Source organism: Polynucleobacter sp. KF022 (genome assembly GCF_027924105.1).
GTDB lineage: Bacteria > Pseudomonadota > Gammaproteobacteria > Burkholderiales > Burkholderiaceae > Polynucleobacter.
This window is the reverse complement of the sequence record NZ_AP026972.1, coordinates 1,140,676-1,196,030: the sequence shown is the minus strand read 5'-3', so window position 1 is coordinate 1,196,030 and position 55,355 is coordinate 1,140,676. Positions and strand designations below refer to the sequence as shown.

Annotated in this window: 63 protein-coding genes and 1 tRNA gene (2 of these 64 only partly in view); 35 read left to right on the top strand and 29 right to left on the bottom strand. The window is 44.3% G+C overall.

Going from position 1 to position 55,355, the window contains the following annotated elements; translation table 11 throughout:
- A protein-coding gene (gene serS, locus PKF022_RS06245; protein WP_281776244.1) for a serine--tRNA ligase crosses the window boundary here: on the top strand, positions 1-1,008 show its 3' portion. Its footprint begins 303 nt before the window's first position; the window shows 1,008 of its 1,311 coding nt (coding positions 304-1,311); its start codon lies beyond the left edge, outside the window; it ends in the stop codon at positions 1,006-1,008.
- An 11-nt stretch (positions 1,009-1,019) separates the two neighbouring features.
- A complete protein-coding gene (locus PKF022_RS06240; protein ID WP_281776243.1) occupies positions 1,020-1,424 on the top strand; it encodes a hypothetical protein in 405 nt (134 codons plus the stop codon).
- A gap of 87 nt (positions 1,425-1,511) precedes the next feature.
- On the opposite strand, the gene PKF022_RS06235 is transcribed toward PKF022_RS06240, so the two are convergent.
- The gene (locus PKF022_RS06235) at positions 1,512-1,757 is read right to left on the bottom strand and encodes an AbrB/MazE/SpoVT family DNA-binding domain-containing protein (RefSeq protein ID WP_281776242.1); all 246 of its coding nucleotides are present in this window, start codon (positions 1,755-1,757) and stop codon (positions 1,512-1,514) included.
- Positions 1,758-1,891: 134 nt separating this feature from the next.
- Between PKF022_RS06235 and PKF022_RS06230 the strand changes: the two genes are divergently transcribed.
- The 3 genes from PKF022_RS06230 to PKF022_RS06220 all read left to right on the top strand — a co-directional run bounded on the left by PKF022_RS06230 (position 1,892) and on the right by PKF022_RS06220 (position 3,811).
- Positions 1,892-1,981 (top strand) — tRNA-Ser (locus PKF022_RS06230).
- A gap of 516 nt (positions 1,982-2,497) precedes the next feature.
- Complete coding sequence (locus PKF022_RS06225) at positions 2,498-2,815, top strand: hypothetical protein (RefSeq protein WP_281776241.1); 318 nt, start codon at positions 2,498-2,500, stop codon at positions 2,813-2,815.
- Positions 2,816-2,965: 150 nt separating this feature from the next.
- Positions 2,966-3,811, top strand: coding sequence for a M48 family metallopeptidase (locus PKF022_RS06220; RefSeq protein ID WP_281776240.1), 846 nt, complete (start codon positions 2,966-2,968; stop codon positions 3,809-3,811).
- Between the two features lie 84 nt (positions 3,812-3,895).
- Here PKF022_RS06220 and PKF022_RS06215 read toward each other — a convergent pair whose 3' ends face one another.
- The 3 genes from PKF022_RS06215 to PKF022_RS06205 all read right to left on the bottom strand — a co-directional run bounded on the left by PKF022_RS06215 (position 3,896) and on the right by PKF022_RS06205 (position 6,203).
- Complete coding sequence (locus PKF022_RS06215) at positions 3,896-4,762, bottom strand: hypothetical protein (RefSeq protein ID WP_281776239.1); 867 nt, start codon at positions 4,760-4,762, stop codon at positions 3,896-3,898.
- Between the two features lie 104 nt (positions 4,763-4,866).
- Entirely contained in the window at positions 4,867-5,286 is a 420-nt protein-coding gene (locus PKF022_RS06210) for a hypothetical protein (protein ID WP_281776238.1), read from the bottom strand.
- 86 nt (positions 5,287-5,372) lie between these two features.
- A complete protein-coding gene (locus PKF022_RS06205) occupies positions 5,373-6,203 on the bottom strand; it encodes a hypothetical protein (RefSeq protein WP_281776237.1) in 831 nt (276 codons plus the stop codon).
- Between the two features lie 92 nt (positions 6,204-6,295).
- Here PKF022_RS06205 and PKF022_RS06200 point away from each other — a divergent pair, with 92 nt between their 5' ends.
- From PKF022_RS06200 to phoR, 8 genes are all read left to right on the top strand, one after another.
- Entirely contained in the window at positions 6,296-7,309 is a 1,014-nt protein-coding gene (locus PKF022_RS06200; RefSeq protein ID WP_281776236.1) for a CorA family divalent cation transporter, read from the top strand.
- Between the two features lie 184 nt (positions 7,310-7,493).
- Complete coding sequence (pstS, locus tag PKF022_RS06195) at positions 7,494-8,516, top strand: phosphate ABC transporter substrate-binding protein PstS (protein WP_068323559.1); 1,023 nt, start codon at positions 7,494-7,496, stop codon at positions 8,514-8,516.
- An 81-nt stretch (positions 8,517-8,597) separates the two neighbouring features.
- Positions 8,598-9,587, top strand: a complete 990-nt coding sequence (gene pstC / locus PKF022_RS06190) for a phosphate ABC transporter permease subunit PstC (RefSeq protein WP_281776235.1) — start codon at positions 8,598-8,600, stop codon at positions 9,585-9,587.
- Positions 9,584-10,450: a phosphate ABC transporter permease PstA gene (pstA, locus tag PKF022_RS06185; protein ID WP_281776234.1), complete on the top strand. Its 867-nt coding sequence runs from the start codon at positions 9,584-9,586 to the stop codon at positions 10,448-10,450. Before pstC ends, pstA begins: the two co-directional genes overlap by 4 nt.
- Positions 10,447-11,295 (top strand): phosphate ABC transporter ATP-binding protein PstB, encoded by an 849-nt coding sequence (pstB, locus tag PKF022_RS06180; RefSeq protein WP_281776233.1) that lies wholly within the window; start codon positions 10,447-10,449, stop codon positions 11,293-11,295. The genes pstA and pstB overlap by 4 nt, the downstream gene beginning before the upstream one ends.
- Positions 11,296-11,308: 13 nt before the next feature.
- A complete protein-coding gene (phoU, locus tag PKF022_RS06175; protein WP_281776232.1) occupies positions 11,309-12,016 on the top strand; it encodes a phosphate signaling complex protein PhoU in 708 nt (235 codons plus the stop codon).
- A 14-nt stretch (positions 12,017-12,030) separates the two neighbouring features.
- Complete coding sequence (phoB, locus tag PKF022_RS06170; protein ID WP_281776231.1) at positions 12,031-12,744, top strand: phosphate regulon transcriptional regulator PhoB; 714 nt, start codon at positions 12,031-12,033, stop codon at positions 12,742-12,744.
- Positions 12,745-12,809: 65 nt separating this feature from the next.
- Positions 12,810-14,108, top strand: a complete 1,299-nt coding sequence (gene phoR, locus PKF022_RS06165) for a phosphate regulon sensor histidine kinase PhoR (RefSeq protein ID WP_281776230.1) — start codon at positions 12,810-12,812, stop codon at positions 14,106-14,108.
- Between the two features lie 3 nt (positions 14,109-14,111).
- On the opposite strand, the gene PKF022_RS06160 is transcribed toward phoR, so the two are convergent.
- Positions 14,112-14,312, bottom strand: a complete 201-nt coding sequence (locus PKF022_RS06160; RefSeq protein WP_068323546.1) for a hypothetical protein — start codon at positions 14,310-14,312, stop codon at positions 14,112-14,114.
- Between the two features lie 83 nt (positions 14,313-14,395).
- Positions 14,396-14,872: an MgtC/SapB family protein gene (locus PKF022_RS06155; protein ID WP_281776229.1), complete on the bottom strand. Its 477-nt coding sequence runs from the start codon at positions 14,870-14,872 to the stop codon at positions 14,396-14,398.
- A 451-nt stretch (positions 14,873-15,323) separates the two neighbouring features.
- Here PKF022_RS06155 and PKF022_RS06150 point away from each other — a divergent pair, with 451 nt between their 5' ends.
- The 6 genes from PKF022_RS06150 (at position 15,324) to ppx (ending at position 22,049) form a co-directional block, all read left to right on the top strand.
- Positions 15,324-15,497, top strand: a complete 174-nt coding sequence (locus PKF022_RS06150; protein WP_281776228.1) for a hypothetical protein — start codon at positions 15,324-15,326, stop codon at positions 15,495-15,497.
- 12 nt (positions 15,498-15,509) lie between these two features.
- Positions 15,510-16,013, top strand: coding sequence for an arsenate reductase ArsC (locus tag PKF022_RS06145; protein WP_281776227.1), 504 nt, complete (start codon positions 15,510-15,512; stop codon positions 16,011-16,013).
- A 90-nt stretch (positions 16,014-16,103) separates the two neighbouring features.
- Complete coding sequence (locus PKF022_RS06140) at positions 16,104-17,546, top strand: DUF2252 domain-containing protein (protein ID WP_281776226.1); 1,443 nt, start codon at positions 16,104-16,106, stop codon at positions 17,544-17,546.
- A gap of 84 nt (positions 17,547-17,630) precedes the next feature.
- Positions 17,631-19,379, top strand: coding sequence for an alkaline phosphatase (locus PKF022_RS06135; RefSeq protein WP_281776225.1), 1,749 nt, complete (start codon positions 17,631-17,633; stop codon positions 19,377-19,379).
- 8 nt (positions 19,380-19,387) lie between these two features.
- Complete coding sequence (locus PKF022_RS06130) at positions 19,388-20,104, top strand: MgtC/SapB family protein (RefSeq protein ID WP_068323533.1); 717 nt, start codon at positions 19,388-19,390, stop codon at positions 20,102-20,104.
- Positions 20,105-20,486: 382 nt separating this feature from the next.
- Positions 20,487-22,049, top strand: a complete 1,563-nt coding sequence (gene ppx, locus PKF022_RS06125; RefSeq protein WP_281776224.1) for an exopolyphosphatase — start codon at positions 20,487-20,489, stop codon at positions 22,047-22,049.
- Between the two features lie 30 nt (positions 22,050-22,079).
- Here the strand turns inward: ppx and PKF022_RS06120 are convergent, their stop codons facing one another.
- The 4 genes from PKF022_RS06120 to PKF022_RS06105 are packed head-to-tail and all read right to left on the bottom strand — an operon-like array spanning position 22,080 to position 25,292.
- A complete protein-coding gene (locus PKF022_RS06120) occupies positions 22,080-23,003 on the bottom strand; it encodes a GNAT family N-acyltransferase (protein ID WP_348773164.1) in 924 nt (307 codons plus the stop codon).
- 40 nt (positions 23,004-23,043) lie between these two features.
- On the bottom strand, positions 23,044-23,448 hold the full coding sequence (locus PKF022_RS06115; protein ID WP_281776223.1) for a diacylglycerol kinase: 405 nt from the start codon (positions 23,446-23,448) through the stop codon (positions 23,044-23,046).
- 12 nt (positions 23,449-23,460) lie between these two features.
- Positions 23,461-24,489, bottom strand: coding sequence for a glycosyltransferase family 1 protein (locus PKF022_RS06110; RefSeq protein ID WP_281776222.1), 1,029 nt, complete (start codon positions 24,487-24,489; stop codon positions 23,461-23,463).
- The gene (locus tag PKF022_RS06105) at positions 24,486-25,292 is read right to left on the bottom strand and encodes a UDP-2,3-diacylglucosamine diphosphatase (RefSeq protein WP_281777478.1); all 807 of its coding nucleotides are present in this window, start codon (positions 25,290-25,292) and stop codon (positions 24,486-24,488) included. The genes PKF022_RS06110 and PKF022_RS06105 overlap by 4 nt, the downstream gene beginning before the upstream one ends.
- 107 nt (positions 25,293-25,399) lie before the next feature.
- Between PKF022_RS06105 and PKF022_RS06100 the strand changes: the two genes are divergently transcribed.
- On the top strand, positions 25,400-26,188 hold the full coding sequence (locus PKF022_RS06100) for a lysophospholipid acyltransferase family protein (RefSeq protein ID WP_281776221.1): 789 nt from the start codon (positions 25,400-25,402) through the stop codon (positions 26,186-26,188).
- Positions 26,189-26,242: 54 nt separating this feature from the next.
- Positions 26,243-27,148: a polyphosphate kinase 2 gene (ppk2, locus tag PKF022_RS06095; protein WP_281776220.1), complete on the top strand. Its 906-nt coding sequence runs from the start codon at positions 26,243-26,245 to the stop codon at positions 27,146-27,148.
- Positions 27,149-27,154: 6 nt separating this feature from the next.
- Here the strand turns inward: ppk2 (PKF022_RS06095) and ppk2 (PKF022_RS06090) are convergent, their stop codons facing one another.
- Both ppk2 (PKF022_RS06090) and PKF022_RS06085 read right to left on the bottom strand, forming a co-directional pair.
- A complete protein-coding gene (gene ppk2 / locus PKF022_RS06090; protein ID WP_281776219.1) occupies positions 27,155-27,928 on the bottom strand; it encodes a polyphosphate kinase 2 in 774 nt (257 codons plus the stop codon).
- The gene (locus tag PKF022_RS06085; RefSeq protein WP_281776218.1) at positions 27,928-28,206 is read right to left on the bottom strand and encodes a serine/threonine protein kinase; all 279 of its coding nucleotides are present in this window, start codon (positions 28,204-28,206) and stop codon (positions 27,928-27,930) included. The genes ppk2 (PKF022_RS06090) and PKF022_RS06085 overlap by 1 nt, the downstream gene beginning before the upstream one ends.
- Positions 28,207-28,389: 183 nt before the next feature.
- Between PKF022_RS06085 and PKF022_RS06080 the strand changes: the two genes are divergently transcribed.
- A complete protein-coding gene (locus PKF022_RS06080) occupies positions 28,390-28,647 on the top strand; it encodes a hypothetical protein (RefSeq protein WP_281776217.1) in 258 nt (85 codons plus the stop codon).
- Between the two features lie 35 nt (positions 28,648-28,682).
- On the opposite strand, the gene PKF022_RS06075 is transcribed toward PKF022_RS06080, so the two are convergent.
- The gene (locus tag PKF022_RS06075; protein ID WP_281776216.1) at positions 28,683-29,471 is read right to left on the bottom strand and encodes a hypothetical protein; all 789 of its coding nucleotides are present in this window, start codon (positions 29,469-29,471) and stop codon (positions 28,683-28,685) included.
- 216 nt (positions 29,472-29,687) lie between these two features.
- Here PKF022_RS06075 and PKF022_RS06070 point away from each other — a divergent pair, with 216 nt between their 5' ends.
- Positions 29,688-29,903 (top strand): DUF465 domain-containing protein, encoded by a 216-nt coding sequence (locus PKF022_RS06070; RefSeq protein ID WP_216230446.1) that lies wholly within the window; start codon positions 29,688-29,690, stop codon positions 29,901-29,903.
- 37 nt (positions 29,904-29,940) lie between these two features.
- Here PKF022_RS06070 and PKF022_RS06065 read toward each other — a convergent pair whose 3' ends face one another.
- Positions 29,941-30,285 carry a zinc ribbon domain-containing protein YjdM gene (locus PKF022_RS06065; protein WP_281776215.1) on the bottom strand — a complete coding sequence of 115 codons (345 nt, stop codon included), beginning with the start codon at positions 30,283-30,285 and terminating at the stop codon, positions 29,941-29,943.
- Positions 30,286-30,350: 65 nt separating this feature from the next.
- Between PKF022_RS06065 and PKF022_RS06060 the strand changes: the two genes are divergently transcribed.
- The gene (locus PKF022_RS06060) at positions 30,351-32,162 is read left to right on the top strand and encodes an AsmA family protein (protein ID WP_281776214.1); all 1,812 of its coding nucleotides are present in this window, start codon (positions 30,351-30,353) and stop codon (positions 32,160-32,162) included.
- Positions 32,163-32,189: 27 nt separating this feature from the next.
- Here the strand turns inward: PKF022_RS06060 and PKF022_RS06055 are convergent, their stop codons facing one another.
- From PKF022_RS06055 to PKF022_RS06025, 7 genes are all read right to left on the bottom strand, one after another.
- Complete coding sequence (locus tag PKF022_RS06055) at positions 32,190-32,540, bottom strand: phage holin family protein (protein WP_281776213.1); 351 nt, start codon at positions 32,538-32,540, stop codon at positions 32,190-32,192.
- A 46-nt stretch (positions 32,541-32,586) separates the two neighbouring features.
- Complete coding sequence (locus tag PKF022_RS06050; RefSeq protein ID WP_281776212.1) at positions 32,587-32,892, bottom strand: helix-turn-helix transcriptional regulator; 306 nt, start codon at positions 32,890-32,892, stop codon at positions 32,587-32,589.
- A complete protein-coding gene (locus PKF022_RS06045) occupies positions 32,889-33,221 on the bottom strand; it encodes a type II toxin-antitoxin system RelE/ParE family toxin (RefSeq protein ID WP_281776211.1) in 333 nt (110 codons plus the stop codon). Before PKF022_RS06045 ends, PKF022_RS06050 begins: the two co-directional genes overlap by 4 nt.
- A gap of 85 nt (positions 33,222-33,306) precedes the next feature.
- Entirely contained in the window at positions 33,307-33,507 is a 201-nt protein-coding gene (locus PKF022_RS06040; RefSeq protein ID WP_281776210.1) for a SlyX family protein, read from the bottom strand.
- Positions 33,508-33,522: 15 nt separating this feature from the next.
- The gene (locus PKF022_RS06035) at positions 33,523-33,744 is read right to left on the bottom strand and encodes a hypothetical protein (RefSeq protein WP_068323477.1); all 222 of its coding nucleotides are present in this window, start codon (positions 33,742-33,744) and stop codon (positions 33,523-33,525) included.
- Positions 33,745-33,754: 10 nt separating this feature from the next.
- A complete protein-coding gene (locus PKF022_RS06030; RefSeq protein ID WP_281776209.1) occupies positions 33,755-34,168 on the bottom strand; it encodes a putative toxin-antitoxin system toxin component, PIN family in 414 nt (137 codons plus the stop codon).
- A 9-nt stretch (positions 34,169-34,177) separates the two neighbouring features.
- Positions 34,178-34,723 carry a YaeQ family protein gene (locus PKF022_RS06025; RefSeq protein ID WP_281776208.1) on the bottom strand — a complete coding sequence of 182 codons (546 nt, stop codon included), beginning with the start codon at positions 34,721-34,723 and terminating at the stop codon, positions 34,178-34,180.
- A 121-nt stretch (positions 34,724-34,844) separates the two neighbouring features.
- Between PKF022_RS06025 and PKF022_RS06020 the strand changes: the two genes are divergently transcribed.
- The 3 genes from PKF022_RS06020 to PKF022_RS06010 all read left to right on the top strand — a co-directional run bounded on the left by PKF022_RS06020 (position 34,845) and on the right by PKF022_RS06010 (position 38,723).
- On the top strand, positions 34,845-36,458 hold the full coding sequence (locus tag PKF022_RS06020) for an NAD(P)/FAD-dependent oxidoreductase (RefSeq protein WP_281776207.1): 1,614 nt from the start codon (positions 34,845-34,847) through the stop codon (positions 36,456-36,458).
- 18 nt (positions 36,459-36,476) lie between these two features.
- Positions 36,477-37,892 (top strand): oxygen-independent coproporphyrinogen III oxidase, encoded by a 1,416-nt coding sequence (gene hemN / locus PKF022_RS06015; RefSeq protein WP_281776206.1) that lies wholly within the window; start codon positions 36,477-36,479, stop codon positions 37,890-37,892.
- A 168-nt stretch (positions 37,893-38,060) separates the two neighbouring features.
- Positions 38,061-38,723 (top strand): OmpW family outer membrane protein, encoded by a 663-nt coding sequence (locus tag PKF022_RS06010; protein WP_281776205.1) that lies wholly within the window; start codon positions 38,061-38,063, stop codon positions 38,721-38,723.
- Positions 38,724-38,787: 64 nt separating this feature from the next.
- Here PKF022_RS06010 and PKF022_RS06005 read toward each other — a convergent pair whose 3' ends face one another.
- Positions 38,788-39,381, bottom strand: coding sequence for an ATP-binding protein (locus PKF022_RS06005; protein ID WP_281776204.1), 594 nt, complete (start codon positions 39,379-39,381; stop codon positions 38,788-38,790).
- Positions 39,382-39,448: 67 nt separating this feature from the next.
- Between PKF022_RS06005 and PKF022_RS06000 the strand changes: the two genes are divergently transcribed.
- On the top strand, positions 39,449-41,377 hold the full coding sequence (locus PKF022_RS06000; protein WP_281776203.1) for an ATP-binding cassette domain-containing protein: 1,929 nt from the start codon (positions 39,449-39,451) through the stop codon (positions 41,375-41,377).
- 20 nt (positions 41,378-41,397) lie between these two features.
- On the opposite strand, the gene PKF022_RS05995 is transcribed toward PKF022_RS06000, so the two are convergent.
- The 4 genes from PKF022_RS05995 to PKF022_RS05980 all read right to left on the bottom strand — a co-directional run bounded on the left by PKF022_RS05995 (position 41,398) and on the right by PKF022_RS05980 (position 45,052).
- Positions 41,398-41,700 carry a chaperone modulator CbpM gene (locus PKF022_RS05995; protein ID WP_215346654.1) on the bottom strand — a complete coding sequence of 101 codons (303 nt, stop codon included), beginning with the start codon at positions 41,698-41,700 and terminating at the stop codon, positions 41,398-41,400.
- Between the two features lie 5 nt (positions 41,701-41,705).
- Positions 41,706-42,686 carry a DnaJ C-terminal domain-containing protein gene (locus PKF022_RS05990; protein ID WP_281776202.1) on the bottom strand — a complete coding sequence of 327 codons (981 nt, stop codon included), beginning with the start codon at positions 42,684-42,686 and terminating at the stop codon, positions 41,706-41,708.
- A 61-nt stretch (positions 42,687-42,747) separates the two neighbouring features.
- Positions 42,748-44,295, bottom strand: coding sequence for an altronate dehydratase family protein (locus PKF022_RS05985; RefSeq protein WP_281776201.1), 1,548 nt, complete (start codon positions 44,293-44,295; stop codon positions 42,748-42,750).
- A gap of 55 nt (positions 44,296-44,350) precedes the next feature.
- On the bottom strand, positions 44,351-45,052 hold the full coding sequence (locus PKF022_RS05980) for a pirin family protein (RefSeq protein ID WP_281776200.1): 702 nt from the start codon (positions 45,050-45,052) through the stop codon (positions 44,351-44,353).
- An 86-nt stretch (positions 45,053-45,138) separates the two neighbouring features.
- Between PKF022_RS05980 and PKF022_RS05975 the strand changes: the two genes are divergently transcribed.
- Positions 45,139-46,554 (top strand): TAXI family TRAP transporter solute-binding subunit, encoded by a 1,416-nt coding sequence (locus PKF022_RS05975; protein ID WP_281776199.1) that lies wholly within the window; start codon positions 45,139-45,141, stop codon positions 46,552-46,554.
- Between the two features lie 65 nt (positions 46,555-46,619).
- A complete protein-coding gene (locus PKF022_RS05970; RefSeq protein WP_281776198.1) occupies positions 46,620-47,957 on the top strand; it encodes a DUF3422 domain-containing protein in 1,338 nt (445 codons plus the stop codon).
- Between the two features lie 60 nt (positions 47,958-48,017).
- Here PKF022_RS05970 and PKF022_RS05965 read toward each other — a convergent pair whose 3' ends face one another.
- Together PKF022_RS05965 and PKF022_RS05960 are read right to left on the bottom strand one after the other, a co-directional pair.
- A complete protein-coding gene (locus tag PKF022_RS05965; RefSeq protein ID WP_281776197.1) occupies positions 48,018-49,292 on the bottom strand; it encodes an NAD(P)/FAD-dependent oxidoreductase in 1,275 nt (424 codons plus the stop codon).
- 14 nt (positions 49,293-49,306) lie between these two features.
- Positions 49,307-49,639, bottom strand: coding sequence for a c-type cytochrome (locus PKF022_RS05960; RefSeq protein ID WP_281776196.1), 333 nt, complete (start codon positions 49,637-49,639; stop codon positions 49,307-49,309).
- A gap of 181 nt (positions 49,640-49,820) precedes the next feature.
- Here PKF022_RS05960 and PKF022_RS05955 point away from each other — a divergent pair, with 181 nt between their 5' ends.
- The 5 genes from PKF022_RS05955 to PKF022_RS05935 all read left to right on the top strand — a co-directional run bounded on the left by PKF022_RS05955 (position 49,821) and on the right by PKF022_RS05935 (position 55,090).
- Positions 49,821-51,542: a phospholipid carrier-dependent glycosyltransferase gene (locus PKF022_RS05955; protein WP_281776195.1), complete on the top strand. Its 1,722-nt coding sequence runs from the start codon at positions 49,821-49,823 to the stop codon at positions 51,540-51,542.
- Positions 51,539-52,780, top strand: coding sequence for a sialidase family protein (locus PKF022_RS05950; RefSeq protein WP_281776194.1), 1,242 nt, complete (start codon positions 51,539-51,541; stop codon positions 52,778-52,780). The genes PKF022_RS05955 and PKF022_RS05950 overlap by 4 nt, the downstream gene beginning before the upstream one ends.
- The gene (locus tag PKF022_RS05945; protein WP_281776193.1) at positions 52,777-53,397 is read left to right on the top strand and encodes a hypothetical protein; all 621 of its coding nucleotides are present in this window, start codon (positions 52,777-52,779) and stop codon (positions 53,395-53,397) included. The genes PKF022_RS05950 and PKF022_RS05945 overlap by 4 nt, the downstream gene beginning before the upstream one ends.
- Before the next feature lie 75 nt (positions 53,398-53,472).
- A complete protein-coding gene (locus PKF022_RS05940; protein WP_281776192.1) occupies positions 53,473-54,699 on the top strand; it encodes a DUF3300 domain-containing protein in 1,227 nt (408 codons plus the stop codon).
- 22 nt (positions 54,700-54,721) lie between these two features.
- Positions 54,722-55,090 (top strand): Rap1a/Tai family immunity protein, encoded by a 369-nt coding sequence (locus PKF022_RS05935; RefSeq protein ID WP_281776191.1) that lies wholly within the window; start codon positions 54,722-54,724, stop codon positions 55,088-55,090.
- A 61-nt stretch (positions 55,091-55,151) separates the two neighbouring features.
- On the opposite strand, the gene PKF022_RS05930 is transcribed toward PKF022_RS05935, so the two are convergent.
- On the bottom strand, positions 55,152-55,355 hold the end of the coding sequence (locus PKF022_RS05930) for a tripartite tricarboxylate transporter substrate-binding protein (protein WP_281776190.1). Its footprint extends 798 nt past the window's final position; the window shows 204 of its 1,002 coding nt (coding positions 799-1,002); its start codon lies off the right edge, out of view; the stop codon is at positions 55,152-55,154.

Genomic DNA, 55,355 nt, shown 5'->3' with positions numbered 1-55,355 from the left:
GGTATTCCGAATCTGCCAGATGAGTCTGTGCCAACAGGTAAAGACGAAACCGAAAACAAAGAAGTAAAGCGTTGGGGTGAGCAACCGATTTTTGATTTTGAGATTAAAGATCACGTGGACCTTGGCGGCCCATTAGGTCTTGACTTTGAAGTGGCGGCAAAAATCAGCGGTTCACGCTTTGCAGTACTCAAAGGACCAATCGCCAGATTGCACCGCGCCTTAGCGCAGTTCATGATCGATACTCATGCCACAAAGCATGAGTATCAAGAAGTCTACGCACCTTATATGGTGAACGCTGCATCTATGCGCGGCACAGGCCAGTTGCCCAAATTTGAAGAAGACTTATTCAAGGTTCCCCGCCAAATGGGCGGTGAAGACGGCAATGGTGAAGCGAAGACTGAGAACTTCTATCTTATTCCAACAGCAGAAGTGCCAGTGACCAATTTAGTTCGCGATGAAATCGTCAACGCCGATAACTTGCCAATGAAGTTTGTAGCTCACACACCATGCTTTCGCTCAGAAGCGGGTAGCTATGGTCGTGATGTCCGCGGCATGATCCGTCAGCATCAGTTTGACAAAGTAGAGTTGGTGCAAATTACTAAGCCAGAAGATTCAATGCAGGCTCTAGAGGATCTGACTGGTCATGCAGAGCGTATTTTGGAGTTGCTTGAATTGCCTTACAGAAAAGTATTGCTCTGCACTGGCGATATGGGCTTTGGTAGCACCAAGACTTACGATTTAGAAGTGTGGGTGCCTTCACAAAATGCATACAGAGAAATTAGCTCATGCTCCAGCATGGGTGATTTCCAAGCGCGACGCATGCAAGCTAGATTCAAAGCTGGCCAAGGCAAACCAGAATTGGTGCATACCTTAAATGGCTCAGGCTTAGCGGTGGGTAGGGCTTTGGTTGCGTTGCTTGAGAACAAGCAACAAGTCGATGGCAGTATTGCCATTCCGAAAGCGCTGCAGCCATACTTAGGCGGCTTAGAAGTACTTAAGCCTATTTAAAGTTTGAGCAAATGAATAAGCTCTCATTATTTCTAACCCTCATCTGTGCGGCATTGGTTTCTCCAGCTATTTTGGCAACTGAAAAAACCTATCGATGCGAGGTTTTGAGTGACGCTTACATTAAAAGCAATGGAGAGCTAGATATCGTTAAAGACAGTCCCAGAATTGGCCAAGAATTTGCAGTGGTCAAAAAAACTGGGGAAGTGGTTGGCGATGTGATGGATTCTTTAGGAAAGCCCAAAGTCATCGCATCAGGAAGCAACGGCAATGCTTACAAAGTTATTTGGACGCAAAAGTCTGCAGGTAAGAATGGTGCCTTTGTGGACTATCTCAGCATCGAAGGGTTTGCAAAAGACGGTAAGAAGCCGTTTGGATTCTTCTCTGGCGCACTGCTAATGACAGGCAGTTGCGAGTAATGGCGCCACCACTCGCCTGAATCACCGCATGGCTTTATCCCAAAGGTATTTGGGTCATTTCGAAATATGCTTTTAATACATAGATTGTTAGTAGCGAGCGCCAGAGCGAATCTGATCTATTACCGATGTGCCCATTTTCATTGAGGCCCTTAACTCTCTAGCCATTTTAGATAAGGTTTTACGATCAAGTTTTTGAGCCCTGATGATTAATGCGCCGTCGCTAGATAGGGTCGCCTCAACTCTATCGCTACATTTCAATCGCATATCCTTGATGAATGCAGTGGGAATACGTAGCGCTATGCTATTACCCCATTTAGAAATTTTAATTTTCATGAGTTAGTCCTTGAATAGATATGCATAAATGTATCTCTACCTTAACGGAACTCATCCAGCTTGCCTAGCTCAAACTTTAGCCACTATCGCCCGCATGGCTTAATGTATCGATGGCTATAATGATTTATCTGTTAGGAGAGGTGGCAGAGTGGTCGAATGTACCTGACTCGAAATCAGGCGTAGGGTCAAACCTACCGAGGGTTCGAATCCCTCCCTCTCCGCCAGCACTTTTGGCACTTATATTGTTTTTGCTACATATTTCGAGGGATAGAGCCCCTAAAAGGGACTTTTCTTTCCCTACAATTCTATCTACCCACCAGCCTACCCACCACTAAAACACTGCTTGATTTCTGATGAGGTGAGCTATCCCTTGGAGAAATATTACATATTGAATCCATTCACTTCTCACGACCTAATCTACCCACCACTGTACCCACCAGTTAAACATAGATTTTAGTGAACTTGAATGGGTTGGATTGAAGTGAGATTGCCCTGTAACCCTTGTATTACATGGGTTTGATGGGTGATGGTAGACTTGCGCGGAGGGTGAATTTTTCGTCTCCCTCTCCGCCATGTCAATAGGTATTACAAGGGTTTGTGGCAATACAATACCCTTGTTCCAAAATCGTTAACAAAGCCATCCTGCTGGGTGGCTTTTTTCATTTGGGTGGACATCTCCAGCCAATTTTGATCATTTTCTCTATTAAAATTACTTTTTCTATTTAAAGATCCCAATAAAGATGTTTACTCGTTTACTCCCGATATTGTTTTTCGCCTCTATTTTGGTTGGCTGCTCTACGCCAAAAGTAATAGAGGTTACAAGGCTCTCAGACAAAGATCTATCTTGTGAATCCCTTAAAGAGGAGTATCGATATGCTGAGCAAGCTAAAAAAGATGCTGAAGATGTAAAAGGTGTAAATGGAACTAATACTGCCGCCGCAATTTTCTTCCCAGTTGGAATAATTGCCACATATAGCAATGCCAATGAAGCTATAGCAGCTGCAGATGGAAGAATGATGAGACTTTCTGATTTGATGGACAAGAAAAACTGTAAGTAGAGTCAGGCATCCTCAACCCTGGTTCGATTCCGCCACGGGTCACCAAGAAACACCAAAACCATCTTCAGGTGGTTTTTTCTTTGGATGTCTGCTTTGGGTCGTGACCGATTAAGGTTGCTGCAAAAAGAGCGGGAGATGTAGCAATGAGCTATGCAGATTGCACTAAGGCTAGAGAGTTTATTGGATGGATGCCATCAAACACGCTTTTGGATATGTGCATTGATCAAATTAGATAACTATTTTAAAAAATTTATATTGGTGCTCTTAAGCACCTGTTTATTTGCATGCTCAAGCACAAAGTCCGATCGTGAAAGTGCTATTCAGGTGCCTAATGAGGTGTGGTGGAGTTTGGCAGCCAAGCAAGATCCCGGACGATCAACCTCAAGTAATGTGTTGAAGGGGGTTGATCCAAGCGCTCAGCGAAATTTAGCGGTCGTACGCGAAAAAATGACCAAGGTAAGTCCGGCGAGCTTTACTGTGGGCTTTTCTGAAAGCGAAGATATTAATGCTTTCGCTAGTCTGCAAAACGGACAATATTTCATTGTTTTTACCAATGGGTTTATGCGTCAGTTTGGCAATGATCCTGATGTGCTTGCCGCAGTATTTGGTCATGAGTTGGGGCACCATTATTTGGGCCATACTCAGCCCGATTACGCCAAGAATAGGGATGTTGCCATTGGGGTGGCTAGCCAAACCTTGGGCGCTATTTCCAGTTATTTCATTCCCTTTAGCGGACTCCTGGTTGGCAACGCCGTGAAGGGGGTTGGTCTTTCCTATAGTAGGGATGACGAGCGTGATGCGGATAAATTTGGTATGAGGTTAGCCCTCAAGGCAGGATATTCTCCCTGTGGAAGCTATCGTTTTGCAGAAAAAATGAATGACTTGGGGCAAGGGCCCGCATTTGCTTTCCTATCAACTCACCCAGGCAATAACGAAAGACTGAAGAATTCACAAGATTTGAGTCAGTCAGAGAGCGGCATTTCATGTGTTCGTTGAAATTCCCTACCGAGGACTTTCTTAAAGCATGAGCGCTTCATAATTGGGTAATTTTTTCTATTTATTGGGTTGACGCTAATAAGGTTAAGGCTGATTCATATTCTGTCTTAGTAGGATGGGGATAAAGCTAAAGGGCTGCTCAGCCTTGGGGTCTACTTTTATCTCTACTGCTTGCACTTGTTCAGCGCCCATAATCTGCAGGCGGAGCACATTCTCTAGGGCGTATTTTTGATCTAATGTTTTTAAAGGTTGATCAAGAATGAGGCGATGACTGTCGCCATGAATTAATAGTACGGGCTTTTTGAACTCTTGCGCGCTTTTGCTAAGAGCGTGTAATGTGTCGCGATAGCCGCTATCTTCATTAATTGCCTGTGCCGGTGTATAAAACATATCTGCCTGGTAACCAAAAATGATTCCTAGATAGCCTTTGCTCGAGGCAAGTGTAAAGGCGCTTTGTATCCAATTTAGGTTGGCCTGGTTGCGCTCGTAGTACTCACTCTTTGCACGCTCATCGCGCTCGAAGTTATTGTTAGAGCCAGGAATATGAAGGCTCACAAATAAAAATTGATTCTTTACCCAATATGAATTCTCAACAAACTTCTGATAACGAGAGTCTATATCTGCTTGTCTAGTAAGTTGGGTCTGACGTCTGCCAAAACTCTTATTAGTAGTAAAGAAGGTGCTTCTGAGATTGTCTAAGCGTTCAATTGGATCGTAAGACCCAGCTAGCATCCGATGGCAATCGGTCCATTCATTGTCGCCAATGCTGTAGATCAGTGGAGAAGTAAATTGATTGAAGTAGCCCTTGACTGTTTGATTGTATTCATCGCTACAAGGAGTGGATCCTGATTTTGTATCACCAATAAAAATGCTAAAACTCGGATTCTTCTTATTGATTTCAGAAATCAGTCTTTCGTAACGAACGTAATCATCTGGGAGTTTGTAGGGCATATCACCAAGGGCTATGAACTTGAAGGGCTCAGATGATTGAGCTAAAACCCCAAAAGAGCAGGCCAGGAGAGTGCTAACGATAAGTGTCTTAATGTTGTAAATATTCATTTATACGAAGTTGGAGCCTCATCTAATTCCTTAATTTCGAGCTCCCCAAATATATAGGACTCAGAGCTAGTTTTTCTCCAACCTAGATCATGGTAAACATCTTCATAGCTTTTAGAAAACTTACGGCTGCTTTGACAAAAGATGTCTGTTAATTCGTCTTGCTCATCTTCTTCGATGGTATCGGAGAAGTAAATGACTTTTTCTTCCCCATAAGTTTTTTCTAATGTTCCTCCAGCGATATCTTTTATACAAATACCAATATTGGGGTCATAATACTTTAGGAAGACTGGTTTGATTGTGGTGATAACTGATCCTAGTTTCCAGACTGTGCCGCATTTAATTTCTTTCTTTTCTTGCTGGAAAATATTGCGCTCTACTAACGAGCCCATCTCCAGAGGAATGATTTGATAGTGCATGGTTGACTCCAATTGAGCTGCATTATGAGTTATCCCAAGTTTGCTACGATATTGTGACAATTTGATTTTTCATGAAAAGTAAGCATCTAGAATCTCCAGGTAATGCCCACTTCAGTGCGCGTTGCGCCAGCCTCTTGAGCGCCCATAGTAGCCCCCATGCTTTGAGCGGTCCTCATATATGAAAGCCCTAAATCAACACTCTCATTGATTGAAAAAATAGCAGCTACCAAGGAGTAGTAGCTTAGGTATTGGTCATTGGCCGGTGGATTTGTTGTGGCGCCCAAATCCAATGCTATGCGTATATTTGGGGCTACTGTCCAAACGGGTGCTAGTGATAAAAGAAAGATGTCTGTTCTGCTGTTGTCGGCTGCGTGCCCAATGCTGTAATTCGTGTTGTATGGTGATCGCATGTACATGGCATTTAAGTGGAGTTCTATGCCATCCCAGTATTTTGAGGCAATAAAGTTAGCTCCATAATTAAATGCAGCCAAACCAAGACCCTCTACTTGCTGTTGTTTGCTCGCAGGCAAAACTACCGTAGGTTTGATAGCAAGAGCATAACCAAGCTGTTCGTCTTCAAAAAAACGCCACTTACTAGCGAATACATAATTTGAAAGCCTTGAGTAATTTCCACTAGGACTACTGTAATAGGTTGTGGATATAGATGCCTCAACTGTGTCGCTTAGACCTCTCGTATACGTAAATGGAAAGGCTTTTGCATCTGCGTTGCCCGTGTACTCTTCGCCAGGCGTAACAATATCCGACTGTTGAGACCCGCCACGCCGATTAATAGAGAAAAAATATTGCTCTATCTGATTGCCGCCCGACCTAACCGTACCTGCATCATCCGTATTTAAGGGCTCAAATGCAAAGGCTAATGCTGGAATCAGCAGGAGAGCAAGGCCTAAACTTTTCATGAGAATCTTGCTGGTCTATCGACAAAAGAAACCATTTATATAGAGTAATTTCATGTCATTTTGATGTCACGTAGGTGCCTTACACTTTCGCGATGACTACAGAAGTAATTTCAAAACCCTTTCCTGTTGCTGGCGTTGTATTTGCTTGGGCAATGCCTTCATCTGGCAACGGCTATGAAATTCCATTGTTTGGGATTACTGATGCGCTCGAAAACCCTGATATTTCTATATGGCTACATCTCAATCTATCTAACTCGCAGATACAGAGATGGCTTGAAAATACACCGCTAATTCCTGAGCGTGTAGTAGAGATGATTCAAGAGGGCGTCAACCTCAGCCGCTTAGAGCGCATTGAAAAGCTGAATGACTGTCTCTTGATGGTGATGAATGACTTTCAGCAAGAGTTTGGTGATGAGGGGCGTGACTCTAGCTTGGGAACCCTTTGGGCAATTGTTACACCAAGATTAATGATCTCATTGCGTAACAACCCCCTGAGAACGACCGACAAATTACGATATGACCTCAGAAGCGGCCAACTAAATCCGGTCTCTGCTATTGAGTTATTCCATGAGTTGCTTGATTTGCGCGCAGAACAATTGCGTACTTTATTAACGCATCTTTCAGCCGACATGGATGAGCTCGAAGAGAATCTGCTAAAGGGTAGGGAGTTTCCTGAGCATGAAAGTTTAGGCAGAATTCGCATTCAATGTAGCCGTTTGCGCAGGCAATTTTCACCAGAATTAATCGCATTACACCGCTTGCTCAAGCGTTTGCCGTATTGGTTTAGTGATGAGGATAAGAATGGCCTAAACGATGATTTAGATTTACTAACTTATTTAGTGCAGGAAATTTCCAGTCTTTATGACCGGGCAAAGGTGCTTCAAGATGAGCAAGCCGCCCATGTCGCTGAATTTAACGCCAAAAATTTACAAGTCCTCTCTGTGATGACGGTCATTTTCCTGCCAATGACCTTGATCTCAGGGATTATGGGAATGAATATGGAGGATTTGCCTGGTTTAAAAGGATCCTTCTATGAGGTGATGATTGTTATGTCTATCGCTGGCGCTGCAGTCTATGCGTCTTTGAAGTTAAAAAGAATCATTTAATTCGCCCTATTCAGAATTTCCCCAGAAGTTGAAGTGGCTTCCTTCGCAATTTGCTCCTACTGCTTAACTTACTGATTTATATAGATAATTATCTATATTTTGCCTATGTCATGAAACCGTCATAGTGAAAACGTATCTTCCTACTATCGCAATGTTGCGTTATTTCAATATTAGGAACAATCACATGAAATCTTTTTTGAAAAAAGCACTAGTTATTAGCGCTATTTCACTTGCTCCAGCAGCTTTTGCTGTGGATATGACAGGTGCAGGCGCAACATTCCCATACCCAATTTACGCAAAGTGGGCTGAAGCCTTCAAAGCTAAGACTGGTTCTAACTTGAACTATCAGTCTATCGGTTCATCTGGTGGTATTAAGCAAATCAAAGCGAAAACTGTGGATTTCGGTGCAACAGACAATCCAGTGAAATTTGATGACTTAGAAAAAGACGGCATGGTTCAGTTCCCTGCCATCATCGGTGGTGTGGTTCCAGTGATTAACGTTGAAGGCGTAAAGCCTTATGAACTCAAGTTATCACCTGATACTTTGTCTGATATTTTCCAGGGCGTTATTACTAATTGGAACGACAAACGTATTGTCTTGAACAACCCAGGTATGAAGATGCCTGACTTGGCAATTACTGTAGTTCATCGCGCTGATGGTTCTGGAACTACTGCAATTTTTACTAACTACTTAGCTAAAGTAAGTCAGAACTGGAAAGATGCTGTTGGTGAAGGTGCTGCAGTTAAGTGGCCTGCGGCTTCTTCTGTTGGCGGTAAAGGTAACGAAGGTGTTGCTGCAAACGTATCACGTGTTAAAGGTGCAATTGGCTACGTTGAATATGCATATGCCAAGAAAAATAAAATGACTAGCGTATCTTTGAAGAATAAAGATGGTCAATTTGTGCAGCCTGATGATGTTACTTTCGCCGCCGCTGCTGCCGGTACTGATTGGTCAAAGATTCCAGGCATGGGAACATTTATTACTAACGCCCCAGGTGCTAAATCATGGCCAATTACTGGTGCATCTTTCATCTTGCTTTACAAGAATCCTGAGAACAAAGCTAATGCAGCTGAAGTAATCAAATTCTTCGACTTCGCATTCAAAGATGGCAAGAAAATGGCTGAAGAGTTGGACTACGTACCAATGCCGGATGTTACTACTGACTTTATTCGTAAGAACGTATTTTCAAAAGTGGTCACCAAGTAATATTTGGAACTGATATTTTTGGTTTCTTACACAGCGGCTCCACCAAGTGTGGGGCTGCTTTTAATTTAAATAAGCTCAAATATGATTGAAACATCTCAGTCGCACTCAGCGCCAACGCCGCAGGCCCTTCGGATTGCTAAGTTACAACGTATTCAAGACTTTTTATTCCACGGCATTACACAATTTTTTGCGCTGTCAGTACTGATTGCTCTGGTAGGCATCATCATTTCATTGATTATTAATGCTTGGCCAGCGCTAGACAAATTTGGAGTTGGATTTTTCTTTACCAAAGAGTGGGACATTGTTAATGGTGAGTTTGGCGGATTAATTGCAATTTACGGTACCATAGTTACATCTCTAATTGCGCTTCTGATCGCAGTCCCATTAAGTTTTGGTATTGCAGTTTTCTTAACGGAGTTGTGTCCAGGCCCATTACGCAGGCCACTAGGTACTGCGGTTGAGTTGCTCGCTGCTGTACCTTCGATTATTTATGGAATGTTTGGTCTTTTTATATTTGCGCCGCTTTTCGGGGAATATATTCAGCCAGCTTTGGCAGCCACCCTTGGGCAGATTCCTGGCTTAGGAATTTTGTTTTCAGGCGCATTTAATGGTATTGGCATCTTGTGTGCAGGCCTTATTTTGGCGATGATGATTCTGCCTTTCATTGCATCTGTCATGCGCGATGTATTTGAAATCGTTCCACCAGTTCTAAAGGAGTCTGCTTACGGAATTGGCTGCACTACCTGGGAAGTGGTTAAGAATGTTGTGCTTCCGTACACCAAGGCTGGTGTTATTGGTGGCGTGATGCTCGGGTTGGGTAGGGCACTTGGGGAAACAATGGCCGTCACCTTTGTAATCGGTAATGCTCATCGCCTTTCAGCATCTTTATTTGCCCCTGGAAATTCAATTGCATCGACATTAGCAAACGAGTTTGGTGAGGCTGAGCTTGGCCCACATTACTCTTCCTTATTTGCTCTTGGCCTTGCTCTATTCATGATTACATTCGTCGTTTTAGCAATCGCTAAGTGGATGTTGATGAATATGGAGAAAAAGCAAGGACTTAAAACATGAACGGTATTTCAAATATTAATCCCTCAATTTTTGCCAAACGTAAGCGTGAAAACAAAATTGGCTTAGTGCTCTCTACTGGGGCTATGGCTCTCGGTATGATTTTCTTGCTATGGATCTTGAGTGTTCTATTTATTAAAGGATTTTCGTCAATTAATTTAGGTGTATTTCTGAACAGTACACCTGCACCTGGATCCGAGGGTGGTGGCTTAGCTAATGCCATCGTTGGAAGTCTCATGATTGTGGCAAGTTGTACCCTTATTAGCACTCCTATTGGTGTACTGGCTGGCTTGTACCTTTCTGAGTATGGCGATAGAAGTAAAGTTGCTTCGATCACACGCTTTGTTACAGACATCATGCTTTCCGCCCCTTCCATTGTGATCGGTCTATTTGTGTATGCAATCGTGGTAGCCCAGGTTCGTCACTTCTCAGGCTGGGCAGGTACTATTGCCTTGGCTTTAATTGCAATTCCAGTGGTAGTTCGTACTACTGAAAACATGCTGCGTTTAGTTCCTGGAAGTCTTCGTGAGGCAGCTTATGCCCTTGGTACGCCTAAATGGAAAGTAGCATTCATGATCACTTTAAGAGCGGCTCAAAGTGGTGTTATCACCGGAATCTTATTAGCGCTTGCACGCGTTAGCGGTGAAACAGCGCCCTTATTATTTACAGCGTTAAACAACCAATTTTTCTCAACTAATATGAATGCACCAATGGCAAACTTGCCTGTGGTGATTTTCCAGTTTGCGATGAGTCCATATGACAATTGGGTTGATTTGGCATGGGCAGCAGCGTTATTAATTACATTTGCCGTTCTTGGCTTAAATATATTAGCGCGAGTCGTATTTCGTGAGAAGGTGCAAGCATGATGAGTAATATGAACACAATGTTTGACTTAAATAAGATCGATAGTCAAGGAGGTAGGGTGGATACAACCAATCAACAACCAGTGCAGGCAACAATTAATGCGCTCGAAGTTAGAAATCTGAATTTCTTTTATGGCGCTTTCCAGGGACTCAAAAAAATTAACCTTGATATTGAGCAGGGCAAGGTCACTGCATTCATTGGCCCTTCAGGTTGCGGCAAGTCTACTTTGTTACGCACCTTGAATCGTATGTACGATCTCTACCCTGGTCAGCGTGCTGAAGGTGAAATTAATTTCTATGGCCAGAACATTCTTGAGCCAGGGCAGGATTTAAACCTGCTACGTTCACGTATTGGTATGGTTTTTCAAAAGCCAACCCCATTCCCAATGTCAATCTATGAGAATATTGCATTTGGTGTGCGCTTATATGAAAAGCTCTCTCGCTCTGAAATGGATGAGCGTGTTGAGTGGGCATTGAACAAGGCCGCATTATGGAATGAGGCTAAGGATAAGCTCAATCAAAGCGGTCTATCTCTATCTGGCGGTCAACAGCAGCGCTTATGTATTGCGCGCGGTGTTGCAGTAAAGCCTTCTGTCATTTTGCTAGACGAACCAACCTCTGCTTTGGATCCTATTTCTACTGGAAAAATTGAAGAGTTGATTAATGAGCTTAAGCATGAGTACACGATTGCAATCGTTACGCACAACATGCAACAGGCTGCCCGTGTATCTGACTATACCGCCTATATGTATCTTGGTAGCTTGGTTGAGTATGGTAAAACTGATGAAATATTTATTAAGCCTAAGCGCAAAGAAACAGAAGACTATATAACCGGCCGCTTTGGTTAATTGGAGACACTAAATGCCAGATAAACACTTATCATCACAATTTGACGCTGATCTCAATTCACTTTCAAGCCGTCTGCTTGAAATGGGTGGATTGGTTGAGTCACAAATTGCTACAGCGATGCGTGCTTTTACGCAAATGGACATTGATACTTGCAACATCGTAATCGATAACGAAAAGCTAGTTAATGATCTTGAGATTCAGATTGATTTAGCCTGCACCGAAGTCATTGCACGTCGTCAACCTACGGCCCGTGATCTTCGTTTGGTGATGGCGGTATCCAAAGCAATTACTAATTTAGAGCGAGCAGGTGATGAGGCAGAACGCGTTGCTAAGCGAACAAAATGCTTGATTGAGTCTGGCGCGCCACACAATATTAATGTTGCCGAAATTCGTCTGTCGGGACAAATGGCGATTAATTTATTGCGCCGTAGCTTAGATGCATTTGCCAGACTTGATACGGTTGCAGCAGCAGAGGTTGTGGCTGAGGATCGTCAGATTGATGAAGAATTCAGAGGCTTCGTTCGTAAACTCATTACTTACATGTCTGAAGATCCGCATACGATTACTACCGGCCTAGATATGCTAACTATTGCTAAGGCAATCGAGCGTATTGGTGATCATGCTAAGAATATTGCCGAATTTGTAATCTACATTGCAAAAGGTTCTGATGTTCGTCACATTCCGCACGCAGATTTAGTGCGCGAAGCTACTAAAGAATAAATCGACCTATCCAAATGACTCACCGCATACTAATAGTTGAAGATGAGCCATCGATTGCGGAGCTAATTGCAATTAATTTGACTCATGCTGGTTATGAGGTCGAACGTGCAATGCAAACTGACATTGCTCAAGGCATTCTGAAGGATCGCCTACCAAGTCTGATTATTTTGGACTGGATGCTACCCGGTAAGTCAGGCGTGCAGTTTGCCAAAGAGCTCAGGGCAAATGAGCGCACAAGAGGCTTGCCTATTTTGATGTTGACGGCTAAAAGCGAAGAGGCTGATAAGGTAATGGGCCTAGACTCGGGGGCGGATGACTATGTCACCAAGCCTTTTTCGCCCAAAGAGTTAATTGCTCGGGTTAAAGCGCTACTGCGTAGACAGACCCCAACTGAAGATACTGGACCCCTTACGGTTGGCCCATTGAAACTGGACCCAAGTTCCCACAGGGTCTTAGCAATCTGGCCTAATTCAGACCCTAAGCCAATCTCCCTAGGTCCTACGGAATATAGACTTCTGCAATATTTCATGGCCAACCCAGAGCGAGTTCATTCACGAACAAGCCTGCTAGATAATGTTTGGGGTAACGAGGTTTATATTGAAGAGCGCACTGTAGATGTTCATATCAAGCGCTTGAGAGCTGCATTAAGTTCTGTAGATTGTGACCGCTTCATTGAGACGGTTCGGGGTAGTGGGTACCGCATCACAAAAATTCCAACCGAAGTCTAAAGCCGATTTTTCAGGTTTTTTATGGCCATTTCAGGGTCGCCCTTGAGATGGTCTAACATTGCAATATGATTTCCGCCTTAACCCGCTTTTTCTTTCTTATTTGCCTAGCATTTATAGTCGCATTAATAGTCCTTTATAACTGGGGCGCACAATGGGCTATCTTCTCGGCGATTGCGCTACTTTCTATCCCTCTGGTGTACTCCTACATCAATCTAGCCCGCCTGGAAAAAAGTATTCAATCGGACTCACTGGAGAGTATGTCTTTACCCAGCGGTTTCTGGGAAGAGGTTTTATTTAGGTTGCAACGATTAGTCAAAGCTTTGAAGCAAAAGATGCGAACTGTTGAGCAGCAGCATAATCGCTTTATTGAGGCTTTCCAGGCGTCTCCTAACGGCATTTTGATGTTGGATGAAAACGATCAAATTGAATGGTGTAATGCGATTTCAGAGCGTTTTTTTGGGCTGAACTTTAAGCGCGATGTAATGCAGCGAATTAACTTCCTCATTCGACGTCCAGAGTTCATTCAATATATTAATAAGCGTAACTTTGATGAACCTTTACTTCTCGAAAGAATGGGCCCTAGTAGTAGCCTGAGTCTCATGTTGCAATTATTTCCATTCGGAAACCAGCGCCACTTATTGCTAGTTCAAAACGTCACCGACCTACAAAAAGCAGATGCAATGCGACGAGATTTCGTTGCTAACGTTTCGCATGAGATGAGAACGCCTATCACTGTACTCATGGGATTTTTGGAGACAGTCCAAACCTTAGATCTTGAGAAGGGTCAACGTGATCAATACTTTGACATGATGATGTCTCAAGCTCAGCGCATGAAAAGTTTGGTTGAGGATTTATTAACACTTGCCAATTTAGAGGCTAATTCATTACCTGCGGCGAGCAAGGCCATTAATCCTGAAATGTTGATGGCTTTAATTAGAAATGATGCTGAGGCATTGTCTCAGGGTAGACACAGTTTTAATTTTGACGTTCTCAATCAATGCTCCATATTAGGAGATGAAAGAGAAATACTCTCTGCATTTAGTAATTTAGTTTCAAATGCAATTCGTTATACCCCAGACATTGGTTCGATCAATGTGAAGTGGGAAATTAATGCTGAAGGGTATGGAGAATTTTCTGTGACAGATACCGGTCCTGGTATCGCCTCTGAGCATCTCTCAAGACTTACTGAGCGTTTTTATCGTGTCGATAGAAGTCGTTCAAGGGATACAGGTGGGACAGGATTGGGTTTGGCAATTGTTAAACATATTGCAAGCCGCCATCAAGCTCAACTCATTATTGAAAGTACGCCAGGCAAGGGTAGCACTTTCATACTGCGCTTTCCAAAAGAGCGAATTGCACCCTAAGATTTAATCTTTCTTCTTCTTTTTCTTCTTTTTAGACTCTTTAGGCAGTTTTTCAGTTTTGCCACCTGCGTATAGGCACCAAACTTTGATTTCTTCAAAAAGCTCTACAAGATCCTCGTGAGGAAGACTTTTCAGGTCCACTAGGCCAATAGCACCACTTTCCTGTAGCTGCTTTACTGCATCTGCGTATCTATATTCACTCATGGCATTTGATTGTCATTATTGGGATGGCTAATGCTAGCAAAGTAATATGACAAAACTGCATTTTTTGACTGTTTAAGTGGGTTTTAGTCAGGATCCCCCGAAATTTCGGAGCCTCTTTTGACTCCATTGAGCTGGGCAACCAGCCTTTCCAGTGGTCCACCAAGGGCTAAAGTAACCAAAATAGCCCCTAAAGAGATCCCCCCAAGGATAAATTGTCCGGCTCCAAAGGCTGCCCCAATCAGGGCGCACGCCCAAAGGCTGGCCGCAGTAGTGAGGCCGTGGACCCTCTGAGACCGCTGCTCATGAATAATGACACCGGCACCCAAAAACCCCAATCCAGTAATCAGGCCTTGAAGAACCCGACTGACTGCCTGGGCATCATCTTGTACAAAATCGCTGATGAGCATTACGGCAGTTGCAGCGCCAATGGCCACCAAAGAGTGTGTACGAATTCCAGCTGATTTATGGTGCAACCAGCGATTGAGCCCAAGAATAGCTCCGACTAATAAAGCTAAAGCCAGGCGAAGTGCAATGGTTCCGTAGAGATTCCAATCGAGCATGTCATTTCCTTATTGGATATGCATTGATGTTTCACTCAGTGTATCTCAGCCACATCATTTGGTCACAAAAGCGTCTTCACTTTGTCATTTGCCGCATGAATAATTGACTTACAGTAGGCATCACATCTCTACAAGACAGAGTTGTGCACAAAAATCTTTCACCATAAGGATGCAACATGAAAAAATTGATATTACGTATGTGGCAAGCATGGAATGAAGCGAAAGCTGCTTATGTCAATCGTTATGCAAGACATCAACTAGGAAGTTAGTCATCGTAGTGTCATGATCTGAGATTACATTGAATTGTCGGGGAGTATCCGGCCAAGATAAAGTGTATGTTTCCTTCATAACCCAGCATGTGCTGGGTTTTTTCTTGCCTAGGTGGTTAATAAAAGTGAAATATATAAAGCCTAGGATGTCGATATTCATTACTTCTTAGAAAGAAAATATCATGAATCACCAACTCACTAAATATTTATCTGATGTATTTAGAAATGAAGTGCAAGAGAAATCCTCCATGGGCTCAAAAGAACATGAATCTAAGGACACTTCAATAAGAGATCCAAAAATAAATCATTTTCTACTGGATAGAAAATATACATTGCGACTTGATGAAATCATTTGAAATCACCAGCTGATGACTCGACCCTATAACATTCTCTTTCTCTGCACGGGTAATTCAGCTCGTTCAATTTTAGGGGAGGCACTTGCCACCACCCTCAGTCATGGGCGCTTTATTGGATATTCTGCAGGCTCGCAGCCAAAATTATTTGTACATCCAATCGCATTAAAACTTGCAAGGGAGATGGGTTATCCGCTTGAATTGCTGAGAAGCAAAACATGGGATGAGTTTGGCCGACAAGACGCTCCTCATATGGATTTCATCATCACCGTTTGCGATTCTGCTGCTGGGGAAGAATGCCCATATTGGCCTGGCCATCCTGCAACTGCTCATTGGGGGTTTATGGACCCAGCTGCGGTCGTTGGTAGCGAGCATGATATGTGGGAAGCTTTTAGAAAAGTTGAAATGGGTTTACGTAATCGCATTGAACTACTGATTGATCTTCCAGTAGAAAAGTTGGATCATTTGCAGATTAAAGATGAATTACATTCTATTCATCATCGATTTAACTCGGAATAGACCGCCTCAGCCTTTAGTATTTCCTTAATTTGAGGCCATTTTTTATATAGGCGTTAATATCGTTGGGTATACTCATTAGCTAGGTAACCCATGTCCTCCCAGAAGAAACCACAATTTGCTGTTTTGAGATCAGTAGAGACCTTTAAGGACCCACGCCCAAGTATCAAGAAGCGCATGGCAGATGGCAAGGATTTACGCAAGGTGGTGAGTATTGCAGACCAAGGGGTATATACGCCCCCTAAAAATCGCATTGATCCTATACAGATATTGGAGGCGCAAGCTAAACAACGTATCGAATCTTTAATTCCGATTCGTTATGAACGCATGTTGCAATCGCCTTTTGCTTTTTATCGTGGCGGTGCTGCCATCATGGCGCAAGATCTTGCTAATCAGCCGTCCACCAATATCACTGTACAGCTTTGTGGTGATATGCACGTATCCAATTTTGGATTATTTGGTACCGCTGAGCACCGCTTAGTATTTGGTATTAATGATTTTGATGAGACTTTGCCAGGAAGCTGGGAGTGGGATATCAAGCGTTTGGTTGCTAGTGCGTTAATTGCCTCAGATAGCATGGGTGGCGATAAAGCATTGGGTAAAAAATTGGTTTATCAGATTACATCTGAATATCAAAAGCGTATTGAGCAATACGCAAAAATGCCTTATTTAGATTTGGCGCAGGAGTTTATCGGCGAAAAAGATATTCGCAAGCACTTTAGTAAAGAGCATCAGAGGAAATTGGATGTTTATTTAAAGGAAACTAAAGGGCAGGGCAATATTCAAGTACTGGAGAGCTTGACGACCTTGGTGGGTAAGAATCGAAAAATTATCAACAGACCTCCTTTGATTGAGCATTTTAAAAAGGATGCCTACGGTACCCCATTATTGCCATTGATTGATAAAGCATTATTGAATTACGCCAGCACTTTGCTGGCTGATAGGCAAATACTATTTCAGCGCTATTCCTTAAAAGATTTTGCCCGAAAGGTTGTGGGGGTTGGTAGCGTCGGAACTAATTGCATGGTTTTATATTTTGAGGGTGATAGTGGGCAGGATCCTTTATTTCTTCAATACAAGGAAGCTCAACGATCCGTCTTAAGTCCCTATTTAGGGGAGTCAATTTATCGAGATATGGGGAGGCGGGTAGTCGCAGGCCAGAGACTCTTGCAGGGTGCGCCCGATATCTTTTTAAACTACGGGGCAGTTCAGTACGATATAAATAGAAGCCAGGGCTTCTATCTGCGTCAATTGCGAGATATGAAGGGTGGCATCGGAGTCGGCACTGGCGGAGTGACTTTAAAAACATTTCCGGACTATGCAAAGTTATTTGGCTGGGCCCTGGCATTAGGTCATGCTCGTTCCGGTGATGCTGCCATGATCGCAGGATATTGCGGCCAATCTGATGGGTTGAATGAGGCTTTATATGCATTCGCAAAGTCATATGCAAAGCAGAATATGAAAGATTATGAGCAGTTTTGTAAAGCTGTCAAATCTGGAAAATTGAAAGCAGCAAAGAAAAAAACAGCTTTGTAGGATTTGTAATGCCGAAGGTCATCAGAATGTCATGATTTTGGAAGATATTGTAATCTGCCCAAACCTTTTGATTATTTTTACTTCATGACAAGCCTCCATTCCTTTAAATCGTTAGCTCTGATTCTGCTGGTATCAATTACTGGCTTTGCGCATGCTGCAGCTATCTATCCAATCGATCAAGCGAGTATTTTGGCGGGTTCAAAATTCGATATCAAGATTGAGTTCAATCAGGTTGCTAGCCCTAGCGATGTCATCATTGAATTAAATGGACTCCCAATTAATAAATTAGTCTCCAGTAAATCTGAATTTATCTCAGATGAAAATGGCAAAGGTAGTGCGGTAATTTATCGGGATGTGCAGTTGGCAAAGGCAGGCAAGTACGAGCTGGTGGCGCGTACTGCGCAAGAAAAGTTAAAAGTGACTTGGGATGTTTACTTTAGCGGTCCGCGAAAAGTAAGGAACGTGATCTTATTTATTGGTGATGGGATGACGATTGCCAATCGAACCGCTGCCCGCGTTTTATCAAAAGGTATCAACGAAGGAAAATACCAGGGTAGATTGGCTTTTGATAATATGCCTAATACTGCAATGATTGGAACCTCTGGCTCAGATTCTTTAATCACTGATTCTGCTAACTCCATGAGCGCATACACCACTGGGCATAAGACTGCTGTTAATGCAATGGGTGTCTATGTATCTCGTGCTAGTGATAACTTATCGCATCCTAAAGTAGAAACCATTTCTGAACTTATAAAGCGTAATACCAAAATGTCAGTTGGTATCGTGTCAGACGCGGAATTGCAGGATGCTACTCCTGGAGCAATGGTTGCGCATACACGCCGTCGAGCTGACAAGCAGTACATTGCCGATCAACTGCTAAAAAGTGGCGCAGAAGTCATTCTTGGTGGTGGGTCAGCTTATTTTTATCCGCAATCGATTAAAGGTTCAAAACGTAAAGACGATAAGAATTTAGTGGATACATTTAAAGCTGATGGATATCAGCTCGCTTTTACAAAGCAAGAGTTGGTAGCTGCCGCTGAAAATAAGAGCACTAAAAAGTTGTTTGGTGTTTTTCATCCAGACAATATGGATGGGTCCTTGGATCGTCTCTTTCTCAAAAAGAATACTGTTGCTCTATACCCAAATCAGCCTGATCTCACTGAGATGACTCAATCTGCAATTGAAGTGTTATCTCGAAACCCTAATGGATTTTTCTTGATGGTGGAGGCTGCTTTAATTGACAAGTTCAACCATCCACTTGATTGGGAGAGAGCGGCATTTGACACCATCATGCTAAGTAATGCAGTGCAAATAGCCAAAGACTTTGCGAAAAAGAATCCAGATACATTAATTATTGTGACGCCTGATCACACTCATAGTGGCTCTATCAGCGGGGTAGTGCATGATGATAAGCCTGGGCCATTACGTGAAAAAGTGGGCGTCTATGCAGCTGCCGGATACCCTAATTATCCTAAGGCTGATGTGCAAGGGTACCCAAGTCAAATTGATGTTTCTAAGCGCCTCGCATTCTTTTATGGCAACTATCCGGATCACTACGAGACTTTGCACCCAAAGCTGGATGGTACGTTTGTGCCTGCAGTAAAAGATGATTCTGGAAAATTTGTGGCGAATCCTAAATATATTCAATTGCAGGAAGATGCAATTCATGTGGGTGGAAACTTGCCATCACATCAGGAGGTAGGAGTGCATACTGCCGATGATGCCGTGTTAAATGCAATCGGCCCTGGATCAGAGAAGTTTAAAGGTTTCATGGATAACACTGAGGTATTTAAGGTGATGGTAGAGTCATTGGGTCTTAGCTCAAAACAATAAATCGCTCTATGGAATTTACGAACAATATTAACTATGTATCGTTAGCCGATACTGCAATCAGCCTTACGGCTGCATTTTTCTTTGGTGGATTAATTGGGCTAGAGCGTCAATATCGCCAACGAACTGCAGGTTTAAGAACGAATATTTTGGTGGCTATCGGGGCGGCGATCTTTGTGGATGCGGCCAATAGACTTACCGGTCATGAAGGTGCCGTCCATGTCATGGCCTATGTGGTTTCGGGTATCGGCTTTCTGGGGGCGGGCGTTATCATGCGCGAAGAGGGGAATGTCCGAGGGATTAATACGGCAGCTACTTTATGGGCCTCCGGTGCGGTAGGCGCTTGTGCTGGCGCCGACTTGATTTTGGAAGCTGGGTTGGCAACCATATTCGTATTAGCGGCCAATACTCTTTTGCGACCTGTGGTGACCTTTATTAACCGCCAACCTCTAGACACCATCTCCGTTGAAGTGACAAACTCGGTTTACATCATTACCCCAAAGCATGCGCAAAAACAGGCGCTAAAGCAATTCATCAAGACTTTAGAGGGGGCAGGTTATCAAACGCAAGATGTTGAAGTGCATCAATTTGGCAGCGATGACGTTGAAATTCAGGCGGTATTAACTGCCTCAGCCGTAGATGGGGATGAAATGGATCGACTAATTGCAAAAATTGCTGATCAAGAGTTTGTATCCCAGGCCTTCTGGAGCCCAAGCACAACAGATTAATGGTCTTTGGTTCAATTGAATTTGACACACTATTGACACAATCTTGCTTCAATATTTGATAGTGAATAAGACTATCCAATATCCGCAAGCTACTGTGACTTGCCCTAATTGCCAAACCTCTGAGATCATTACTTCTGAAGAGGGTGCCCAGCATTTTTATCGTTGCAGATCTTGCAGTGCAATTTTGAAGCCTAAATCAGGTGATTGCTGTATTTTATGCAGCTTTGGTAACCGCGACTGTTCTAGTTCAGAGCAAAATTTAGCAGCTTAGATCAAGGTTCCGCGCCCTATACACAGGGCATTGCTGTGCATTTCATGAATATGTCATTGTTTTTACATAAAATAGACATAATTAGCGCAGCAATCAATATTGAGGAACATTTTGGCAATTAATCCCGTAGATCCTTTAATAAACTCCGCAGAGCTTGTTGCTGCTGTCGATTTAGGATCCAATAGTTTTCGTATGTTAGTCGCTCAGGCGGTAAATACTACCTCGGGTACCCAGTTGCGCCCCATAGATACTCTTCGCGAAACAGTTCGTTTGGCGGCCGGCCTGACGGAAAATAAGTTACTTGGCAACGATGCTTACCAGCGCGGCTTAGTTGCTGTTAGGCGATTTGGAGAGCGAATTAGGGGGTTTGATCCTTCTAATGTTCGAGCAGTTGCTACCAATACTTTGCGGGTTGCAAAAAATGCCCCGCAATTTGTGGAGGATGCACAGGCGGCATTGGGATTTCCGATTGAAGTGATTGCAGGTGTTGAAGAGGCGCGCCTGATTTATATCGGAGCTGCGCATGAGGTTCAGGCTGTTCAGGGCAATAGATTGGTCATCGATATTGGTGGAGGTTCAACCGAATTTATTATTGGCAAAGGCTATGAGCCAAAGTTAATGGAGAGTCTTTATATTGGCTGTGTATCACATAGTCTGCGTTTTTTCCCTAAAGGGAATATCGATGCGTATGCCTTTAAAGAGGCTGAGTTGGCAGCTCGTCGTGAAATACAAGTCATTTCTGGCGCTTATTTAAAAAGCGGCTGGAAGCAAGTCATTGGATCCTCTGGAACTGCCAGGGCTTTAGCAGATCTAATTGCGACTAATAATTTCAATAGACATGATGATGGTTTAACCATGGGTCGCGTCAATGGCACAAGCGGACTTATCACTCGCGAAGGCTTGAAGAATCTTAAAAAGCATCTCCTGAAGTATGAACATGTAAATCAAGTTGAACTTGAGGGATTGAAGGATGATAGAAGAGCCGTATGGCCCGGAGGTTTAGCGATTATGCTGGCCGCCTTCGATGAATTAGGTATTGAAGAAATGGAAGTGACAGATGCCGCTTTACGAAGTGGTGTTTTATATGACTTACTTGGCCGTTCTCAACATCATGACATGCGCTATGTCACTGTAGAGCAATTTATGCAACGATATGCAGTTGATCGTGAGCAAGCAGACAGAGTGGGTAAGTTAGCAGCAGATTTTCTCCAGCAATTACCTAAACCTCAATCTGAAAGTAGGGCTGATAATGTTGCACTATTACAATGGGCCGCTAATCTCCATGAGATTGGATTGTCAATCTCCCATAACGGGTATCACAAGCACTCTGCCTATATAGCGGGTAATGCAGATATGCCTGGATTCTCTAAGAACGACCAGGCAAGGCTTGCTGCGCTATTGATCGGTCATACCGGTAAGCTTGGCAAGTTAGCCAATAATCACGGCTTTGAAGACTGGCGCATGCTTTTTTGTTTACGCTTGGCTCAAGTACTCTGCCGTGGACGAAGTGATATCAGCCTCCCTAAAGTAAAAGTTTCTGAGCATGATGGCTCGTATTTGGTAAGTCTGTCAAAAGAGTGGGCTGATGAACACCCTTTGACAGAATTTAGTCTTTTAAAAGAGGCTGCAGAGTGGGAGAGAGTTGGTCGTTCTTATCAAGTGAGCTTTAAGTAAGCTTTTTACTGAGAAGTTCATTCCTTAAAACTAGAGACCTAAGAAATGCTTTGCGTAACGCGGATTAATTTCAGACAGTCGCAGCATTGTTAATAGATCAGCAGTATTAAAGTCTGGATCCCAAGCAGGGGCACTGCAAATTTTGGCTCCGAGCTTGAGGTAGCCCTTAATCAAGGGGGGAGGCTGCACATCCAGGCCACCATTAAGCTTATCTAAAGGCAAAGGCAAGCGTGGAAAGGCGTGGAACTCTGTAGGCGCCATTTGATCATTGCCGAGTGAGTTATAAAGGCTCGCTGCAAAGTGTCCGCCATCAGCCATGGGGATGCTGGCGCATCCCAACATAATTTCGTAGCCATTCTTTTGCATGTACTGAGCCAAGCCACTCCACAGGGCCATAATCACGGCGCCGGAGCGGTAGTCTTGATGAACACAGGATCTTCCTAGCTCAACTAATTTAGGGCGTAGGTGATTGATGCGAGATAAGTCAAACTCAGAATCAGAATAGAGACGTCCTATTTCTTGGGCCTTATGTGGTGGCAGGACGCGGTAGGTGCCTACGACCTTTAGAGTATCTTGATCACGAATTAATAGATGGTCGCAATAAGTATCAAATTCATCAACATCGAGACCTTCTGCATTCATCGCCAGGTTCGCTCCCATCTCTTCGGCAAATACTTTGTAGCGTAATCTTTGCGCCTCTTTAATTTCGCCTAGAGTACTTGCCCAAACAATCTGAAATGCAGGTTTTTTAGGCTTATCAAGCTGTGCCGCAGGGGTTATTATCGGCTCTCTAAGTTCAGCCCTAGTCTTGGTAACAAACTTCTTTCCAAATAGTTTCTTAGCAATTTTTTTAGAAAGTTTTGTGAATGCATTGGGCTTTTTTCTTTTGAGCGCTTTAATTTTCTTAGGGGCGAAAATCTCAAATGAGCCGATTGGGTTGGGAATATCAGACATGGCTGGCCTTATTAATTAAATAGTTGGGTAGATAGCTCATTTAGAGACTAAGAATCAAAGGACTGCAGACTGCAATCCAAAGTAGCGCTGCCACAACGAGGGCAAGCATGACGGCAGCGCTACCAAAATCTTTTGCGCGCTTGGAAAGATCGTGGTGCTCAAAAGAAATTCGATCTATCGCCGCCTCTACACTGGAATTCAGTAGTTCAATGACGAGCACCATTACCAGAGAAGAGACTAGAAGCGACTTTTCTAAAAGCGATATTGGTAATGCAAATGCAATGGGCATTAGTAATACAAGCAGGGTAAGCTCTTGTCGAAAAGCGCTTTCTTCTCGGAAGGCATATACCAATCCGCACCAAGAGTTCTTGGCCGCATGCCATGCTCTAGTAAGACCTCGGTTGCCCTTATGTGGGTTCTGGTCAACGTGGTAGGGAAAGTTCACGAATAACTTTCTTTAAGCTAAAGCGGTGACGTGAACTTCTGGCGTTGGCACAGGCTTCAGATGTTGTGCAAATTGCTCGGAAGCCGCACGCCAAGAGAATTTCTCAGCATGAGCACGTGCTACCTCGCGTGGGATCTTGAGAGCTTGCATACAGGCCTCTCTTAAATCTTCATTCATTGCCCCTGAGTTTGAATTTCCTAGTACATCAATAGGGCCTGTGACTGGATATGCTGCCACAGGCGTGCCGCATGCCATTGCTTCTAATAAAACAAGTCCAAATGTATCGGTTTTACTTGGAAATACAAATACATCTGCAGCTGCATACACTTTGGCTAACTCATGTTGCTGTAAGACGCCTAGATAGTTCACTTCTGGATATTTTTCTTTTATTCCAGCCAGAGCCGGTCCATCTCCTACCACCCACTTCGAACCTGGTAAATCAATTTCTAAAAATGCATTGATATTTTTTTCAACAGCTACACGCCCTACATATAAGAAGATAGGGTGAGCGGTATTAAGCGCCTTTGAATCCTGCATCTTAAAAATGTCGAGATCCACACCACGTGACCACAGAACCACATTCTTGAGACCAAATTTTTCGAGATCGTCTTTAACCACAATGGTTGGTGCCATGACTGCCATAGATGGACCATGAAACCAGCGAATAAATGCATAGGTAATGCCCAATGGAATGCCTGTACGTGCCTTGACGTACTCGGGAAAGCGGGTGTGATATGCGGTAGAAAAGGGGAGGTGATTTTTTACTGCATAGGCGCGAGCAGATAATCCTAATGGACCTTCGGTGGCGATGTGCATGGCATCAGGCGCAAATTCTTTAATTCGACGTGCCACCTCTTTGCCTGGAAAGAGGGATAAGGCGATATCAGGATAGGTTGGGCATGGAATGGATTTAAAACCGGTTGGGGTGATCATCTCCACCTCATGACCCATGGCAATTAATTCCGCGCGGGTTTGCTTAAGAGTGCGGACAACACCGTTCACCTGCGGATCCCATGCATCGGTAATGATCATAATTTTCATAGCGCAGCCTCTTTAATAAGTGATTCAATAGCGGTTGGAAGGGAAGCTTGAATGGCTTCTACTGGCTCGCCTTTGATGTGCGTCCAGTGAATGATTTTGAGTTCACCAGTTTGTGTTTCAACCAAGGCAGTGAGGCTTTCGACCCAATCGCCATCGTTGCAGTACAACAAGCCATCGATCTCACGGATTTCTGCCTTGTGAATATGTCCGCAAACAACGCCATCACAGCCCCTTAGACGTGCTTCTCTAGCCATAATGTGCTCAAAATCTGCGATATAGCTGACTGCGTTTTTTACCTGGTGCTTGAGGTATTGAGATAGAGACCAATACTGCAAGCCCATCTTGGCGCGGAGCATATTGAAGTAGCGGTTGACGTAAAGAATGAATGAATACATAGTGTCGCCAACATAGGCAAGCCACTTGGCGTATTGCATCACTCCATCAAATTGATCGCCATGAGTTACCCATAGCTTTCTGCCATCGACCGTTGTATGGATTACCTCTTCCACTACCTTGACATCACCAAACGAAAGCCCAAAGAATTGTCTGGCACTTTCATCATGATTGCCGGGGACATAGATAACTTCGCTGCCTTTACGAGCCTTGCGCAGGAGTTTTTGCACTACGTCATTGTGTGATTGGGGCCAGTAGAATGACTTCTTAAGTCTCCAGCCATCAATAATGTCGCCTACCAGATAGAATTTCTCAGCTTCGTTATGCTTAAGAAAATCGAGAAGGTAGTTTGCCTGACACCCTGATGTTCCCAGGTGTACATCTGAAATCCAGATCGCTTTGTAATACATCATGAAACAGTATTAAGCCAATGGAGTATGAAAGCAGCATGACAGTTCTAAGTCAGTTTTATGACGATGCAATAATTATTGGAATTTGATTTATATTGCTAATCCATATGAGCAAGAAGCATTCCCTAATTCAATCGAGAAATACATCAGTAGCTTGGTGTTGGGTTCTGGTATGGGCTCACGTGATCGCTGGCTTGGCTACTTTGTCTTTTCAGTTTCCCTTTGCGGATCCACAAAGAAAAAATAAGCTGATTCAGGCTTGGTCAAAAAGATTGCTAAATATTTTTGGCATCGAGCTAAGGTTAAAAAATCAAGCAATTCTTCCAAATACTCCATTCCTGCTTGCTTCGAACCATATTTCTTGGATGGATATCCATGCAATCAATGCTTTTAACCCCATTTGTTTTGTTGCAAAGTCAGATGTAGAGGGGTGGCCGATTTTTGGTTGGATGGCAAAGCAGTTAGGTACTGTATTTATTAAGCGAGACAATGCTCGTCATGGGAAGAAGGTTGCGGAGGATGTAAGCAGAGTTCTTGCATCTCATTCTGTCTGCATTTTTCCTGAAGGCACCTCCACGCTAGGGGAGACCGTGTTGCCATTCAGGCCAAATTTATTTGAATCTGCTGTGATTGCTGGCGTCCCCGTCTATTCCTTAGCAATCTCCTATTGGTCATCAGCGTCTGGCGAAAGAAGCGATGTGGCAGCCTTTGTTGGGGAAATGGGGCTGCTTGAATCTATGGCTAAGATTTTGCATGATCGTCAGTTGATCGTCGAATTAACCTTTTTACCTCCCTCTGGAGGGCATCCAGAAGCATCCAGAGATCGCAAGTGGCTAGCCTTGCATAGCCAGGAGGCTATTTCTGATCATTTAAAGGCTGAACTGCGCTTGATGTAATAAATATGTCATCATTTCTCACTATAAAGAATGTACTAAAGGGAGCGAAAGCTAATGACATCGAAGCATAAAGAGATGGCCGAGTGGTATCGCCGTGCTCAAGAAGAGATTCTTGATAGCATGGATGAAGAGCTTGAAATGGAGCTTGATGATGATCGCCTATCGCCTGATGGTAGTGAAAGTTCCCAAATCCCCCGCAATGTTTACTTCAAGGAGCTTTTTAGACTTCAGGGCGAGCTGGTAAAGCTCCAAGACTGGGTGGTGGCAAATAAGCTCAAGGTGGCAGTCTTATTTGAAGGTCGTGATTCTGCGGGTAAGGGTGGCGCCATCAAACGCATTACCCAGCGTCTTAATCCACGCGTTTGCAAGGTAGTTGCTTTGCCGGCACCTAACGAACGTGAAAAGACACAGTGGTACTTTCAAAGATATATTTCTCATTTGCCCGCAGGCGGTGAGATCGTTTTATTCGATCGCAGTTGGTACAACCGTGCTGGTGTTGAGAGAGTGATGGGGTTTTGTACTGATTACGAATACGAGGAGTTTTTAAGAACCGTTCCTGATCTTGAGCGAATGATGATTAGCTCCGGCATTATCTTAATTAAATACTGGTTTTCTATTTCTGATGATGAACAGTACAACCGCTTCATGATGCGCATTCATGATCCATTAAAGCAGTGGAAATTGAGTCCAATGGATTTAGAGGCTAGAAGGCTTTGGGAGGCTTATACCAAGGCAAAAGAAACCATGCTTGAGCGTACGCATATTCCAGAGGCGCCATGGTGGGTTGTAGCCGCCAATGACAAGAAAAAGGCGCGCTTAAACTGTATAACGCACCTGCTGAGTCAGATTCCTTATCAAGAAATTGATCATCCTCTGATTACATTGCCTGCACGCGTACACAATCCAGATTATTTAAGGGGCCCAGTACCTCCTGAAATGTACGTGCCTGAAGTCTTCTGAAGAATTTTATTTTTCAAGTTTAGATAAATCGCCATCCCATTTAAAGACGACATCTCTATCCGTCTTCAGTAGTGGCTTATCTTTTCCGGGGTAGGACACTCTAGAGAGTAAATCTCGAATTAAATTTAAGTGAGCCAGCTTCTTGTCGTTAGCCTTAACAATTGTCCAAGGCGCATCTTTAGGACTGGTTCTCTCCAGCATTTCATTTCTACATTTACTGTAGGCATTCCAATTTTTCTGCGCTTGCTGGTCGATAGGGCTGATCTTCCACTGCTTTAGAGGATTATTTTCCCTATCCTTAAGACGCAAAGCCTGCTCTTTCTTGGAGATATCTAAATAGTATTTTAGGATAGTGATGTCTGAGCGCGCTAAAATGGATTCAAAGTCATTTACGGTTTCAATAAAATTAACGTATTGAGCTTTGGTGCAGAAATTCATAACCCGTTCAACGCCAGCTCGGTTGTACCAGCTGCGGTTGAATAGGACAAACTCACCTTGTTTGGGTAGTTGTGCCACATATCTCTGAAAGTACCACTCAGCAGATTCGCTATCCGATGGTTTACCAAGCGCAACAATACGGGTTTCACGTGGGCTCAGATGTTCTGTGATGGCTTTAATGGTCCCATCTTTACCCGCTGTATCTCGACCTTCTAGTATGACCAGGATCTGATCACCATTTTTGATGAGGCTGTTTTGCAGCTTCACTAACTCTATTTGCAATAAGCGAAGTGCGGAGTCGTAACTAGACTCCTCAGGCTTATCTTTATTTTTATGACCCATTAACTTGCTTCACTATTGGCTGCAGGTTTTTTAGCGGCAGCTCTTTTAGCCGGCGCTTTTTTAGTAGGGGTCTTCTTTGCGGTGACTTTCTTAACTGCAGCCTTCTTAGTAGGTGCTTTTTTGGCTGCCGCTGATTTCTTGGTGGGGGTCTTTTTGTCGGCTACCTTTTTATCCAACTTATCCAAAGCTTTTGCTAGCTTATCAATGAGTTTTTCTCTATCGGACTCTAATTTATCGAGTTTTTTTAATAGTTGCTTCACTAGTTTCTTTTGGCTCATGATTTTCCTTGTAATTATTTATGGACTATTAGTAAATCTTCACTGTCAGGCTCATCCTACGTTTTAAACCTATCAATTTCAAGCGTATATGACACTTTTGTGACGGCTATCTACCGTGTAAGAGGCTCTAATGCATAGTGACCTAGAATATCTATACTTTCTACCCTAAAGGTTTCTCTATAAATGACAAGTCATTACGCCCTTATTAGCATCGCTCTGCTATTGGTAGCTTGCTCAACGCCACAAAGTGAGTTTGGTGTCTATCAACAGTCAGATGGCACGATTGGAGTGCATGCACCCAAAAATTCAAAAGAGACTGACGCTCAAGAAGCTGCTCTCATAGAATGTAAAAAGCAGGGCAAAAGAACAGTGACGATTCTAGAAAGCAGAAAAACGGTCAATGACCGTTTTCCCTTTACTTATATCTATCTTTGCAGATAGTGGCGGACAGTTACTCCGCCGTCTTTTTGATTAAATTAGCTTAGCAGCCACTTCTTAATCGATTTGTTTACGCACATCGCGTCTAAAGCAAGACCAAAGAACTCGGATCCATTAGTTACCATGCTCTCAATCGCTTCCACTTTGCCTGACTTGATGCCACGCAAATAGGTTGCTGCACGATAGCGCAAGAAGTGCTCTGTTTCGCCTTCTTCATTCTCGGTAGAGCAAAGCTCTAAGCTACCATAGCGAGTTTCTGGGTTGATGTTCAAGATAGCCAAGCTAACAGCACCAACTAATTTCTCAGGAACTGGGATAGGCACATAAGAATAGAGGGAGATCATCATTTCTTCTTCATCTACTTCAATGATGTGATCAATATCCAGCACATCTTTTTCAGTTAATTCAGTCTCGCCAGAATCGCCACCACCAAAAGTAGACTCAAACTGCAACATCGCAGTATTGCTTCCTTTGGAGATCTCGATCATGTCAGGGTAGCCAAGCAAGCCTTTCCACCAATACATTAATGAGAAGGTGCAAGGCTTCACTTCAACCAGTCCCTTTTTAGTGGACTTCGCAAAATACAAACCATAAAACTCGTCATCTTGCTCAAGACCATATTGGTCTACTTTTGGTGATTTAGATGAAGTTGGTTTTACCGCCTTCTTGGCAACTTTCTTCGCTGCTGGTTTTTTTACTACCTTTTTTACTGTCTTTTTGCTTGCGACTTTCTTAGTAGCAACTTTCTTGACAGCTTTTTTTGCAGGGGCTTTTGTTACCACCTTGGTAGCTACTTTCTTTTTTGCTGGAGACTTCTTTGTAGCCATGGTCTATTACCCTTCTTTTGGTAGTTATTGTGCTTAATGCACTAGCTGATATTACTGCAATTTCCCTAAGGAATTCGCCTTTGCTATATGGGGTTTTTCCGGCGAATTACAAGGGGGCGGAGTAAACAAAAAGATGTCAAAAAAGATTGTTCTTGGAATAGAGGGTTGCTAAACTAAGTTTGAGAAGTTTTGATAAACCAAATATGAAGAGGGTCTATGTTTCCTGAATATCGCGAACTCATTACTAAGTTGAAAACGTCAGATCGTCACTTTTCGCATTTATTTGATAAACACAATAATTTAGATCAGAAGATCCTGCGCATGGAGGCTCATACTGAGCCAAGCACTCCTGAAGAAATTGAGATTTTGAAGAAGGAAAAGCTTTTATTGAAGGACCAGATCTACGCAGTTCTCAAAAAGGCGAGCGCTTAAGTCAATCTGGTGAGAAAAGCCTAGATATCGTTTTAATCTAGGCTTTCTTCAGAAAGCAGGCCTTAAGCAACATATTGCCAGCCTCGGTTTTGCAATCTACCTCGTGGTCACCAGAAACCAATCGAATACCTTTAATTTTGGTTCCTACCTTTAGTGTTGTAGATGAACCCTTCACTTTGAGGTCTTTAATCAGGGTCACGGTATCGCCGTCTGCTAAGAGGTTGCCATTGGCATCCTTCACGATCAATCCAGCCTCAATTTCTTCTGTGGCTGCAGCTATAGGCCATTCATGGCCACATTGGGCGCAAACGTAATTCTCCCCATCGGGGTAGGTCATATCTTCCTGGCAGACAGGGCACTTCGGTAAATTATCTGTACTCATAGGCGTATTTTAGTCTAGGGGTGGTTGGGGGCGATCGATTGCCTGTATCGCTTTAGAATGGTCGGGTGAACAAAGTTCTAAAGATTTCCCTGATTGCCTTTATCGCCTTCCTTTTGTTGGCGGGCTTAGGTGCTTGGTATGCAGCATCCTTCATTAATCCCACGCAACTCACGAAGCTTCTCAGCTCCTCGGTCAAAGACGCTACTGGCCGTGATCTCAAAATCAGTGGGTCTGTGAGTCTAAATCTGTTTCCAGTGATCAGCGTGAAGGCAGAGCAGGTATCTTTAAGTAATACCTCTTGGGCAAGTAATCCCGATATGCTGACATTCCAGCAAATTGAGTTAGATATCAGAACTCTCCCTTTACTGAAGGGTAGTGTTGAGATCAGCAGAATAGGCGTCAAAGGATTAGAAGCCAACCTGCAAACCAATAAAGCCGGAGAGGGTAATTGGAATTTCACCCCGCCAGTCTTGACTAGCAATGGTTCAGCAACCCAAACCCTAAGTAATGCAGCAGGCAATGATTCTGCAGATAGCACCTTTGTTTCTATTAAGACGCTGGACATTGTTGATGCCATCATCCGTTATCAAGACGGCAATCAGGCCGCAAAAGTCATTCGTCTCCCGAGGCTAACTTTGGGTAGTAGAGATGGAAGATCCACGATTCTGTTGGATGTTCAGTACGAAAAATATAGTCTGAATCTAAAAGGTTCAACGGGTTCGATACGTAACGCATACTTTGCCTGGGATCAGTCTCCGGTAAAGATGGATCTGGATTTATCTCTCACCCTCAATGGAAAATCGCTTGCCATTAAGGGAGAAATTGATAAGAAGCCTCAGGTTTTGCCACAATTTAGGATTGATTTAAATTCCAAATCCTTTGATTTAGCCCCATTGGCTGGGTCCGCTGCCATTGCTGGCAAAGCTGGAAGTTCTACCTCTTCAAGTACGCATAAAGCCCAAGGTAAATATTTCTTCTCAGACGAGTCGCTGCCATTTGATGTATTGCCTTTGGCTGATGGGTCTATCAATATTAATATTGCTGAGCTAGGTATACCAGGACAAGTCCCATTTACGAACTTTAAAACGACACTGCAATTTAAGAAAAACAGTATCGATGCAAATGACGTCAGTTTTAATCTTGGTAAGGGCAGTGCTCATGCACAAATCTCCATTGGTGGTTTTGATGGATCAGCTCCCAAGGTATCTCTTAAGGGCCTCGCTAAAGACTTTAACTTGGAGCAAATTATTGCGACTACGGATTCGAGTGCCAAAGTTTCAGGAGGCGATACTCGTATAGCCTGGAATTTACGAGGAAGTGGCGTAAGCCCCCATCAACTCGCTAGCAGTGCCACTGGCGCACTTCAGATTTCAGTAGGGCAGGGGAAAATAGATTCAAAGCTGATTAATAAAGGCGGAGACTTTGTCGTTACAGTATTGGATGCAGTTAACCCAATGCGGAAAAATTCTACCCAAACTATTTTGGAATGTGCTGTTGCCTATTTGCCGGTCAATAACGGGATGATTAATATTCAAGATTCCATTGGCGCAGAAACAGACCGACTCAACATCACTCTATCTGGCTCAATAAATCTCGCGAGCGAAGCCTTAAATCTCAATATCAATCCAAAAGAAAAGTCAGGCTTGACCACCGGTGTTGATCTAGGGGGCCTTGTTAAGATTGAGGGGACATTGCAAAACCCTCAGGCTGGCGTAAATAAGGCGGGAGTAGTCAATAGCGCTGTCTCGATCGGTCTAGGCTTCTTGACTGGGGGAATTAGTATCGCTGCCGAAAATGCTAAATCTTTGGCAACCAAGTCGCAGCCTTGCAAAACAGCGCTGCACTCTTGGTCGGATATCTATTCAGTAAGCAAATAGGAAAAGCTAAGCTCGATAAGGTATTTCTTAAAAGACCAGGCCGCTAACAAAGAGGCTAAATAAAGAAATAAAGATGCTAGCAAAGAATGCGGTCCAGAAGCTGGAGATCGTAAAGCCACTCACTACTGCAGAAACAAGCATTAATACCAAAGCATTAATCACGAGCAGGAAGAGGCCCATAGTGACTACTGTTAGCGGTAGTGTAAAAAGAATTAATAATGGTTTCACAATGGCGTTGGCAAAACCCAGAAGCAGGGCAGCAATAATTAAAGAGCCACCGTCTGCAAAGCGTAAGCCACTAAAAATGTAGCTAGCAACCCAAAGGGATAGAGAGGTTAAGCCCCATTGGACTAAAAATAGCGTTAAGTTACTCATCATTTCCTTTTTAAATTGAGCCTATGTTGGAATATATATTATCAGCAACTTAAGCTGCAGCCTTGTGTTTTATAGGTTTAATCTGCTTGAAGTGAACTTGAATTTGAGAGTTAGTCGCTTTTGCGAACTTGGCTAAAGTGCGCATGGAGGGTAGGCTGGTGCCACTTTCCAGTCTTGCAATTGCGGATTGAGAGGTTTCCATTAGGGTTGCTAATTCTTCCTGGGAAAGACCACTTTTCATCCTGGCTTCTATGATTTCTTTTGCGATCTCAAATTCAATTTGAGTTTCTTCAAATGCTTTTTTATATGCCGGTTCTTTTAGCCAGCGCTTATGTAGGGTTGATATCTTAGTCATAGTAATTTGGCGATTTTCGCTCTCTGTGTTGCGGTAAGAATGGCTTGCGGTGGTGTTTTTTGTGATTTCTTAATAAATGCATGCAAGATCACAATTCTTTTGCCCGTCGCATAAATATAAATTCCCCTAGCTATACCATCTCTCCCCGAGGCTCTAATTTCCCATAATTTATCTCCCAGACTTTTGATGTGGGGCATACCAACCTGTCTAGGGCCAAAAGCTTCTAATAAATTACAAACCCTCACAATGCGACTGCGTATATCGCTTGGAAGTATCTCTAACTCCTTATCTACATCAGTATTTAGTGTTTCTACAATCCATTCGCTCATCAATAGATTATATCAATAATGATATATATCAAAAATGATATTACATGAGACTTAAGAAATCAAGGGGTATTTTTGTGGATTTGTATTAATAGTGAGGAGGAATTTCATCCTTCAGGCTGCCGCCTCCGCCACCACCGCTGCTAGCTTGCTCTTTGATGGCTTTGAGTTCGCGATACAGAAACTCAATTTGTTGCTGCTGTTTGTAAATTGTTTCGTTCAGTTTCTCGATGAGATCTTCGGTAAAGCTCAGCTTGATCTCTAAATTGGTGATTCTTTCTTCAGACATATTCAAGTCGCCTTCTTATTCAGAGATGAGTTCAAAGCGACCATCTTCCATTTCTGTTTTAGGTCTAATCCAAAAATCATGTGATTGCATCGATTCATAAACATAGGCAGGCTCGAGGGTGGCCTCTACATTCGCAAGAAAGACAACTCTATAAAAGCCGCCAGTCTTGATGTGTCTGAGTTTGCTACCTGGTTTAAATAGGCCGTCATCAGGATCAGCCATTTTTGGTTTGCTCATGTCGATATTATCAATCAAATGCTGTGTAATCAGAGGTAATGAGAACTAGTTCAGCCGCTGCTTTACTTGTAAATCGAAGTACTTCATTGTCTTTACTCATAAGGGTACACGGCTTTGCGGTAAAGGCTAAGTCTAAAAAGACCTGATCATCGGGATCTTGGCAGAACCAAGGCGCCTTCAGTAGGTCATTGTCATTCAATATTCTCGCCAATCCCTGCCATTGAAGGGTGATCTGCTCTTGTTGGGCTTGGTCTAAAAAAAATAAAGGACGTGCAACCACGTCAGCGAATTCTTCTAGAGTGGCATGAGTAGCCAGCGCATCTATTTTTCCATCAATGAGTGCTTGCTTTAAGTGAAGTGCACGAAAGTCATTAAAGACAAATAGATCTAACAAGACATTGGTATCAAAAACTACCACCTTCATATCTGAGGCCTATTGATTGCTACGCCAAACTTCGGGGGTAATGGTGACTTGCCCTTGGTCAGAAGAAACATAAGCCTCACCATCTTGAATATTGACGTGAATGACCATACTACGCTCAACCAATTTATTTAAATCTTCAGCCTGTTCAGCTGGAATCGAAATCACTTGTAAATTGCGTGCGCGAGTTAGTTTATTGGCAATACCATCCCACCAGATTTTGCTTGTGTGTCCGCCATAGCAATACACAATCACCTGATCTGAGCGACCACAAGCCTTCAAAATGCGCCGCTCGTCTGGCTGGCCAATCTCAATCCACAACTGAATGGCATCGGTCAGGTCTTTAATCCAGAGGTCAGGTTCATCGGTATCGCTAAGACCTTTTGTGAATACCAAGTCTTCGTGAGCCTGCAATGCAAAAGCGATGATCCGGATCATCATTCGCTGCTCAGTCTCTGAGGGGTGCTTGGCAATGGTTAAGGAGTGACTGCCGTAGTAATGACGGTCAGAATCTGCGACATGAAGGTCGGCTTTGTGGATAGTTGCGCGTAGAGCCATAAAGCATTATCGCCTTTATGTGCGATCTCCTGGCCTGAGTGAGCCTATAACCAGTATTATTTGGCTTATGGCTTCTTCGGGGGCTAAAAAGGCCTTAAATCACTGTGTATCGTAAAACTCCATGATCCGTATTACTGAATTGCGTCTACCTATTGACCATGCTCCAGAAGCTGTGTTGCAGGCGATTCTGAAACGCTTGGGTTTAAACGCCAAAGATTTAATGGGCTTTGAGGTTTTCAAGCGAAGTTACGATGCCCGAAAAAACGTTGCCTTATCTTTTATCTACACCGTAGATTTATCGGTCAAGAATGAAGATGATCTGCTGAAGAAATTCGCGGGCGATATTCATATTAGGCCATCGCCAGACACAAGCTACCACTTTGTAGCAAAAGCACCTGACTCTATCCAATCTGGAAAAGTACTACGTCCAGTCGTTATTGGTTTTGGCCCTTGCGGAATTTTTGCTGCCTTGGTGTTGGCACAAATGGGCTTTAAGCCAATTGTTTTGGAGCGCGGTAAGAAAGTGCGTGAACGCACTCAAGATACTTGGGGCTTATGGCGTAAAAATACACTTAATCCAGAATCGAATGTTCAGTTTGGCGAGGGTGGAGCGGGTACGTTTTCAGACGGCAAGTTGTATAGCCAAATCAAAGACCCCAAGTTTTACGGACGCAAAGTCATTCATGAGTTTGTGAAAGCTGGGGCACCAGAAGAAATTACCTATGTAGCCAAGCCGCACATCGGCACCTTCCGCTTGGTTGGTGTGGTGGAAAAGATGCGCCAAGAAATCATTGAGCTAGGCGGTGAGATACGGTTTACTCAAAAGGTGGTTGGCTTTGATATTCAGAATGAGCAAATCACTGGAGTCAAAATAGAAGGGCAGCCAGACTTACCCGCTAGCCATGTCATCTTGGCTTTAGGGCATAGCGCAAGGGACACCTTTGAAGCGCTGCACCATGCTGGGGTCTATATGGAAGCCAAACCATTTTCGGTAGGATTTCGTATTGAACATCCCCAGTCGCTGATTGATCGAGCGCGTCTCGGTCCACATGCAGGTAATGAGCTCATTGGTGCCGCGGATTACAAGTTAGTGCATCACGCTAAAAATGGCCGCTCGGTCTATAGCTTTTGCATGTGCCCTGGTGGCACTGTCGTGGCTGCGACATCAGAGCCCAACCGAGTTGTTACGAATGGTATGAGTCAATACTCGCGCAATGAACGTAATGCCAATGCTGGCATCGTGGTGGGCATTACTCCAGAAGATTATCCGGGTGGTCCGCTTGCGGGTATTGAGTTTCAGAGGGCGATCGAGTCCAAAGCATTTGAATTAGGCGGCGGCACTTATGAGGCGCCGGGTCAGCTCATAGGTGATTTTTTAGAGGGTAAGCCTTCTACTGAATTCGGTAGTGTTTTGCCTTCATATAAGCCAGGTGTTCACCTAACGGATCTTGCTGACAGCTTACCCGCCTATGCTATCGAGGCCATTCGAGAAGCAATACCAGCATTTGAGAAGCAAATTAAAGGCTTCTCCATGAAAGATGCCGTCTTAACTGGGGTTGAGACGCGCACATCCTCGCCATTGAGAATTACACGCGGCACCAACTATCAAAGTCTCAACGTCAAGGGGCTTTATCCAGCAGGCGAGGGCGCAGGTTATGCGGGAGGAATCTTGTCTGCAGGTGTCGATGGGATTAAAGTAGCAGAAGCAGTAGCGCTAGACTATTTAGCAAAGTAACTTTCACATAAGCCTTCTATGACCTCTGTAGCAAATTCATCAACAGCACAAGAAAAAGATGTCTTATTTCATCCTGAGCTGCTGAAAAAGTTTGATATCAATGGTCCACGCTATACGTCTTATCCCAGTGCCGATCGTTTTCATAATGATTTTTCTGAAGCAGATTATTTGGCGGCTCTAGAGCGAGTGGCTAAAGTGGATGAGCCCCTTTCACTTTATTTCCATTTACCGTTCTGCCCCAATATTTGTTACTACTGTGGCTGCAACAAAATCATCACCAAAGATCATGGGCGTAGCGCCAAATATATTAAGTACCTCGCTAAGGAAATGGCGATGGTCACTAAGGCGATGGGTATACATAAGAAGATTTCCATTACGCAATTACATTGGGGTGGCGGCACACCTACCTTCTTATCTCACGAAGAGATGATCGAGCTCATGCATCACACCCGTGAGCATTTTGATTTATTGCCTGGCGGTGAATATTCCATTGAGATCGATCCTAGACGCGTTACTGAAAAAGATATCGCACTCTTGGCGGAGTTGGGCTTTAATCGCATCAGTTTGGGTGTGCAGGATTTCAATCTCACTGTGCAAGAGGCAGTCCATCGCGTGCAAACGATTGAAGAGACCCAGGCAGTCATGGACTGGTCCCGAAAGTATGGGTTTAAATCAAGAAGCGTTGATTTAATCTATGGGCTTCCAAAGCAAACGCCAGCCACCTTTAAAGAAACTGTAGATGCAGTATTAGCAATGAATCCTGATCGTCTATCGGTCTATAACTATGCCCATCTGCCACATATCTTTAAGCCACAACGCCGGATAGCTGAAGCAGATTTACCGCCCGCCGCTGATAAGTTGGATATTCTTTCCAATACGATCGAGCGCCTCGGTGAGGCTGGCTATGTCTTTATTGGGATGGACCATTTTTCTAAACCCGATGACGAATTAGCGATTGCTCAAACAGAGGGCAAACTCCATCGAAATTTCCAAGGTTATTCGACACAAGCTGAGTGCGATCTACTGGCCTTTGGTATTTCTTCTATTGGCAAGGTAGATGATTGTTACTCCCAGAATGTGCGAACCTTGGATGAGTATTACGAGGCGCTAGATCAAGGACACTTGCCAGTACTGAGAGGTTTGCGTCTTGATCAGGACGATCTGTTACGTCGAGAGTTGATCGGCGAATTGATGTGTCAATTCGAATTAGATACAAAGTCTTTTGCTCAATCACATCAGATTGATTTCCAGGCTTACTTTAAAGCTGAGATTGAAGAGTTAAAACACCTTCGAGATGCAGGCCTTTTAGATTGGCAGGGTGAAACAATCTTAGTACCCACGAAGGGTCGCCTCTTAGCGCGCCGAGTTGCCATGACCTTTGATCGACATCTCAGAGAGTCTCAAGCAAAAGGTACTTACTCCAAGGTTTTATAGGGTAATTCACTAGTCATTTGATCTAGATCAAATAAGCTCTAAAACAGTGTTGCTTTTAAGCACTCAAAAAATTCTCAAGTACTTTCCATTTGATTTACATCAAATTCCCGTATGGGTATCAATTTGAAAATAGTTTCATCGAAATTGATAACAAAAAGGGAAACCATCATGCGTATTAAGTCACTCGTAGCAGCCATGGCTGCAGTTGCATCTTTAGCCCCAATCGCGGCTCAAGCTCAAGCGGAAGAAAATCCTTGGATGTTGCGTGTGCGCGCAGTATATGTAGACTGGCAAAATGGTCAGGCAAACGGTTCTTCTACAGCTGCAGGCGTACAAACCAATAACATTAATGCTTCAAATCAATGGCTTCCTGAATTTGATGTTTCTTATTTCTTCACTAAAAATATTGCAACAGAATTAGTGTTGAGCTATCCCCAGCCTGTGAATATTAATTCCAATTTGACATCAGGCCCTACAGGTACGGTTAATGCGTTGCCACCATCGCTCTTACTGCAATATCACTTCACTGACTTAGGTGCTTTTAAGCCTTACATTGGTGCAGGTATCAACTACACTATTTTCGGAAATCGTAATAATTTCTCGCTTGGTGGCGTGAATAATGCTCTTACAGTTAGTCAAAATAGCGTTGGATTTGTCGGTCAAATCGGCGCAGATTATATGATTGACAAAAATTGGGGTGTAAACGTTGATTTGAAATACGCCACAATGAGTACTACTGTTACTGGTCAAAATGTTGCGCCAGGTCAAGACCTCGGTAAATTGACTTTGAATCCATTAATGCCAGCTATTGGTGTGACTTACAAGTTTTAAGGATTCAGTTCTTAGATCTTGAGATAGGGCCCTTCAGGGGCCCTATTTTTTTATCGAATGATTCTTAAATTAAATCTTGAATAAGCTTCTCAAAAGCAGTTTCATCAAAGAATCGATTATTGAATCGATGTAATAAAGAGTGGGTAGGTGGCTCTGTTCTGCGCTTGGCATATTGATCCCAGTGGGCTATTTTCCATTCGTCCCGAGGATCGGCGCGCTTCTTCATTCGTTGTTTGGCTTCAGCCTCATCCAAATCAATCCAGGCAATTTGAATGGTGGTTTGTGGCGGCACACCAAGCGCAACTGCATCAAACATTCTGCCGCTCTGAATCTCTTTTGAAAACGGCCCAACTAAGATGACATTGACACCCAGTATTAAGTTCTCTCTAGCAATATCAATGAGTCCTTGGTATTCCCAATCTCGTAAGTTTGCAAGGTAGTAGGGGCTATCACGATCATTTGGGTTTTGAGTAGTGAGCTTCATGACCTGGGCGCTAAAGGCGCCGTATGCTGTGTCTTTGTCTAGAAAGAAGAAATCCTCCCCAGTCTTTTCAATAATCAAAGGCAACGCTTTTTTGGCCAAAGTAGATTTGCCAGTCCCCGCATGACCAGCGAATAGGATGAGACGGGGCGCGGAAGGGGTTAATTTGCAGACCATATGGAGCTAGTCTCGCAGAAATCGGGGGAAATATCTCGTGTTTTGGGGAAGTGACGATAATGTCGCCATGGCTTTAATCGTACTCACTGATGCAAAACTGGCTTTTGGCCACGTTGACCTCCTCGCAAACACGGCTTTTTCTCTGGAATCAGGGGAGCGTGTTGGCTTAATTGGCCGAAATGGCACTGGCAAATCTTCTTTGTTGAAGATCTTGGCCGGTATCGAAAAAATGGATGATGGACTCCTGCAGTATCAACAGGGTCTACGCATTGCATATGTTCCTCAGGAACCTATTTTTGAGGCTGAAGAAACGGTGTTTGATGCGGTATCCAAAGGCGTGGCGCAAGCAAAAGCCCTGCGAGAAGAGTATGAGGCACTGAGCGTTGGCGAATGGGATGATGCATCTCATCACCGGTTAGATGAAGTGCAGTCTCAATTGGAAGCACTGAGTGGTTGGAATTGGGAGCAGCGCGTTCATGAAACTTTAGATCGTCTTCATCTAGAAGCTGAGCTCAAAATCAATACACTTTCCGGCGGCACGAAGAAGCGGGTAGCCTTAGCACGTGCTTTAGTAGAGATGCCTGACGTACTCTTATTAGATGAGCCAACCAACCATTTGGATTTAGATTCAATAGCATGGTTGGAGGAGTTGCTTAAGGAATATCAAGGCTCTGTCATTTTGATTACCCATGATCGCGCCTTCTTAGACAACGTCTGCACACAAATTGTTGAGCTTGATCGCGGTATTCTGCGAAGCTATCCCGGAAACTTCACTCAATATGAGGTTTTAAAAGAACAAGAGCTCAATGCGGAGACTTTAGCAAATGCTCGGGCAGATAAATTACTGGCTCAAGAAGAGGTTTGGATCCGCAAAGGGGTGGAGGCGCGCCGTACTCGAAGCGTAGCCCGTATTGCTCGCCTTGAAAAGTTGCGCACCAGTCGTGCTGAGCGTCGAGATGCTATGGGGCAGGTGAAGTTGGCGGTATCTGCTGGTGATCGTAGTGGCAAAATTGTGGCTGACCTACAAAATGTCAGCAAAACTTACGATCGTCCAATCGTGAAAGATTTCACGGCAACTATTTTGCGTGGCGATAAGGTTGGCTTGTTAGGCCCCAATGGCGCTGGTAAGACTACTTTACTTAAATTGATTCTAGGAACCATTGCACCTGACTCGGGTACTGCAACCATGGGAACCCGAATTGAAGTTGCCTATTTTGATCAAATGCGTGAAGGCTTAGATCTCAATGCTTCACTAGAGGATTACATCAGTCCAGGTAGCGAGTGGATTGAAATCAATGGCAATAAAAAGCACGTCAAGAGTTACTTGAGTGATTTCTTATTTGCGCCAGAGAGAACCAATTCACCAGTAAGCACCTTATCTGGTGGTGAGCGTAACCGTCTATTGCTGGCCCGCTTGTTTGCTAGACCAGCTAATGTATTGGTTCTAGACGAGCCAACCAACGACTTAGATATTGATACCTTAGATTTACTTGAGCAACTCTTACAAGATTACAAAGGTACTGTCTTCTTAGTTAGCCATGATCGTTATTTCTTGGATAACGTAGTGACGAGCATTATTGCGAATGAGGGCGATGGCTTCTGGCGCGAATATGAAGGTGGTTACGAGGACTGGAAGATTCAAAAAGCCCGTTCAGACAAGATCCGCGCATCTAATACAAACTCTAAGTCAACAGAGAAGGTAGAGAGCAAAGTAGAGGCCAGGGCAGAGCCTAAAGTAGACACTAAGCCAGCGCCAAAAAGCGGCGTTCAAAAACTCAATGGCAAAGAGCGTCAAGAGTTAGAGGCATTACCTTTGCAAATTGAAGAATTGGAAACAGAGCAGGCAGATATTGGTATTGCTATGAGCAATCCAGATTTATATAAGAACGAACCTGAGCTGGCAGCCAGCATGCAAGCTCGTTTGAGTGAAATTACTGCTGATTTAGATCAGAAGCTGCAGCGTTGGGAGCAACTTTTAAGTCGCTCCGAATCCTAGGCTATCACTAGCTTAGAGTCTTACTTTAAACGCGCGCGCAGTTGAGCAATTTCATCAAGCAGGTCGAGCGCCAGGGCGACACCAGGCACATTCAACTCTAGATCGTGTGTGAGATGCGCTGCAGTTTTGGCCCTTCTCAATGAGTCACCGCTGAAGCGCCAATCTTCAGGTGAGGATCCTGCTGGACTTAGTACACCTTCAGAAACCCAGGTCATGATGAGATCTTCTGGTGTGCGCGATGCGTGTGAGAGCTCAACAATCGTCATGTGAACTTCGTTCTCAACTACTTCACCTTCAATCCAAGTGATATTTGTTTGCGTCATATCCATCATCCCTTCAAGTGAGATCTGGGGTTGAAATCAAAAGCCTTCTCAAAGTTTTGGTAGGCCTCTTTCTGAGCATCGGTTTGTGCTGGTGGCAGGGCAATGCTAGGAACCACATATAAATCACCCGGCTCAGAGCTAGGGATGCCTTTGCCTTTGAGGCGCATCTTGCGACCTGCTACTGTTCCTGCTGGGATTTTTAATTCCAGAGTGCTGCCTGCTGGTGTAGGCACATTGACTGTCGTACCTAAAGCAGCTTCCCATGGGGCCAGTGGAATATCAATAAATACATCCTTACCTTCTACGCGGTAGATAGCGTTTGGATGAAAGTCGATTTCCAAATAGAGATCGCCAGCAGGTCCTTCGCCCATGCCAGGGCCGCCTTGGCCGGAAAGACGTAGGTTTTGTCCGGCCTTGATACCTTTAGGGATGCTGACGTCTAGCTTGCGCTCTTGGGTGCTGACATGACCACTCGCATCTTGTGTAGGCATATGCAATGCAATGGTGCGCTTAGCGCCGTTGTATGCGTCTGCGAGATCAATCAAAATTTTGGCGTGATGATCTTGCCCTTTAAAGTTCATGCCCTGACGACTGTTGCTACTGCGTCCACCTTGGCGATGCTTACCTCTACCAAAAAGAGATTCAAAGAATTCACTTTGATCACCCTCGAAGCCGCCACCATAGCCAGGATGACCGCCACCAAAGCCAGCATCAGAATATTCAAAACCTTCATTCCAATTAGGAGGGGGTGTGAAGTCTTGACCGTTTTTCCAATTCTCGCCAAAGCGATCATAGGCCGCACGTTTTTCGGTGTCCTTTAAAACGGCGTAGGCTTCACCGATTTGTTTGAACTGTTCTTCAGCTCCAGCTTCTTTGTTGACGTCTGGATGATATTTGCGCGCTAGTTTGCGATAAGCTGATTTGATTTCAGCTTCGGTAGCGCTGCGAGCAACGCCAAGAGTTTCGTAGTAATCCCTAAATTTCATAAGCTTGTTTCAGTGTCGTTTCTATCTGGGTTGAGCTAATAGGATTTATTCTACAGTTCTCTTAGCTCATTACCCCAATTTGCCAGGGAACAAATTCATAGTCGCCCAGGCCAAGAAGCTCACTCTTAGAGGGTTCACCTGAGGCGGTCCTGAGGAATAACTCAAATATCCGTCGCCCCATTTCCTGGACGGAGACGGTGCCGTCCAAAATCTCCCCGCAGTTGATATCCATATCCTCGGTGAGGCGCTGATACATCGGGGTATTGGTGGCTAATTTGATGCAGGGTGCAGGCTTAGAGCCAAACATAGACCCGCGACCTGTAGTGAAGGCAATCAGGTTAGCGCCGCCAGCAATTTGCCCAGTCGCAGAAACTGGGTCAAATCCAGGGGTATCCATAAATACGAAGCCTTTAGCTTTGACTGGTTCAGCATACTTATAGACTTCCATCAGCGGACCGGTACCGCCCTTCATAGATGAGCCTAGTGATTTTTCAAAGATATTGGCTAAACCGCCAATTTGGTTGCCTGGACTTACTTGTCCATTAATTTGTACGTCTCTACCAACAGAGTACTCATCTTTCCACCAGCGAATTCGTTGAATCAGTTTTTCGCCTACAGCTTTGCTAACTGCACGGCGGGTGAGGGTATGTTCAACGCCATAAATTTCTGGCGTCTCCGAAAGAATTCCAGTGCCACCATGACGGGACAAAATATCAATCGCAGCACCTAAAGCTGGGTTAGCTGTGATGGAAGAAAAGCCATCCGAGCCGCCACATTGCAGACCAACGCATAAATGACTTGCGGATACAGTCTCACGCTTGGCTTTATTTGCCTCAGGTAGTAATGCTTTTACTGCTTCAATGCCGGCTTCGATCGTTTTGCGAGTGCCGCCTGTTTCTTGCATGATAAAAGTGTGCAAGTTAGCATTCTCAGTAAGGTCTTCTTGCTCCATCAAGCCTTTCAGTTGATTGCGTTCACAGCCAAGACCTACGATGAGTGCCGCAGCTAGGTTAGGGTGCCGTGCATACCCGGCCATCGTGCGGCGTAGAAGTTCCATAGGCTCGCCACTCATCTCCATGCCGCAGCCAATATCATGACTAAAAGCCACCACACCATCTACGTTGGGAAACTCTTTGAGGCGCTCTGGTGTAAACCAATCTGCAATTTTGTTCACAACTGTTGCTGAGCAATTAACGGTAGAAAGAATGCCGATGAAATTGCGCGTTCCTACTTTGCCATTGGGTCTGACATAGCCTTGAAAAGTAGCGCGTTCAGATTCGGGCAAGAGAGTTGTAGGCTTGTATTCGCTGGCGTAAGCATAGTCACGATCAAACTCACGAAACTCAGTGTTGTGGCTATGAACCATAGTACCGGCTTCAATATCGGTATTAGCAAATCCTACGGTGACGTTGTACTTGAGAATGGGTTCACCCTTCAGTATTTTCTGAGAGGCGATTTTGTAACCTGCTGGCACTTGGCTGCGGCTTGTGAAGTTCTCGCTAGGTACCTCGGTACCAATGCCAATATCTACTCGCGCAACGACAATATTGTCATTGGGATGTAGGCGAATAATGGGGCCAGCCAGTTTCTTTCCAGAGGTTTCAATCATGATCTATAAGCTTTTCAATAGGATGAGCTGATCGTATGACGAAGTAGTCAGATATTTAATGACTCAAGTCAAATATCAGCACTTCTGCATCAACACCATCACTGATTACCAGGGAAGATTCATTCTCAATAAACAGGGCATCGCCACCGACTAATTTTTGACCATTAATGGTGAGCATTCCGCGGATGAGATGAGCGTAAGATTTTCTCTTGGGATCTAGTTTGAGTGTTGCTGATTGAGGGCCATTGAAAAGTCCCGCATAGATGGTGGCATCTGCATGAAGTTTCACGGCGCCATCATTTCCGGTGGGGGAGGCGATGATGCGAAGCTTGCCCTCTTTTTCAATTGCTGGAATTGTTTTTTGTTCATAGCTAGGCTCAATCTCAGAAACATTGGGTTCTATCCAGATTTGCAAAAAATGGGTAGTTTGATCTTTGGCGTGATTGAATTCGCTATGGGTTACTCCGCTGCCAGCACTCATGCGCTGAACATCACCTGGAGGTATGGACTCAATATTGCCCATGCTGTCCTGATGCGCCAATTCTCCCGAAAGAACATAACTAATAATTTCCATATTGCGATGGCCGTGTTTACCAAAGCCCATTCCGGCTGCAACACGATCCTCATTAATCACGCGCAAGTTTCCCCAGCCCATAAAGCGAGGGTCATGGTAGCCAGCGAATGAAAAGGAGTGAAAGCTTTTAAGCCAGCCGTGGTCTGCATAGCCACGATCTTGGGATTTTCTGAGATTTATCATGGTTTTAGGGTATCCAAAAGCAAATTGAAAGAATCTGTATAAGGACATTATCATTAGCTTTAATGAATTTTGCTGATCGGTAGCGCATGGGAAGTTTTAAACAAGACATTAGGGAAACATTTTTAGGTCTTTCTGAGAGCGCTCAGGAGAAGTGGAGTGACTTCACCCAATTCTTACAAGAGGCTTGGCCACTATTACTTCTCTTACTAGCAATATTGATGGGTATCTGGTTGTATGCTGATCCTCCGCCGCCCAATCATGTTCAATTGGCTACAGGATCTGCCGGCGGATCCTATGAGGCCTTAGGCAAAAAGTACCAAGAATATTTTGCAAAGAAGGGCGTCACTCTGGAGCTTGTGCCGACCTTAGGGGCGCAAGAAAATATTGAACGCTTAGCGGATCGCAATGATCCTGTTCAGGCTGCCTTTGTGCAAGCAGGGGTGGCTCATGCTAAAGAAGTTAAGGGAGTCCAATCACTAGGAGCAATCGCCTACGATCCAGTATGGTTTTTTTATCGTGGCCCAGAAGTGAAGAATAGCGATCTAGAGGCGCACAGAGGAAATTTCAAATATTTCTCGTCTAAGACTCTATCTATTGGCGTGAAGGGTAGTGGCACTTACGCACAAGCTTCTAAGATTTTGAAAATATCAGGATTTGAGCACCTCCCACAGTTCGTGTATTTACCTGGAGGAGAAGCAGTTAAGGCTCTACAAGCAGGAAAAATTGACGGTGCTTTTATCGTTGATGCTTTTGAAGCTCCAAATGTACAGGCGCTACTTAATGACCCATCTGTGCATATTGTCACCTTTAAGCGCGCTGAGGCCTATGTCAAACTCATTCCCTATCTTCATATTTTGGACGTACCTCAGGGATCTTTTAATCTAGAACGTAATTTCCCCCCGCAGGATATGAAGTTACTTGCTACCACTACTAATCTATTGGTAGATGATCGGATGCATCCAGCGATTCAATTCCTCTTTCTGGAGGCTGCTAGAGAAATTAATGGTCGTGGCTCATTTTTCTCAGAGCGCGGAGAATTTCCTTCGTTCAAGGATTCGATATTGCCCGATAGTCCTATAGCAGTACATTACGAAAATAATCATTACCCATTGTTGTCGACCTACGTGCCGTTTTGGTTGGCTGAACTGATTAATCGACTAGTCTTTATTCTGTTGCCATTTTGTGCTCTTGCGTACCCGATCCTGCAATCGCTGCCTGGATATCGTACGAAGCGGATGCAAAACAAGATTCATCGTTTATATGGTGCCCTCAAAGCCTTGGAGCAAGAGTTGCTTGATGGTTTTAATGATGAGCAGCGCGATGAATATCTGCAAAGACTGAACTTACTTGAGTACCAGGCACTCAGAATCAAAATCTCGAAACGTATGTCAAGCGACTACTACACCTTGCGTACCAGCATTGATTACGTGCGCAATTGCTTGAATAGGGGCGAACATCCCTATGGTTACGAGGATTTAGGTGGCAATAACGATCCTATTTAGGCTCATAGGTATGTTTCGATATAGCTTGGGTATATGATCTATAGAAATAAAAAATTACATAAACTATGAGACCATACGATCACCCCTCCAGAGCGTTATTGCATGAAGAGGTTCATGCGCGACCTCCCATTCCATTGTGGCCAAATGAGAGGGTGATTTCTCAATCCTTCTTATTGGATGCCACTTCTCGTCAACAGCAGATAGCATGGGTACAAAAACTCAGTAGCGCCTTGGGATGCACTCCCAGTCGTGATGACCACTCTTTTATGACGCTCCATTTAGCGCCAGAGCCCGAAAGAGTATTGGTAAAGTGGGAGTTGCATGGTGAATTCGCGACCATTGCAGTGATTGTTCATAATCAGACTAAGGTTAAGGGGCCCTTGCTCAAGTCAAGATTAGAAATTGAGCGGGATCTCGATTTACTCTTTAAAAATTTGGGATGTCCGACTATTTCTGAGTCTGGTGGCCAACGAATTTCTGCCTTAGATTTGGTTTTTGAACATCGCCCTTTATTTGCTGAGGCGCTAGAAGTTTCTGAAATCTTTAGCGGTAACACTGTACTGGGTAGTTACATTCTGTCGAGCAAAAAAGCGCAGTTATGGACTGACTTGCAGCTAGAGCAGGACGGCTTTATTTCCTTCTTTATTCCGCATGATGTATTAGGTTCAAGACAATTAGGTCGTATAGCCAGAGGTTTAGCAGAGGCTGAAACCTATCGCATGGTTGCCATGGTTTCATTCCCTGTGGCTAAAAGTCTTTCTCTACCACTAAGAGAGGCGGAGTCCGAGTTAGCCGCTTTATCTGAAAAAATCTCTCAGCTACAGGCTGAGTCTGGCGTTAATACCGAAAAAGATGGCTTATTTCTAGAGGAGCTCTCCCGACTGGCTTCCCGCATTGAGCAATGGATCTCGGGATATGGGCTGCGCTTTACTGCTGCTGAGGCTTATAGCCAATTACTCTCAAAAAATTTACTTGAGCTAAATGAGGCATCCATTCCTGGGGTGCAAACATTATCTGAGTTTATGGATCGACGTTTCCAACCTGCAATGGGTACTTGCATTTGGACTCAAAGACGTTTGCGCGAATTGTCGGACCGTATTTCTAGAACAACCCAAACTCTGAGAACTCGTATTGAGTTTGTTAATGAGCAGCAGACACAAAAATTACTGGCTAGTATGGATCAGCGCGCTAGACTGCAGCTCAGACTTCAGGAAACAGTGGAGAGCTTGTCGGTGCTGGTGTTGACTTACTATGCTGTCGGTTTATTGGTTTACATCATGAAGGGTGGAAAAGAAGTAGGTCTTGCTATTCATCCTGAGATTGTTGCCGCTATAGCTGCTCCTATCATCGCTATTACATTCTTAATTATTAGTCGGCGTAGACGGCGTAGGCTGAAAGTTTAAATGCGCTGACGAAATAAAAAAGAGACCCGAAGGTCTCTTTTTTATTGACTGCAAAGGTTATTAACCTAAGCTATCAGCCCAGATATTGTGCGCCCAACCCCAAGCATAAACGCCTTCTAATGTTGAAGGTGCCGGAGAAAGACCTCCAGACCCTGGGACTGTTTTAAAGGTCTTCTCAGCTGCGTTGTATTGGTGGACGCTGGCAACGTGAACCACTTCCTTGGAATTCACAAAGCTGTAGCAAGTATTGGTTAACACTGGCGCAGGGTTCACTTCCCAACCACTGAGTTCTGCCACGATCGCTGCAGCAGCTACTTTGGCATGTTGGTTCGCCATATGACCAGACTTTGGCATGAGTGGCGCAATCTGAATAGCGTCGCCTAAGACGTGAATATCTTTACGCGCAGTAGATTCAAAATTGAGGAAGTTCACATTAGCCCAGCGACCATTAGAGTTTGCTAAGCCAGTTTTGATGGCGATTTCACCAGCGGCCATTTGTGGCAAGACATTAAGTACATCCGCCTTCACATCATCCTCAACTTCGAGTTTGAGTGTTCTGGTTTTGGCATCTACGCCAACCACATTGCTCTTTGGTCGGTACTCAATGATTCCAGCGTACTGCTCAGCCCAAACTTTTTTGAACAAGGCGCCCTTAGAGGTAACGTCTTGGTTAGCATCCAAAATGAGCACCTTGCCTCGAGGGTTGTTCTGCTTAAGGTAGTTGGCAACTTGGCAAGCGCGCTCGTACGGTCCAGGAGGGCAGCGATACGGGGCTTCTGGAATGCTAATAGCAAAAGTACCGCCTTCACGCATTGCTGCAATTTGCTTATGAAGTGCGACTGTTTCTGGACCGGCTTTCCAAGCTTGCAGAGTGACACCATCTTTATTCGCTTGAGCAAGGCCTTCAATACTTTTGAAGTTGAGTGATACACCTGGAGATACCACAGCTTTGTCGTAGCGTAATGTCTTACCAGAAGCCAGTTTTACGATTTTCTTATCTGGATCAATGCTGCTCACGCTATCTTGAATAATCTTGATGCCATGACGCTTGCTGAGTGTGTCATATGGTGAGGTGATTTCAGCCAGAGTGCGTGAACCACCAATCACTAGGTTGGACATTGGGCAAGAAATGAAAGAGGTATTAGGCTCAATTAATGTGACCTTAGCTGTGTTGTTAGAAAACAGGCGAAGATATTTAGCGGCAGTAGCACCGCCATATCCGCCACCAATCACCAGAATTTCTGCTTTTTGTAAATTAGCACGCGCTTGTCCAGAGAAGCCAGCCAATAAGCCAATTGCTGCTGCGCCTTGGCCAATAAAGTGTCTACGATCCATGATGGGCTTCCTTATTATTTCTTGCCAAGTTGATTGGCGATGGTTTCGAGTTGCTCGTCGGTATAGCCTTTAGCTAACTGCGGCATGATGGTACCTTCACGTGTGCCAGACTTAAATGCTTTCATTTGAGTCAGAATTTGTTCGCTAGTGAGGTTGTTAATTAGCGGCATTCCGCCGTCAACGACACCCTTGCCATCGGTTCCATGGCAATTGGCGCAGGTGGCTGCAAGGCCACGTTTATATAGATTGCTGGCATCGGCATTCTGCGCAAGGGCAGCGCCACTCCAATGGCTAATGCCAATATAAATAGATGCTAGGATTGCGGGTTTTAAATACCTTGCTCGCATATAGTAGTTCTCCGTTCGGATTATTTCTAAGTAATAAATTGCAAATTCGTTTGTAGGTATCTTAATCAAGAAACTCTTGTAAATGGATATTCACATCAGATTCGTTTTTCATAAGCTCATTCAAAAATACAGGCATCAGCAGTTTTATAGGGCTTTCCTATAAGCCCTATAAACTATAGCTATGCGTGCCTCATTTTCATACCGTTCTGCCGTATTAATCCTGCTTTTAGGTGTATTTACCTATCTTTACGGCTTAGATAGTCGTTTTGCCCCTAAAAATGGTGACGAATATCCCTACATGCATATTGTGCGGATGACAGCTGATGCGGGCCATTGGTTACCGCTGCAGTCTGAAATGGACGGCATTAAAAATACTAAGCCCCCACTCATTTTTTGGCAGGGGATTGTCAGTACCTATTGGGCATCTGATTGGACTTTAGCTAATTTGCGTTGGCCTAGCGTTTTATATACCGGCTTAACTGCTTTCTTCCTGTTTTTGGCAGTGCGTCGGTTTAGTGGCAAAACACAAACGGGATTATTGGCCTCAATCGTTTGGCTCTCTTTTTTTGCGACGTATCGCTATGGCCGCCCATTCCTAGCTGACCCGCCTGAAGTATTTTGGATATCGCTCCCATTTTTGGCAATCTTATATTGGGGTAAGAGCACTTTTGAATCGAGATTCTTTTTTCCGCTGATGGCGGGGGTGTGTTTTGGTTTGGCATTATTTGCAAAGTCGTTTGCGTATATTGTTCCTGCTTCATTTGCCATGGGTCTTTACTACTGGCGTTGGCGGCAGTGGAGTATTCCTCAAGTATTAATACGAGATCTCTATAAGTTAATCCTCATGGCTGTACTTGCCTTGGGAGTATTCGCCTTATGGTTTGCCCTGGACTCATACCCTGAGGCGATCTGGAAGGAGTTTGTCCTTGGAGAAAACGCAGGCAAGTTTGCTGCCCGTCAATCGAGCTACATCATGGATTTACTTCGTGGTGGCGACAGCATCTGGTTGCTATTACTGACTACTATTGCAAATGCTGGTTTATTCAGCTTTGTTCTGATATCTACTTTGATGCAATGCTGGCGTACGCGTCGTTTTCTCAGTCTGGAAGAAGTTCTCTTGTTGTTATTGGTTGTGGCATTCTTGATTGTGTTTAGTTTGCCTAGTCAGCGCTCAGGTCGCTATCTCCTGCCTGTGATGCCAGCATTCGCTGCATTGATTGCTTTGTATTGGGATAAGTTGCCCTTGTGGGGATTTCGGATTGCCTTGCTCTTGCAATTGCTGGTGATATCACTTTTGCTCTGGATTGGTGGCAATCTGCAGTTTTCCAATTTCATGGGTGATGCAGGTCAGTGGACTTACTCCTATTCCCATTGGATTTTGATGGCAGCGAGTTTGCTGGCAATATTGGTTGGTTTGTTTAAATGTAGCCAAACTAAAACACTGGCATTGGCCGCCTGTTTTCTAGTCTATTGCGCGTTGACCAGTAGTCTTGCTCCCTTAGAGGGGCGTCTAGGGCGCTATTCCACTGAGACCATCGCCCAGTTACAAGGCAAGGATGTTTGGATTCCTTGTGATTACCGCGCCAAGGACGAAGAGTACCGTCTGCTCTTGCCAGGCGCTAAATTGCATGGCTACTTAGCCAAAGATGCTGGAGATGTTTCAGGCCTATCCGCCGCTTATCCTCTGGTTGCGGTACAGTCGCCTCTTGGTATTGCGCCTACGCTATGTGAATCCTGTCAGATTGTTGGGAAGCGAATGGAGATGAGGGCGCGCCACTCTAACGAAGAGATTGCAGAGATGTTGGCTGGAAATATTGGTAAACATCTGTTTGTAAATGAGTATTTAATTGCCACTCCAGCTGCTATGCCAGATGTATCAAATTTGAAGGATGTTTGTAGATGAGTCGGATTGTTGCACTCTGTTTTTTGTTGCTTGCCGCTGTCTTGGGCTTTCTGCATATTGATAGTCGACCTGTATGGACACCTTTTGCACTGCCCTCTGTTTCTCCAGTGGAAGATCAGGTGGATGAGCCTGTAGTAAGTAAAAATAAAGCTCTGCCTAAGGTTGTTATCCCAACGCCCCAATCTAACTGGTTACCAGACACTGGTGCTCCATCGGTGCATGCAGCATCCCTGATTGCCTTGAAGGATGGCGCGGTTCGGGCATTTTGGTTTGCAGGTAGTCGTGAAGGCGCTGCAGATGTTTCGATTTATAGCTCGGTATACGACTCGCATTCTGCCAATTGGAGTGCGCCTACGGTTGTAATGGATCGCATCAGTGCGGAGAAGGGTCTATCACGCTATATCGCCAAACTCGGCAATCCTGTGCCGAGTAGATTGGCGGATGGACGTCTCCAATTGTTCTTCGTGACGGTTTCGATTGGCGGGTGGGCTGGTAGCTCTATCTCGGCAATCACATCTGATGACGAGGGATTGACATGGAGTAATCCACAGCGCCTGATTAGCTCACCCTTATTGAACTTAAGTACGCTTGTGAAATCCCCGAGCATCTCATTCACTGATGGATTGTTGGGTGTACCTGCTTATCACGAGTGGATAGGGCGCTTTGGGGAGTTTTTAAGAATCGATGCCGGTCAGGTGATTGATAAGCGTCGTATGAGCTCTGGTCGCAGTGCAATTCAGCCGCTGGTGTTTGTGAGCGACGCTCAAGATGCTAGCGCCTATTTTCGACAAGCTCGCAGCGCAGGCCTGCCAAAGCAAATACCAGTGAGTAAGACGCAAAATGCTGGCCAAACCTGGCAATGGTCTGAGGATTTAGCAATCGCCAATCCAAATTCTGCGGTTGCTGGAGTAGCTCTGAAGAGTGGCGCTCGTATCCTGGCTTTAAATAATATTGAAACTGGTCGCCATCGATTGGTTTTGATGATGAGCAACCCACAGTCAGGGCAGTGGCAAGTCATTGAGGTGCTGGAGGACGACGAGTCCTTAGCGGATGCGCAGCGAAAAGAATTTTCCTATCCATACTTAATTACCGTTAATGGCGACGACGCCCATTTGGTTTATACCTGGGATCGTAAAAAAATTCGCCATCGTTATTTTTCTGCTGCTTGGTTAAAGCATGCTTTCAGCAAGATTGAGTCACAGGATCTAGAAACTAAAGGCCAGGAGGTTCAGCAATGAATTCATTAATGCAAATCTTGGCTTTGATTGAGCTATCCATCACAACCTCAGTTATTTGTATTTGGGCATTGCAAAAATTCTCCCCAAATCCTTTTCCATTCGCCGTAAAGCTTTTCTTGGTTCTATTAATCGGCAATGTAGTGTTCTGGCCGCTAGGTCTAGGTATGGAATTACCTCTAGTGGCCTACGTTCGTGGCGTTACTGGTGATCTGAGTATCGTTTTAACTTTACTGCTATGGAGTTCTTTGCTGCCTTCAAGCAAACCAACACCCATCGCCTTTAAATTCGCGATTGCCATCATCGCAATTGGTTTTTATCCATTTGCGCTAGGTTTAGGAATGCTTGACCCCTACGCATGGGGCTATGGATCAATGGCATTCTTATTAGCAGTGCTTGTATTTGCGGTGGTTTGTGCTTTGGCCAATTGCACCAAGGGCGTGTGGATTATTGCGATAGCCATCATTGCTTGGGCGGCTCATTGGCATGAGTCCACCAACCTTTGGGATTATTTGCTTGATCCGTTCTTAGCTATTTGGGCGCTAGTTGCCTTTATTGGAATGCTTTATAGAATGCGCCGCGATAAAGCCCGCTCTGGATATTTATTTAGACCGGGTTAATAATCATTGAAACGCAAAGTAGTGATTTGAGATGAGTAAAGCGATCTATTTATTGAGGTCAATGCTGAGGCAGATATGAAACAGACAAGTCAACAAAGTATTCCCGTATTGGGTAAATCAGCAAGATTCCTCGCCATATTAACAATTGCTTGTGGGTCCCTTCTCAACGGGTGTGTGATGAACCCCGGCCCATATCAATCCAGTGGATCCTATTACCCTCAGTCTTATGAGCAGAGTCAAGGCTATGCTCAAGATACAAGCTATAACGCTGGCCCACAAACCATTTCTTCAGAGCAATTGCAGTCATTGGTCTCAACCATAGCGCTATACCCCGATTCATTGCTCTCGCTGATGCTCCTGGCCTCAACCTATCCACTAGAAGTAGCAGAAGCCTATAACTGGCGAACCGACAATGCTGAGCTAAAGGGTGATGACCTACAAAATGCACTGAAGGCGCAATCTTGGAACGACAGCGTGAAATCTCTCATGTCGTTTCCAAAAGCATTCAACATGATGGGCAGAAAATTACAGTGGACCCAGAATCTGGGGAATGCTTATAAGCTTCAAGCCGCAGACACCATGAAGGCAGTGCAAGCCCTCAGAAAAATGGCTGTAAAGGCTGGCACCCTGAAATCTAATCAGCAAATTACTGTCACTACTGATGCAGATGGCAATGTTTTGATTAGCCCAGCCAATACAAAAGTGGTTTATATCCCAAGCTATAACCCCACAGTGGTTTATGGGCCATGGCCTTATCCAGACTATCCGCCATACCCCATCTATGACCCAGCCTGGGGTTTGATGACTTTTGGTTTGGGTTTTATGATCGGCAATGATTTTTGGACTTACCCCAATTGGAATAACGGCACGATTAACTCTACGACCATCAATCCATCCGGGCGCGTACCTTCTCGACCAATTATCGGACCGGCAAATATTGCCAACCAGCAACGTTTGCTAAACGATTGGAAAAATAATGCAACTCCAGGGGAGAGGGCAGCGGCTAGAGCCGATGGTCAGCGCGTCAATAACGCTTTTCAGAGAGACGCGACTCCTGAAGAAAGAAATCAAGCGGCACGTCTAAACCAAGAAGCGCGTAATGATGCTCAGATGGATAGAGCGAACCCAAATATGTATCGCGAGGCAGCTCAAGAGAACGCGCTGCGGGATCAAGCGCGCTTTGATGGCAATCAAGATCATTCACGCAACTTTGGCGCTAGTCGTCCAGGAGGATTTGGCGGTGGGGGCGGTGGCCATATGGGTGGATTTGGCGGTGGCCATATGGGTGGCTTTAGACGTTAATCTATTTTTAGAGAAATGAATCATGAAAACTTTAGCTGTCACATTCCTATTTATTGCATCCACTCTTTCTGTTGCGCCTAGTGCATTTGCGCAAAAAGATCTCCCAGCAGATGATGCTAGTACCGCTGCATTTGTTGAGCTCTGCAAAAACCCTAATGATGAGCAGGGCCGCAGTTTTTGTTTTGGTTTCGGGGAGGGTGTATATCAAGGTTACTTGGCGAATCGCCCTGTGGATGCGAAGTTAGCTGTCTGCTTTACAAATAAGAGCGAGACCCGCAGTGTGATCCTGCAAAAGTTCTTGGTGTGGACTAAGGCAAACCCTCAGTTCAATCAAGATCGCGCAGCCAAAACCTTAATGCGCTTCTTTACTGATCAGTACCCATGTAAATAAGTATTCAGCTCAATAAAAAAGCCAGCATTGCGCTGGCTTTTTTATTTATTGCAGTTAATGCTTAGTCTGGAATATTCGCTTTACGAATGACTGGACCCCAAACGTTGATCTCTTTATCGAGATGATCTTTTAATCCTTTGGCAGAAACCTTCTCTGCTGGAACGATATCAATATTGGCATCTTCCAAGCGCTTCTTCACATCAGGATTGTTCAATGCTTTCTTCAGAGCAGCATTGATCTTATCCAGAATTGGTTGTGGAGTTCC

Coding starts and splice junctions, on each gene's coding strand:
- PKF022_RS06050 (WP_281776212.1), bottom strand. CDS start 32,892: ATGACTAAGATATCAACCCTACATAAGCGCTGGCTAAAAGAACCGGCA.
- PKF022_RS06145 (WP_281776227.1), top strand. CDS start 15,510: ATGACTCGACCCTATAACATTCTCTTTCTCTGCACGGGTAATTCAGCT.
- PKF022_RS06200 (WP_281776236.1), top strand. CDS start 6,296: ATGACTACAGAAGTAATTTCAAAACCCTTTCCTGTTGCTGGCGTTGTA.
- pstS (WP_068323559.1), top strand. CDS start 7,494: ATGAAATCTTTTTTGAAAAAAGCACTAGTTATTAGCGCTATTTCACTT.
- PKF022_RS05955 (WP_281776195.1), top strand. CDS start 49,821: ATGCGTGCCTCATTTTCATACCGTTCTGCCGTATTAATCCTGCTTTTA.
- pstA (WP_281776234.1), top strand. CDS start 9,584: ATGAACGGTATTTCAAATATTAATCCCTCAATTTTTGCCAAACGTAAG.
- PKF022_RS06140 (WP_281776226.1), top strand. CDS start 16,104: ATGTCCTCCCAGAAGAAACCACAATTTGCTGTTTTGAGATCAGTAGAG.
- PKF022_RS06210 (WP_281776238.1), bottom strand. CDS start 5,286: ATGCACTATCAAATCATTCCTCTGGAGATGGGCTCGTTAGTAGAGCGC.
- PKF022_RS06215 (WP_281776239.1), bottom strand. CDS start 4,762: ATGCCCTACAAACTCCCAGATGATTACGTTCGTTACGAAAGACTGATT.
- PKF022_RS05935 (WP_281776191.1), top strand. CDS start 54,722: ATGAAAACTTTAGCTGTCACATTCCTATTTATTGCATCCACTCTTTCT.
- PKF022_RS06020 (WP_281776207.1), top strand. CDS start 34,845: ATGATCCGTATTACTGAATTGCGTCTACCTATTGACCATGCTCCAGAA.
- PKF022_RS06000 (WP_281776203.1), top strand. CDS start 39,449: ATGGCTTTAATCGTACTCACTGATGCAAAACTGGCTTTTGGCCACGTT.
- PKF022_RS05940 (WP_281776192.1), top strand. CDS start 53,473: ATGAAACAGACAAGTCAACAAAGTATTCCCGTATTGGGTAAATCAGCA.
- pstB (WP_281776233.1), top strand. CDS start 10,447: ATGATGAGTAATATGAACACAATGTTTGACTTAAATAAGATCGATAGT.
- pstC (WP_281776235.1), top strand. CDS start 8,598: ATGATTGAAACATCTCAGTCGCACTCAGCGCCAACGCCGCAGGCCCTT.
- PKF022_RS06160 (WP_068323546.1), bottom strand. CDS start 14,312: ATGAGTGAATATAGATACGCAGATGCAGTAAAGCAGCTACAGGAAAGT.
- PKF022_RS05965 (WP_281776197.1), bottom strand. CDS start 49,292: ATGGATCGTAGACACTTTATTGGCCAAGGCGCAGCAGCAATTGGCTTA.
- phoR (WP_281776230.1), top strand. CDS start 12,810: ATGATTTCCGCCTTAACCCGCTTTTTCTTTCTTATTTGCCTAGCATTT.
- PKF022_RS06045 (WP_281776211.1), bottom strand. CDS start 33,221: ATGAGCGAATGGATTGTAGAAACACTAAATACTGATGTAGATAAGGAG.
- PKF022_RS06155 (WP_281776229.1), bottom strand. CDS start 14,872: ATGCTCGATTGGAATCTCTACGGAACCATTGCACTTCGCCTGGCTTTA.
- phoU (WP_281776232.1), top strand. CDS start 11,309: ATGCCAGATAAACACTTATCATCACAATTTGACGCTGATCTCAATTCA.
- PKF022_RS06120 (WP_348773164.1), bottom strand. CDS start 23,003: ATGTCTGATATTCCCAACCCAATCGGCTCATTTGAGATTTTCGCCCCT.
- ppk2 (WP_281776219.1), bottom strand. CDS start 27,928: ATGGGTCATAAAAATAAAGATAAGCCTGAGGAGTCTAGTTACGACTCC.
- PKF022_RS06010 (WP_281776205.1), top strand. CDS start 38,061: ATGCGTATTAAGTCACTCGTAGCAGCCATGGCTGCAGTTGCATCTTTA.
- PKF022_RS06150 (WP_281776228.1), top strand. CDS start 15,324: ATGAATCACCAACTCACTAAATATTTATCTGATGTATTTAGAAATGAA.
- PKF022_RS05975 (WP_281776199.1), top strand. CDS start 45,139: ATGGGAAGTTTTAAACAAGACATTAGGGAAACATTTTTAGGTCTTTCT.
- PKF022_RS06075 (WP_281776216.1), bottom strand. CDS start 29,471: ATGGCTACAAAGAAGTCTCCAGCAAAAAAGAAAGTAGCTACCAAGGTG.
- PKF022_RS05945 (WP_281776193.1), top strand. CDS start 52,777: ATGAATTCATTAATGCAAATCTTGGCTTTGATTGAGCTATCCATCACA.
- PKF022_RS06225 (WP_281776241.1), top strand. CDS start 2,498: ATGTTTACTCGTTTACTCCCGATATTGTTTTTCGCCTCTATTTTGGTT.
- hemN (WP_281776206.1), top strand. CDS start 36,477: ATGACCTCTGTAGCAAATTCATCAACAGCACAAGAAAAAGATGTCTTA.
- PKF022_RS06030 (WP_281776209.1), bottom strand. CDS start 34,168: ATGAAGGTGGTAGTTTTTGATACCAATGTCTTGTTAGATCTATTTGTC.
- PKF022_RS05980 (WP_281776200.1), bottom strand. CDS start 45,052: ATGATAAATCTCAGAAAATCCCAAGATCGTGGCTATGCAGACCACGGC.
- PKF022_RS05995 (WP_215346654.1), bottom strand. CDS start 41,700: ATGACGCAAACAAATATCACTTGGATTGAAGGTGAAGTAGTTGAGAAC.
- PKF022_RS05950 (WP_281776194.1), top strand. CDS start 51,539: ATGAGTCGGATTGTTGCACTCTGTTTTTTGTTGCTTGCCGCTGTCTTG.
- PKF022_RS06240 (WP_281776243.1), top strand. CDS start 1,020: ATGAATAAGCTCTCATTATTTCTAACCCTCATCTGTGCGGCATTGGTT.
- phoB (WP_281776231.1), top strand. CDS start 12,031: ATGACTCACCGCATACTAATAGTTGAAGATGAGCCATCGATTGCGGAG.
- PKF022_RS06130 (WP_068323533.1), top strand. CDS start 19,388: ATGGAATTTACGAACAATATTAACTATGTATCGTTAGCCGATACTGCA.
- PKF022_RS06085 (WP_281776218.1), bottom strand. CDS start 28,206: ATGAGCCAAAAGAAACTAGTGAAGCAACTATTAAAAAAACTCGATAAA.
- PKF022_RS06070 (WP_216230446.1), top strand. CDS start 29,688: ATGTTTCCTGAATATCGCGAACTCATTACTAAGTTGAAAACGTCAGAT.
- PKF022_RS06100 (WP_281776221.1), top strand. CDS start 25,400: ATGAGCAAGAAGCATTCCCTAATTCAATCGAGAAATACATCAGTAGCT.
- PKF022_RS05960 (WP_281776196.1), bottom strand. CDS start 49,639: ATGCGAGCAAGGTATTTAAAACCCGCAATCCTAGCATCTATTTATATT.
- PKF022_RS06080 (WP_281776217.1), top strand. CDS start 28,390: ATGACAAGTCATTACGCCCTTATTAGCATCGCTCTGCTATTGGTAGCT.
- PKF022_RS06135 (WP_281776225.1), top strand. CDS start 17,631: ATGACAAGCCTCCATTCCTTTAAATCGTTAGCTCTGATTCTGCTGGTA.
- PKF022_RS06105 (WP_281777478.1), bottom strand. CDS start 25,292: ATGTATTACAAAGCGATCTGGATTTCAGATGTACACCTGGGAACATCA.
- PKF022_RS05985 (WP_281776201.1), bottom strand. CDS start 44,295: ATGATTGAAACCTCTGGAAAGAAACTGGCTGGCCCCATTATTCGCCTA.
- PKF022_RS06035 (WP_068323477.1), bottom strand. CDS start 33,744: ATGAGCAAACCAAAAATGGCTGATCCTGATGACGGCCTATTTAAACCA.
- PKF022_RS06110 (WP_281776222.1), bottom strand. CDS start 24,489: ATGAAAATTATGATCATTACCGATGCATGGGATCCGCAGGTGAACGGT.
- PKF022_RS06005 (WP_281776204.1), bottom strand. CDS start 39,381: ATGGTCTGCAAATTAACCCCTTCCGCGCCCCGTCTCATCCTATTCGCT.
- PKF022_RS06065 (WP_281776215.1), bottom strand. CDS start 30,285: ATGAGTACAGATAATTTACCGAAGTGCCCTGTCTGCCAGGAAGATATG.
- PKF022_RS05990 (WP_281776202.1), bottom strand. CDS start 42,686: ATGAAATTTAGGGATTACTACGAAACTCTTGGCGTTGCTCGCAGCGCT.
- PKF022_RS06235 (WP_281776242.1), bottom strand. CDS start 1,757: ATGAAAATTAAAATTTCTAAATGGGGTAATAGCATAGCGCTACGTATT.
- PKF022_RS06220 (WP_281776240.1), top strand. CDS start 2,966: ATGCAGATTGCACTAAGGCTAGAGAGTTTATTGGATGGATGCCATCAA.
- PKF022_RS06055 (WP_281776213.1), bottom strand. CDS start 32,540: ATGATGAGTAACTTAACGCTATTTTTAGTCCAATGGGGCTTAACCTCT.
- PKF022_RS06205 (WP_281776237.1), bottom strand. CDS start 6,203: ATGAAAAGTTTAGGCCTTGCTCTCCTGCTGATTCCAGCATTAGCCTTT.
- PKF022_RS06025 (WP_281776208.1), bottom strand. CDS start 34,723: ATGGCTCTACGCGCAACTATCCACAAAGCCGACCTTCATGTCGCAGAT.
- PKF022_RS06040 (WP_281776210.1), bottom strand. CDS start 33,507: ATGTCTGAAGAAAGAATCACCAATTTAGAGATCAAGCTGAGCTTTACC.
- ppk2 (WP_281776220.1), top strand. CDS start 26,243: ATGACATCGAAGCATAAAGAGATGGCCGAGTGGTATCGCCGTGCTCAA.
- PKF022_RS05970 (WP_281776198.1), top strand. CDS start 46,620: ATGAGACCATACGATCACCCCTCCAGAGCGTTATTGCATGAAGAGGTT.